General features: G+C 41.4%; 41 protein-coding genes (2 of these 41 cut by a window edge). 7 read left to right on the top strand and 34 right to left on the bottom strand.

The genetic code is table 11. The features are described from left to right. On the bottom strand, positions 1–777 hold the 5' portion of the coding sequence (locus tag QWZ08_RS19100; RefSeq protein WP_290339132.1) for a hypothetical protein. The gene continues 24 nt to the left of window position 1, outside the view; only the first 777 of its 801 coding nucleotides appear in the window; its start codon is at positions 775–777; its stop codon lies off the left edge, out of view. A gap of 195 nt (positions 778–972) precedes the next feature. Here QWZ08_RS19100 and QWZ08_RS19095 point away from each other — a divergent pair, with 195 nt between their 5' ends. Then, a complete protein-coding gene (locus tag QWZ08_RS19095; protein WP_290339131.1) occupies positions 973–2,712 on the top strand; it encodes an LTA synthase family protein in 1,740 nt (579 codons plus the stop codon). Positions 2,713–2,997: 285 nt separating this feature from the next. Here QWZ08_RS19095 and metG read toward each other — a convergent pair whose 3' ends face one another. From metG to QWZ08_RS19080, 3 genes are all read right to left on the bottom strand, one after another. Further along, positions 2,998–5,154: a methionine--tRNA ligase gene (gene metG / locus QWZ08_RS19090; RefSeq protein ID WP_290339130.1), complete on the bottom strand. Its 2,157-nt coding sequence runs from the start codon at positions 5,152–5,154 to the stop codon at positions 2,998–3,000. Between the two features lie 261 nt (positions 5,155–5,415). Next, positions 5,416–7,761 carry a glycoside hydrolase family 3 C-terminal domain-containing protein gene (locus QWZ08_RS19085; protein ID WP_290339129.1) on the bottom strand — a complete coding sequence of 782 codons (2,346 nt, stop codon included), beginning with the start codon at positions 7,759–7,761 and terminating at the stop codon, positions 5,416–5,418. 33 nt (positions 7,762–7,794) lie between these two features. After that, the gene (locus QWZ08_RS19080) at positions 7,795–8,643 is read right to left on the bottom strand and encodes a DUF4405 domain-containing protein (protein ID WP_290339128.1); all 849 of its coding nucleotides are present in this window, start codon (positions 8,641–8,643) and stop codon (positions 7,795–7,797) included. 205 nt (positions 8,644–8,848) lie between these two features. Here QWZ08_RS19080 and QWZ08_RS19075 point away from each other — a divergent pair, with 205 nt between their 5' ends. From QWZ08_RS19075 to QWZ08_RS19065, 3 genes are read left to right on the top strand one after another with little or no spacing between them, the layout of a single operon-like run. After that, the gene (locus tag QWZ08_RS19075; protein WP_290339127.1) at positions 8,849–9,619 is read left to right on the top strand and encodes an NUDIX hydrolase; all 771 of its coding nucleotides are present in this window, start codon (positions 8,849–8,851) and stop codon (positions 9,617–9,619) included. Positions 9,620–9,651: 32 nt separating this feature from the next. Continuing rightward, positions 9,652–10,674 (top strand): S66 peptidase family protein, encoded by a 1,023-nt coding sequence (locus QWZ08_RS19070; RefSeq protein WP_290339126.1) that lies wholly within the window; start codon positions 9,652–9,654, stop codon positions 10,672–10,674. Beyond that, positions 10,671–11,582, top strand: coding sequence for a S66 peptidase family protein (locus tag QWZ08_RS19065; protein ID WP_290339125.1), 912 nt, complete (start codon positions 10,671–10,673; stop codon positions 11,580–11,582). The genes QWZ08_RS19070 and QWZ08_RS19065 overlap by 4 nt, the downstream gene beginning before the upstream one ends. A gap of 1 nt (position 11,583) precedes the next feature. Here QWZ08_RS19065 and QWZ08_RS19060 read toward each other — a convergent pair whose 3' ends face one another. The 4 genes from QWZ08_RS19060 to QWZ08_RS19045 form a co-directional block, all read right to left on the bottom strand. Next, a complete protein-coding gene (locus QWZ08_RS19060; protein ID WP_290339124.1) occupies positions 11,584–12,402 on the bottom strand; it encodes an alpha/beta hydrolase in 819 nt (272 codons plus the stop codon). 42 nt (positions 12,403–12,444) lie between these two features. After that, positions 12,445–13,233, bottom strand: coding sequence for an alpha/beta hydrolase (locus tag QWZ08_RS19055; protein ID WP_290339123.1), 789 nt, complete (start codon positions 13,231–13,233; stop codon positions 12,445–12,447). Between the two features lie 204 nt (positions 13,234–13,437). Further along, positions 13,438–13,752 (bottom strand): rhodanese-like domain-containing protein, encoded by a 315-nt coding sequence (locus QWZ08_RS19050; protein WP_290339122.1) that lies wholly within the window; start codon positions 13,750–13,752, stop codon positions 13,438–13,440. Between the two features lie 22 nt (positions 13,753–13,774). Further along, a complete protein-coding gene (locus QWZ08_RS19045) occupies positions 13,775–15,763 on the bottom strand; it encodes a KUP/HAK/KT family potassium transporter (RefSeq protein ID WP_290339121.1) in 1,989 nt (662 codons plus the stop codon). A 253-nt stretch (positions 15,764–16,016) separates the two neighbouring features. Between QWZ08_RS19045 and QWZ08_RS19040 the strand changes: the two genes are divergently transcribed. After that, positions 16,017–17,369 carry a right-handed parallel beta-helix repeat-containing protein gene (locus QWZ08_RS19040; protein ID WP_290339120.1) on the top strand — a complete coding sequence of 451 codons (1,353 nt, stop codon included), beginning with the start codon at positions 16,017–16,019 and terminating at the stop codon, positions 17,367–17,369. Between the two features lie 30 nt (positions 17,370–17,399). Here the strand turns inward: QWZ08_RS19040 and QWZ08_RS19035 are convergent, their stop codons facing one another. The 15 genes from QWZ08_RS19035 to QWZ08_RS18965 form a co-directional block, all read right to left on the bottom strand. Further along, the gene (locus QWZ08_RS19035; RefSeq protein ID WP_290339119.1) at positions 17,400–18,647 is read right to left on the bottom strand and encodes an ATP-binding cassette domain-containing protein; all 1,248 of its coding nucleotides are present in this window, start codon (positions 18,645–18,647) and stop codon (positions 17,400–17,402) included. 291 nt (positions 18,648–18,938) lie between these two features. After that, on the bottom strand, positions 18,939–20,834 hold the full coding sequence (ftsZ, locus tag QWZ08_RS19030) for a cell division protein FtsZ (RefSeq protein ID WP_290339118.1): 1,896 nt from the start codon (positions 20,832–20,834) through the stop codon (positions 18,939–18,941). A 236-nt stretch (positions 20,835–21,070) separates the two neighbouring features. Then, positions 21,071–22,495 (bottom strand): cell division protein FtsA, encoded by a 1,425-nt coding sequence (ftsA, locus tag QWZ08_RS19025; RefSeq protein WP_290339117.1) that lies wholly within the window; start codon positions 22,493–22,495, stop codon positions 21,071–21,073. A gap of 107 nt (positions 22,496–22,602) precedes the next feature. Beyond that, positions 22,603–23,814 carry a hypothetical protein gene (locus QWZ08_RS19020; RefSeq protein ID WP_290339116.1) on the bottom strand — a complete coding sequence of 404 codons (1,212 nt, stop codon included), beginning with the start codon at positions 23,812–23,814 and terminating at the stop codon, positions 22,603–22,605. Between the two features lie 51 nt (positions 23,815–23,865). Further along, complete coding sequence (murC, locus tag QWZ08_RS19015; protein ID WP_290339115.1) at positions 23,866–25,314, bottom strand: UDP-N-acetylmuramate--L-alanine ligase; 1,449 nt, start codon at positions 25,312–25,314, stop codon at positions 23,866–23,868. A gap of 74 nt (positions 25,315–25,388) precedes the next feature. After that, entirely contained in the window at positions 25,389–26,555 is a 1,167-nt protein-coding gene (gene murG / locus QWZ08_RS19010; RefSeq protein ID WP_290339114.1) for an undecaprenyldiphospho-muramoylpentapeptide beta-N-acetylglucosaminyltransferase, read from the bottom strand. 165 nt (positions 26,556–26,720) lie between these two features. Next, positions 26,721–28,013 carry an FtsW/RodA/SpoVE family cell cycle protein gene (locus QWZ08_RS19005; RefSeq protein WP_290339113.1) on the bottom strand — a complete coding sequence of 431 codons (1,293 nt, stop codon included), beginning with the start codon at positions 28,011–28,013 and terminating at the stop codon, positions 26,721–26,723. Between the two features lie 128 nt (positions 28,014–28,141). After that, positions 28,142–29,530, bottom strand: coding sequence for a UDP-N-acetylmuramoyl-L-alanine--D-glutamate ligase (murD, locus tag QWZ08_RS19000; protein WP_290339112.1), 1,389 nt, complete (start codon positions 29,528–29,530; stop codon positions 28,142–28,144). 307 nt (positions 29,531–29,837) lie between these two features. After that, positions 29,838–31,154 (bottom strand): phospho-N-acetylmuramoyl-pentapeptide-transferase, encoded by a 1,317-nt coding sequence (gene mraY, locus QWZ08_RS18995; RefSeq protein WP_290339111.1) that lies wholly within the window; start codon positions 31,152–31,154, stop codon positions 29,838–29,840. 46 nt (positions 31,155–31,200) lie between these two features. Further along, positions 31,201–32,661 carry a UDP-N-acetylmuramoyl-L-alanyl-D-glutamate--2,6-diaminopimelate ligase gene (locus tag QWZ08_RS18990; RefSeq protein WP_290339110.1) on the bottom strand — a complete coding sequence of 487 codons (1,461 nt, stop codon included), beginning with the start codon at positions 32,659–32,661 and terminating at the stop codon, positions 31,201–31,203. After that, the gene (locus QWZ08_RS18985) at positions 32,661–34,787 is read right to left on the bottom strand and encodes a penicillin-binding protein (protein WP_290339109.1); all 2,127 of its coding nucleotides are present in this window, start codon (positions 34,785–34,787) and stop codon (positions 32,661–32,663) included. Before QWZ08_RS18985 ends, QWZ08_RS18990 begins: the two co-directional genes overlap by 1 nt. Positions 34,788–34,929: 142 nt before the next feature. Next, positions 34,930–35,277 carry an FtsL-like putative cell division protein gene (locus tag QWZ08_RS18980; RefSeq protein WP_290339108.1) on the bottom strand — a complete coding sequence of 116 codons (348 nt, stop codon included), beginning with the start codon at positions 35,275–35,277 and terminating at the stop codon, positions 34,930–34,932. Between the two features lie 59 nt (positions 35,278–35,336). Beyond that, a complete protein-coding gene (rsmH, locus tag QWZ08_RS18975; RefSeq protein WP_290339107.1) occupies positions 35,337–36,293 on the bottom strand; it encodes a 16S rRNA (cytosine(1402)-N(4))-methyltransferase RsmH in 957 nt (318 codons plus the stop codon). A 22-nt stretch (positions 36,294–36,315) separates the two neighbouring features. After that, complete coding sequence (mraZ, locus tag QWZ08_RS18970; protein ID WP_290339105.1) at positions 36,316–36,774, bottom strand: division/cell wall cluster transcriptional repressor MraZ; 459 nt, start codon at positions 36,772–36,774, stop codon at positions 36,316–36,318. A 565-nt stretch (positions 36,775–37,339) separates the two neighbouring features. Next, positions 37,340–38,665, bottom strand: a complete 1,326-nt coding sequence (locus QWZ08_RS18965; protein ID WP_290339104.1) for a sensor histidine kinase — start codon at positions 38,663–38,665, stop codon at positions 37,340–37,342. 147 nt (positions 38,666–38,812) lie between these two features. Here QWZ08_RS18965 and QWZ08_RS18960 point away from each other — a divergent pair, with 147 nt between their 5' ends. Together QWZ08_RS18960 and QWZ08_RS18955 are read left to right on the top strand one after the other, a co-directional pair. Then, positions 38,813–39,364, top strand: coding sequence for a YqgE/AlgH family protein (locus QWZ08_RS18960; RefSeq protein WP_290339103.1), 552 nt, complete (start codon positions 38,813–38,815; stop codon positions 39,362–39,364). A 122-nt stretch (positions 39,365–39,486) separates the two neighbouring features. Further along, entirely contained in the window at positions 39,487–40,452 is a 966-nt protein-coding gene (locus QWZ08_RS18955) for a 1-acyl-sn-glycerol-3-phosphate acyltransferase (RefSeq protein WP_290339102.1), read from the top strand. A gap of 89 nt (positions 40,453–40,541) precedes the next feature. Here QWZ08_RS18955 and bglX read toward each other — a convergent pair whose 3' ends face one another. The 11 genes from bglX to QWZ08_RS18900 form a co-directional block, all read right to left on the bottom strand. After that, on the bottom strand, positions 40,542–42,830 hold the full coding sequence (bglX, locus tag QWZ08_RS18950) for a beta-glucosidase BglX (protein ID WP_290339101.1): 2,289 nt from the start codon (positions 42,828–42,830) through the stop codon (positions 40,542–40,544). A gap of 13 nt (positions 42,831–42,843) precedes the next feature. After that, positions 42,844–43,509 carry a GDSL-type esterase/lipase family protein gene (locus QWZ08_RS18945; protein WP_290339100.1) on the bottom strand — a complete coding sequence of 222 codons (666 nt, stop codon included), beginning with the start codon at positions 43,507–43,509 and terminating at the stop codon, positions 42,844–42,846. Positions 43,510–43,511: 2 nt separating this feature from the next. Continuing rightward, positions 43,512–45,305 (bottom strand): family 43 glycosylhydrolase, encoded by a 1,794-nt coding sequence (locus tag QWZ08_RS18940; RefSeq protein WP_290339099.1) that lies wholly within the window; start codon positions 45,303–45,305, stop codon positions 43,512–43,514. Positions 45,306–45,307: 2 nt separating this feature from the next. Next, on the bottom strand, positions 45,308–45,742 hold the full coding sequence (locus tag QWZ08_RS18935) for a DoxX family protein (RefSeq protein ID WP_290339098.1): 435 nt from the start codon (positions 45,740–45,742) through the stop codon (positions 45,308–45,310). A gap of 159 nt (positions 45,743–45,901) precedes the next feature. Continuing rightward, the gene (locus QWZ08_RS18930) at positions 45,902–48,400 is read right to left on the bottom strand and encodes a glycoside hydrolase family 31 protein (protein ID WP_290339097.1); all 2,499 of its coding nucleotides are present in this window, start codon (positions 48,398–48,400) and stop codon (positions 45,902–45,904) included. 68 nt (positions 48,401–48,468) lie between these two features. Further along, a complete protein-coding gene (locus QWZ08_RS18925; protein ID WP_290339096.1) occupies positions 48,469–49,899 on the bottom strand; it encodes a glucoamylase family protein in 1,431 nt (476 codons plus the stop codon). 145 nt (positions 49,900–50,044) lie between these two features. Next, positions 50,045–51,409, bottom strand: coding sequence for a glucoamylase family protein (locus QWZ08_RS18920; protein WP_290339095.1), 1,365 nt, complete (start codon positions 51,407–51,409; stop codon positions 50,045–50,047). Between the two features lie 23 nt (positions 51,410–51,432). After that, entirely contained in the window at positions 51,433–52,896 is a 1,464-nt protein-coding gene (locus tag QWZ08_RS18915; RefSeq protein WP_290339094.1) for a glycoside hydrolase family 30 protein, read from the bottom strand. A 17-nt stretch (positions 52,897–52,913) separates the two neighbouring features. Next, positions 52,914–54,368: a glycoside hydrolase family 30 protein gene (locus tag QWZ08_RS18910; RefSeq protein ID WP_290339093.1), complete on the bottom strand. Its 1,455-nt coding sequence runs from the start codon at positions 54,366–54,368 to the stop codon at positions 52,914–52,916. A 39-nt stretch (positions 54,369–54,407) separates the two neighbouring features. After that, a complete protein-coding gene (locus tag QWZ08_RS18905) occupies positions 54,408–56,072 on the bottom strand; it encodes a glucoamylase family protein (RefSeq protein WP_290339091.1) in 1,665 nt (554 codons plus the stop codon). 7 nt (positions 56,073–56,079) lie between these two features. Beyond that, positions 56,080–57,671: the final stretch of a VCBS repeat-containing protein gene (locus tag QWZ08_RS18900; RefSeq protein WP_290339090.1), read on the bottom strand. It continues 1,717 nt past the right edge of the window; 1,592 of the gene's 3,309 nt are visible here — the last part of the coding sequence; the start codon falls outside the window, past its right edge; its stop codon occupies positions 56,080–56,082.

The raw sequence follows: 57,671 nt of genomic DNA, 5'->3' as shown, positions 1-57,671 counted from the left end.
TTGAGTATCGCTGCCCAGGGAATAGTTGAAAATATTACTTACAAAGCTGTACCTGTCTTTTTCTGCCCAGATAAGAACCGGGTAGTTCGGAAAGAATTTTTTAAGCATAGGGTATTGAAAATAGTAACCCGATAAGGCGCTCGCAGGATATTTTGTAAGGTTGCCGGCAATGGTGTCAATAACAGAGGTAATTTGCTTTTCAGTAAGCAGGTAGGGATTAAAAAATGGTGTATAATAACTCGTAAAAAAACCACTATCACAAAAAGCCGGTAAACATTCTGGTACAGAAGATTCTACGATGACCTTGTTTTGGAGCTGGTATTGCTGCCGCAAAAACGAAATATATCGCAGCGACTTTTCTTTGTTGACAGGTGTCAGGTTTTTAAAATCCAACCAGATAGAAGCCGTTAGTTGCCTGACTTTATATACGTTTAAAATCTCTTCTATAAAAGGATGATTGCTTTCAGATGAATCATGATATACCAGCAATTTATTTTTACTGGTGTCAAAATACACATCCATTTCCAGTCCGGCCGTACCTGCAGGAAGCTGCTCCATTTTTTGAACCGTATTCACCGCCTTGCTCCATTTTTTGTTGGCCACTACCAAAGGCTGCTCACGTAATTTTAAATATTGGGGGCTACGGTTTATGGTGAACGATTTTGGTATCAGCACACGACTCATGCCTTTATGCAAAATAATATCTGCCGCCAGGCATATCAGCAATATGAGCACTGAGAGTGTATATTTGTTCAGTAAAAAATAACTTTTCTTCATTTAAATAAAGCCCCCGGCTTGGTTACTTTAAAAAACACATTTATCAAAGAAAAAACATCCCTACTGTTTTTTTCAAAGCTACTTATTTTACTAGGCGCTTTAAAATGTGTTTTCTTTTTTTATAATTATCGTGTAGCTAACGGCTGGTCAGTAGTTGATGCAAAAAATGCATTTCAGATAATTAAATGGTCTGTTTTGTATGATATTTTTTGCATTGCCCTCATTCACCTGCCATTGTTTATTTTGATTTCAGCGGCTACTCAACTGGTTCAAAAAAAACTAATTGCCTTGCCGCTTTTATTAATTTTTACATTGGCTGACACCCTTTTGATTGTGCTGAACCTGGCAGATATTTTTTACTTCCGTTTTCACCTGCAACGGGCCGATGCCGACCTGCTGTATGTTTTACGAAATCCTTTTGCCAATAGCACATTTACTGTTTTGTTGCTCGTACTGTTGATTGTATCGGCCAGTATCACAATAGCCTGGATTGTATACAGCAACTTATCCAAACTATTGCACCCAGCCGCAACTGGTAAACCCTTTATACTGACACTTATTTTACTACTGCTTTTTACCTTGCTCTTTTTTTGGAATGGCACAAAAAAAACACTGCCCTCTTATCCGCTAACCCAGCTGGAGCCTGTTCAATTGCCGCTGGCACAAAATTCTTTTCATACTTTTATCTATTCCCTTTACCGGCAAAATGAAACTTTTTTACCGGCCGCAAATTATATATCACCACAACAGGCTGCCCTGTTGTTTCCTGCATGGAAAAAAAATAAAACAGCTGGAGTGACTGATAAAAAAAATATCGTGCTGTTTATTATGGAAAGTATCCCATATGATTTTTTCGACAACAGCAGCCCCTACAAAGTAGCAATGCCGTTTATAGACAGCCTTGTAAATAAAAGTACTTTTTTCAGTAACGCATTTAGTTTTTCTTACAGCTCAAACAAAGGAATTACCGCTATACTTGCCGGATTGCCAACATTGACTGATATTCCTTTGTATCATTCCAATTTTTTATCCATGGAGCGAAGTGAGGTTGGAAAATTGCTGGCAAAAAATAATTACAGTTCTTCTTTTTTTATTGGCGATAATTATGATGATATGGGATTTGCGCAATGCTGCAAATGGTTGGGCATACAGCATTATTATTGCATGAAAGATATCCCGGGGTACCGGCAAATGGAAAAGCACAGCCTGGGTTTACACGATGAATATGTACTCTCTTTTATGCAACAAAAGATAGCCGCAATGCAACAGCCTTTCTTTGCGGCGCAGTACAATATCAGCACACATTACCCCAACGATTTGCCTAAATCGTTTAATGACAGATATCCCCGGCAAAATACCACACCTTCTATGAAAACGATGGCGTATTACAATGATTGCCTGCAGCAGTTTTTTAACGAAGCTGCTACAAAAAATTGGTATAAGAACACGGTATTTATTTTTTGCGCAGATCACTGGGCTACTCCCGATGCAGACAATGTAAAGCTGGACGAAACCAGTGGATTTAGAATACCGGTGTTTATTTATGAACCCGGCAAAGAAACCAAACGCACGATTGCTTCCCCGGTAAGTCAGCTGGATGTGGTGAACACTATTTTGCAGACAGGCAGTAAACAAGACAGTGTGTTGAGTTATGGCACAAGCCTGATGGATACTATATTACAGCCCAACCGGACTGTTTTTACCAAGATGAATAACGCAGTGTATGAGGCCATCAATAACGAATATGTACTGGGCTTTAATGCCATTGAAGGAAAGTCATTGTATTATTTTGATTACCTGACAGATACCCGGAAACAACATAATCTGCTGTCCCAACCCCGCTATACAACCGGCATTGACAGCATGGCCTTACGCATGAAGGCTTTTCTGCAAACAGCTTCTGCACATTACCGTAACAAGCATATTAGTAATTGACACCGGAAATTGCAGCGCTCGTTTTTTAAGATTGGTAGCAGGATTAAAATGTTAGTGCGTCAAATCTATAATTGAAGCTCTTTATCCCTGCGATTTAACTATGAGTATTAACAGCAAATCACCATCTGAAATTGCGGTCGGCACCGACGGTGAGACCGCAATTTCAGGCTCATCAAAATAAAAATATTCGCTGAATCGAAGTTGCTGCACAAAGCTGGAAAAGTATAAGAGAGTGACACAACAATGCTGAATTGAAATACCTCTGCCGGCAGAAAATATTTACTACTAACTTACCCCACTACCGTTTTTCACCGCTTCATCCGGGTTTACAAATTTTAATTTACCATCTGCATCTTCGGCCATTAATATCATCCCGTTACTTTCTATGCCCCTCATTTTTCTTGGTGCAAGATTGGTGACTACGGTAACCTGTTTTCCAACAATTGCAGAAGGATCAAAGTGCATAGCGATGCCGCTCACAATAGTTCTTACTTCAACGCCCAAATCTACTTCAAGCTTTAATAATTTATCTGCCTTGGCTACCTTTTCAGCAGCTATGATGGTACCTACTTTTAAATCTATTTTTGCAAAATCTTCAAAATTAATTTCAGGCTTCTTTGTTTCAGTCACTTCACCAGCAGCGGCTGTTTCAGCTGCACTTACTTTTTCTGCTGCTTCCTTGTTTTCTTTTTCCATTTTAATTTTTTCGCTTTTAATCTTTAATTTTTCTACCTGCTCTGTAACTTCCGAATCTTCAATTTTTCTGAATAACAATTGTGGTTCCCGCAACGAATAGCCTACACTCAATAAGTTGGGTTTACCTGCATTTGACCAGTCCAGCATCTTATCTACCACCTTCATCATGTAACACATTTTTTTGGCGGCATGTGGTAAAAAAGGATTGATGTACACGGCCAGGTTGGCCGTTAACTGCAAACAAATATGCAGGCAATTATCAATTAACTGCTGCCCTGCAGGATTGGTCTCCAAACTTTTCGCCACAATCCAGGGTTGCTTTTCCTGCATGTATTTATTGCCCTTCCTGGCAAGGTCAATCACTTCATATTGTGCATCCCTGAACTTGTATGTTTCAAGCAAACCACTGATAGTAACTTTTGTCTGCGCTATTTCTTCCAATAAAGCTTTGTCCGTTTCATCCAGCAATGCTGCATGCAATGGTGGTACTTTCCCCTTACACAATTTATGCATCAGCACAAAAGCCCTGTTTACAAAATTGCCAAATACATCCACCAGCTCGCCTTTCACTGCATCCTGAAAACCCTTCCAGGTAAATTCACTGTCCTTGGTTTCCGGCGCAATAGCAGTAAGGTAATAACGCAATGCATCTACCATTTGGTCGCCACCATTTTCTTTCTTTACAAAATCGTTTATGTAATCGTCCATCTCAATACTCCAGCCGCGGCTCGTGCTCATCTTATCCCCTTCCAGGTTCATGAACTCGTTGCTCGGTACGTTATCAGGCAACACATTCCCATGCAGTTTCAGCATTACGGGAAATATGATCGCATGAAACACAATATTATCCTTGCCGATAAAATGTACCAGCTTGGTATCTTCATTGTACCAGTAAGGTTTCCAGTCTTTATCATTGTCAAGCGCCCATTGTTTGGTAGCACTGATATAGCCGATGGGGGCATCAAACCAAACGTATAATACCTTGCCCTTCCCTCCTTCCACATTTTGTGGAAGAGCAATGCCCCAATCAAGGTCACGTGTTACCGCTCTTGGCATCAAACCTGCATCCAGCCAGCTTTTACATTGGCCAAGCACATTGGCTTTCCAGTCATCTTTATGATCCGTCAATATCCATTGGCGTAAAAAATCTTCATGCCTGTTTAATGGCAGGTACCAGTGTTTGGTAGCTTTTTTTATGGGCGCATTTCCACTTAAAGTACTCCTCGGATTAATTAATTCTTCCGGGCTAAGAGAGGTCCCACATCTTTCACACTGATCTCCGTAAGCATTTTCATTGCCACACACCGGGCAGGTACCTACAATGTACCGGTCAGCCAAAAATGTATTGGCTTCCTCATCAAAATATTGCTCTGTTTCTTTTACTTCCAGGTCGCCGTTGTCATTTAAATAAGTAAAAAACTCCCGGGCCGTTTCATGGTGAATGGGCTCAGATGTACGGTGATAAATATCGAAAGAAATACCCAGGTCGGCCATATTGCTTTTCAGCATAGCGTGGTATTTATCTACAATCGCCCTCGGTGTTGTATTTTCTTTCATCGCCTGGATGGTAATGGCAGCTCCATGTTCATCACTGCCGCACACGTATACCACATCCTTTTTCTGCGCTCTTAAATAACGCACATAAATATCTGCCGGCAAATAAGCACCCGCCAAATGGCCAATATGTTTTGGACCGTTTGCATAAGGCAATGCTGAAGTAATCAAATATCTTTTTGGTTCTGTCATAATACTTTTTTTGTCCTGTCTGTTGTACTACTATTAAGCTTCATTGGCGTCGCACTCTTTTACATCAATCCAATATTAAACGCTTTCAAATCAAAACAACCTGCAAGTAATAAATGCTCTTCCCTTCTTTACATGTTAATTTGCAAACATGCAGAGTAAATTAAATATAAACGCTGCAAATTTACCTAAAGCAAGTGCAATCCCCAAACAAAGAAAAACCTCCGCAGCGGGCGGAGGTTTCAATGGCTTTCAACGGAAAAATTATTTTTTCAATTCGTTTATTTCAACCTGTGGTACCAGTACTTTATTACACTTCTCTGTTACAATATCTTTTGCCAATTCGAATGTAGCTTGTTGCTTTACGTCTTCAGAAGACGCAGCAGCTTTAACAATGTATTTTCCAGCCTCGGCCACCCATGATGTGCTGTTAGTATCGAAAGATGCCAGGTCGGCGGCAGTAATCACAAATTCAATCGTCTGGCTTTTACCCGGCTGCAGCAATGCTGTTTTTGCAAATGCTTTCAGTTCTTCAGCGGGCTTGGCCAATTTAACCGCAGGTGCGCTGATATACAATTGCACTACTTCTTTACCGGCCACCTTACCTGTGTTGGTAACGGTGATTTTAGCTTTAATGCTACCATTCAATACAGACGAACTTAAGGTAAGATTGCTGTAAGCAAAATTGGTATACGATAAACCGAAACCAAATTCATATGCTGGTTTTACTTTAAATGTATTGTAATACCGGTAGCCAACATAAATGCCATCTTCGTAAGTCACTTCCGCCGGAACCTGCCGCATGCCCATCATACCGGTAACGGCACGCTCCGGAAATTCTTTGCCGGGGAAACTTTTTGCAGAAGGTACATCAGCGTAAGCGGCTGGGAATGTGGTTGCCAGCTTACCGGAAGGATTTACTTTGCCACTTAATACATCAGCAATGGCATTTCCACCTTCCAAACCAGGTTGCCATGCCATTAAAATGCCATCCACCGCATCTCTCCATCTGGTAACATCCACCACGCCGCCTGTATTCAATACCACTACCACTTTTTTATGCTGCGCATGAAAAGCATTGGCGACTGTTTTAATCATCACCATTTCTGTATCGTTCAAATAATAATCTCCCGGTAATTTTCTGTCACTTCCTTCACCCGCATTTCTTCCAATAGAAATAATGGCAATTGCTGCAGACGATGCTTTTTGCGCAACCATTTTTTCCTCCGCAACAAATTCAGCGATGGGTGGAGTGGGGTGCATGAACTCCTCAAAGAATCCCTTTTTTGGATGTTTTATTTTTTCTTCCTTTAAATAATTGGTGTAAGTGTTCTGCAATGCTGCATCCAATTTAAAACCTGCCGAGGTAAGCCCCTGCGCCAACGAAACAGTATAAGCCTTATTTACATCACCGCTTCCTGTACCGCCCGCAATCAGGTCGTAACCATTATTACCAAACAGGGCGACAACTGTACCCTTTGAACCCAAAGGCAGGGCATTGCTCTTATTTTGCAGCAGTATCATTCCTTCTGCAGCAGCCGTACGCGAAAGTGCTGCATCCTTTGCCAAATCTGGCTTGTCGCTGAATTTGTATCCTTTGAAAGCAGGTGATTCCAAAATTACATTGAGCATTCTTTCCACATTTTCATCCAGTACTTTTACATCCAGCGAGTCATGCTGAACAGCAGAAATAATCGCCTGCGATTGTTGTGTCGTACCCGGCATCAATAAATCATTACCCGCTTTCATTTGTGCTACCGGATCTTTTCCTCCAAACCAGTCTGTCATTACAAAACCTTTAAAGCCCCATTCTTTTCTAAGTATGGTGGTAAGCAAATCATATTCCTGGGAGGTATAGGTTCCGTTGATTAAATTATAGGAACTCATCACCGTCCATGGTTGCGATTTTTTAACGGCTATCTGAAAACCTTTTAAATAGATTTCCCTGAGTGCCCTTTCGCTAAGGATGGTGTTCACCGTATTGCGGTTGGTTTCCTGGTTGTTGGCAGCGAAATGTTTGATGGAAGTACCAACACCGTTGAATTCGATTCCGTTAACCATCGCAGCAGTGATATTGCCGGCAACAACCGGATCTTCGCTATAATATTCAAAGTTTCTTCCGCCCAGGGGATTGCGGTGAATGTTTAATGCCGGCGCCAGCAAAATGTCCACGCCATATTCATGTACTTCGCTGCCAAAGGCAACACCTACATTTCTAACCAGTGCGGTGTCCCATGAAGAAGCCAGCAACGTACCAATAGGCCAGGCAGTTGCATAAAATGTTTTGGAACTATCGCCGTTTCTAACGGGATCAATGCGTACCCCCGCTGGTCCATCAGCAACTACTATTGACGGAATGCCCAATCGCGGAATGGCAAATGTTGTACCTGCTGCACCGGGCACTTTGTCCTGCGTAGTTCCAACTACCGGCCCGCCGGGAGGCTTCATTCCAGGCATCTTAAATCCGTTACCAGTGAGCAGTTTGGCTTTTTCTTCCAGCGTCATGGCGGCGACTATTTCTTTTACCGGGCTTTTGCCCAACTTTGGTAATTGTGCCGGAGCGGCACCCAATAAATGAACCGATATAAACAAACAATAAATTCTTTTCATACAGAAGCTTTGTGTTATAGTGATGTAATTTTTTTATTCCAGTTCAGCAACAGCTCTCACCAGTAATGCCCCATTCGCGGCTTTTAAAGCAACTGCATTACTTTTTGTTCTATCCACGAGTGCTTTGTACAATTCGGTTTTGCCATTGTCTTTTATTTCCAGCATCAACTGAAATGTATCACCCGCTTTTGTTTTAGTGGTAAGAAAAAAATTATCGGTAGGTGTAGCCTCAGCATAATTGGTTGCCGTATCCTTTGTAGCAGCCTGCCAGCCCGGTGACATTGCAGGTGTAAAACTGTTAGTTTCAGTCTCGCCTTCATACAACGCATGGCGTTTATCGGCCTCACCGGAAGTGACCTCAATTGTTTTGGCCGGCACAAAAAGATTATCGATAAAATTACCGGCTGTATCGTTTGTCCAGATAGTGATAACAGGCGTAATTACTTCGTTACTTTTTTCAATAATCAATTGAATGGTTTTGCCCTGTTTATCCTTATTGGTAATAATCTTATCAAAAGATGCTTTTTCCATACGGCCGCCTTTGCCACCGCCACCACGGGTTAAGTCTTCTCCAAAATGCTGTATCTCTCCGAAAGGCGGGAGGCTAAACCCGGCACCTAATAAAAAAATGCCAACAACTGCAGCGGCAACAAGAAACTCTTTTTTTATGCCACCTTCTTTACGATCCTTGGTATATACTTTCAGAGAGGGCCAGTTATTTTTAATATGGAAAAAGGCAAAGCCAATAAATACCAGGCCAAGCAACACGTGGATAGATGTTACAAACTCTGGTTTTAAACCGAAATAAAGCAGTAAACCGGTAACGGACAGGAATAAAAAAGCCAGTGCAATGCTAAGGCTGATGATGTTTTTCTTTTTCATAATTTTTAATTGTCTGCAAACTTAATTAACAATTACCGCCCACTTTTTGAAATGAGACAAAGCGTTAAAAAATTGCGACAACGGCCTGATCGTTCTTATTTCACAAAGATAAAAGTTCATTGCGTTAATATGACACAATGGTAAATTATTTTTTTTCTCCAATAATTTTATTTTTAATGTGCCTGCAGCCCTTTATTTTTATAGTATGAGTTTCGATAAAGAATTAAGCGAGCACTTTTTGCTTGGTCATGAAAAATATCTGCGTAATATTTCTGTTGACTGCATCATTTTTGGATTTGATAAAAATGAATTAAAAGTATTGTTATTATATGCCAAGTATGCCAAACTATGGGCGCTGCCGGGTGGCTTCGTGTTAAAAGATGAACACATGGACGAATCGGCCAAACGAATTCTAAAGGAACGTACAGGACTGGAAGAAATTTACATGCAGCAGTTTCATGTATTCAGTGATCCATCAAGATCGACAAAAAAAATCAATCAGCAGTTTTTAAAAAATGCAGGCGTAAAAATTAATGAAAGCTGGATGTTTGAAAGATTTGTAACCGTTGGTTATTCAGCGCTGGTGAATTTTCCTGAGGTAAAGCCGGTACCCGATGTTTTATCCAGTTCCTGCGAATGGTTTAATATTCATGACATACCTGAGATGTTGCTGGACCATCGTGAAATTTTAAAAAAAGCGCTGGAGAATTTGCAATCCCAATTAAATTACCATCCGGTTGGGTATAATCTTTTACCCGAAAAATTTACGATGCCGGAACTACAAAAATTGTACGAAACAATTTTGGACCGGAAACTCGACCGGAGAAATTTTCAGCGAAAAATTTTAAGTACGGGCATTTTAAAAAGATTAAATGAAACAAAAAAAGGCGTAGCACATAAGGCTCCGTGGTTGTACAAATTTGATTTACGTAAATATCAAAAAGCTTTAAAAGGTGGAATGGGCTTTGAATTATAACGGGACGGTAAGCAATACTCAATTGACACACGATGAACCGAAAAAAATTTATATCCTCTGTAGTACCGCTGGCAGCCTCGTTTCCAGGAATTGCAACAATTGCATCTTCTGAAGAACCTGAAGGTAAAACTGTTATACCTTCTTACTTAAAAAAAGACGACACTATCGGAATTACCTGCCCTGCCGGCTTCATTACCAATGAAGACATGTTACCGGCAGTGAACAAATTAACTGAATGGGGCTTTAAAATAAGTTTTGGTACTACAGTTGGAAAAAAGGATTTTACTTTTGGCGGTACCGACGAAGAAAGGAGAAATGACTTTCAGCAAATGCTGGATGACAAAAAAATAAAGGCTATCCTTTGTGCACGGGGAGGTTATGGTGCTGTAAGAATCATTGACAGTCTGAATTTTAAACAGTTTGAACTGCACCCGAAATGGATCATAGGCTTCAGCGACATTACCGTGCTGCACAGTCACCTGAACCGTAACTATGGAGTTGCATCCGTTCATTCAAAAATGTGTAACAGTTTTCCGGCAGACTGGAACCTTGCAGAACCTGTGCAGAGAGAAAGTATAGAAAGTATTTTCAAATGCCTCATTGGGGAGAAAATGACTTATTCTTTTTTGCCAAATATTAAAAACAAATTGGGCGTTGCAACCGGCACTTTGGTTGGTGGCAATTTAAAAACGCTTGAGTCTTTGGCAGGCAGTAAAAGCGATATCATCACAAAAAATAAAATACTTTTTGTAGAAGATACCGGTGAGTATTTGTACAGCATTGACCGTATGTTCTGGAACTTAAAAAGAAGTGGTAAGCTTTCTTCCCTTGCCGGTTTGATTGTAGGTGGCTTCAAAATAAAACCTGATGATCCCGGTGAAGAATTTGGAAAAGCACTGGAAGATATCGTGCTGGAGAAAGTAAAGGAATATGATTTTCCGGTGGCATTTGATTTTCCGGTGGGACATCAGAAATATAATGTTGCTTTAAAATGTGGTGTAAAGCATACCTTAAAAGTTGAATTAAATAGCAGCATGCTAACTGAAAAATTATGATAAAAACTCCTCCCTATTTAAAAAAAGGCGACACGATTGGCATTACCTGCCCGGCCGGTTATATGGCCAAAGAAAAAGCACAGACATGTATTGATACATTACAACAATGGGGCTACCAGGTAATGGTGGGCAAAACACTGGGCAGTAACTCAGCAAACTATTTTTCAGGTACCGATGAAGAACGGCTGAACGAGTTACAGACAATGCTGGATGATGACAGCATCCACGCTATCTTATGTGGCCGCGGCGGCTACGGTACCAGCAGAATTATTGACCGGCTCGATTTTAAAAAATTTAAGCGAAAACCCAAATGGATCATTGGTTTTAGTGACATCACTGTTTTGCAAAATCATATTTTTACAACCTGCAAAACAGCCAGCATACATGCGCCAATGGCATCCGCTTTTAATGATGGTGGTGCGGAAAATGAGTATGTGCTCTCTTTGAAACAAATGCTGGCTGGTAAAAAAAATAAATACACCTCAGGTACTCATGCGTACAACCAGCAGGGAAACGCAAGCGGTGAACTGGTGGGTGGCAACCTTTCGCTGCTGGCACATTTAACAGGTACACCATCTGACGTCAACACAAAAAATAAATTACTTTTTATCGAAGACATCGGAGAATATCTTTATGGCATCGACCGTATGTTGTACCAGTTAAAACGCAGTGGCAAACTGGATAACCTTGCCGGTTTAATTATCGGCGGTTTTACGGATATGAAAGATACAGACAGGCCATTTGGGAAAAATATTGATGAAGTGATTTATGATATAGTAAAAGATTATGCTTACCCCATATGCTTTCACTTCCCGGTTAGCCATGGTACGGAAAACTATGCATTAAAAATAGGTGGTACTTACCAGTTGACTGTTGGTAAAACTAAAGTGCAGTTATCGGAACAATAAATTATTGCAGCAGCAAAGAATCCAGCTTTTGATGAAAAAGCGCATACTCGTTGAGGTTATGATGCGTGCCATTTTGGATTGTAATAAACTGATCAGTTGGTTTTAAAACCTTTTTTAGTCTGGAAGCACAACTGTAAGGAATTACCCCATCTGATGTTCCATGAAAAATGGTGACGGGCACTTTGATTTTAGCCAGGTATTTGTTGGATGGAATAGTATAGTTAGCCATGGCGCTTACAGGATAAATGGGTGCATAGCAGCCAAACAAATCGGCAATGCTGTAATAAGGTGTTTCTAAAATCAGTTGGCTGCATTGTTGTGTGGATGCAAGGTAAGCCGCAATGCCGGTGCCAAATGACTTGCCGTAAACAACAATATTGTTAGCAGGAAAGGCTGCAGCTGCCAAAGCATAGATTTGTTCTGCCTGCCGGTACAATATTTTTTCATTTCGTGTACCTGTACTTTTTCCGAAACCCGGGTAATCTGCCATCCATACTTCATAGCCATGTTTGGTAAAATTGGATGTAAATTTTGCATAGCGGTTGATATTGCCCCGGTTACCGTGAAAGTAAATGACAACTCCTTTTCGCAGTGAATCTGCCGGAAAAAATTTCACCATATTGATGGTATCTTTTGTGTTAAAAGGAATGTCATATTCTTTAAATGGAACATTAAAATGATACTGGTAATTCCTGGCAAGATGTACCGGGTGAAACAAAAACAAGTTCTGCAAAAAATACAAAGCAATCCCGATGCATACATATACAATAACCAACCATTTTAGCCACTTCCTCACTTTAATTTTTATCCTGTTATTCATCTGAAGTATTTATTCTAAAGTTGCCCAACACATTTACTGATATCAGGGCGCTAAAATATCCCTGATGAAATTATGATATTCCGGAAAGGAAGGCAGGTTATTGTGGCCACCGCCCTGTATGCGTATCAGGGTTATTTTCCGTGGATTTAAGGCCTGCAATTTTTCGCTGTTGCTGATAGGTATCAGCCAGTCTTTGGTACCATGTAAAATGTAGGTATGGCAGTTAACTTTTGGTATCCATTTATCAGTACGCATGTGAAACCGCAACACAAAACGCATCGGCAAGATGGGTAAAAAACGTTCAACCACTTTTTTAAAGCTAAAATAAGGTGCATCTAAAATTAAATACCGGGGCTTGTTCTCGCTGGCCAAATTAGCTGCAAAACCGCTTCCCAGGCTTCTTCCATAAATAATCAGGTGATTTTCATGATGCTTAGTGGCGAGTGTATCGTATACAAACTGCATGTCTTTGTGCATGTCTTTTTCACTTCTTTTGCCCGTGCTTTTTCCAAAACCGCGGTAATCTACCAGCACCACATCATAGCCATAGCGGTAAAAATCTTTGGCATATTTTGCCCAGCCCTTTATACTTCTTGAATTACCATGAAAATACAGGATCAGGCCGAAAGGTTTTTCAACATAAAAGTGAAGTCCATTGATGCTTACGCCTTCTGCCACATCAAAAAATAATTCCCTGAATGGCACATCGTACTGGTATTTAAAATCGGGCTTTAATTTTTCGGGTTTAAAAATAAACCGTTCCTGCGCCAGGTAAGCTACGGCGAGCAAAACCAGGTAGCCAATGATTATATAGATGATGGTAGATGACAAGTTAGTTGGGCAGTTTAATTTATGCTTACTGCCATTGCTGAATGTACAAATAATAAAGCAAAATGAAATGACTGAACGCTGCATTTGCGTGAGAGATAGTAACGGAAAGCCCGGTGAGGATTGGTGCGCAGGGGCTGTGCCGGACTTGGAGTGGATAGCCCGGCCGCCTGGCGGACACGCCCGGATCTTTTTTAATGATTACTTTTACCGGATTTCGAAAGTACGCTTCCAGGCTTCGGTGCCGCCAGTAAGATTGTATAAGTTTTGAAAAGGAAATTTTTGCAGCAGGCGCTGAATGGCAATCTGGCTGCGTACCCCAGCCCGGCAATATAATATCACCGGCTTCTCTTTTTCTATTTCAGCAATGTGTTTGGTGATTTCTGCCAGCGGAAATAATGTACCACCGATATTAAAACTGGCATGTTCGTATGCCTCCCTCGTATCAATCAACTGGAAATCTGATTGATTATCCATCAGTTCCTTTAACTGGATAACGGTAATGCTTTTTGTTTGCTGCATGTTGTAAGCAGGTTTAAATAGGCTACACTTCTTCTTCCTCGTCAGTATAAATTCTTCTTAATTTAAACTTGCTGGTGGGCGCCACTACCAATGGATATTTTTCTACCGATACATTGCTTTGCTCCAGGCCAAAACCACGTTCTTCACTCAAAGAAATTTCCTTTATCCAGAAATACAAATGCATGATGATCCGCTCCATGAATGGCAGTTCATTGTCCTGTGACAAGAATTTTTCCATCACCACAAACTGAAAATCGCCCACAACGTTATTGCGTTGCTGACTTTCGTAGCGGCTGGTAACATTTACCTCTTTATTGGCCACCAGATCTTCCACCACTTTCTTAAACATCAGGTTTACCCTTGGCGCAATCCTGAAGCCCAGCCTGAATTCCACGCGGATAATATCGTTGGGAATGATGTGGTCAACGATGTATTCACAGGTGTAAGGATCATCCAGTGTATCCAGGTGTACAAACCAAAAAATATCGGCTCGTTTGGGTTTGCCGCTTAAGATGCTGTAAATAATTTTATGTTCAATTTCTTTTGGATTGTTGGCACTTGTCATGTACACCAGGTGTGTGGCATATTTCGGCACTGTTGTATCATTACTTAGTTCTTCCAGCTTGGGAATGTATTCTTCCATGCGCACAAACTCAACGTAGCGGTTTTTAATTTTACGGCTGCGGTACCACACATACATCACTACAAATAAACCTCCGCCTACCAGCAGGGCTATAAAACCACCGTGCGGAAATTTATCAAGATTGGCTGATAGAAAACTTATTTCGATAGAAAGATATACCGCTAAAAAAAGGTAGATCCAGACACTGGAAGTTCTGCGGGAGATTAAGTAATTGGCAAACAAAATAGTAGTGGCCAGCATACACAAAGTGATAGCCAAACCATACGCCGCTTCCATGGCGCTGGACGATTTAAAATACAATACAATGGTACAGCAACCTATAAAAAGTAACAGGTTAATTCCGGGAATATACAACTGGCCTTTGGCTTCAGACGGATAATTAATTTTCATCTTAGGCCAAAGATTCAGGCGGATAGCTTCCGAAATCAAAGTAAAGGAACCGCTGATCAATGCCTGGCTGGCAATGATGGCTGCCAGGGTTGCAATTACCAAACCGATCAACCGGAACTGCTCCGGCATTACACCGAAAAAAGGATTGAAACCACTTTTTATCATTTCATCTGTAATAGTCTGGCCGCCATGATGCGATAATAACCAGGCGCCCTGACCCAGGTAGTTTAATATAAGGCAGCTTTTTACAAATATCCAGGAGAAACGGATATTGGCCCGTCCGCAATGGCCAAGGTCGCTGTACAATGCCTCTGCACCTGTTGTACACAAGAAAACCGCTCCCAATATCCAAAATCCCTTGGGATAATTTGTCAGTAGTTTAATCGCGTAATAGGGATTGAAGGCCCTGAAAATATCCCAGTCATCTGTAAGGTGAATGATACCAAATACGGCCAGCATGGTAAACCAAATCATCATAATAGGGCCAAACAATTTGCCTATAGAAGCGGTACCAAATTGTTGTAAAAAAAACAGGAATAACAATATACCCAGCACGATATAAATTATGGTGATTTGCTCAATGTGTTTGAATGCATCAATCTGTTTTAAACCTTCAATTGCTGAAGAAACAGAGATGGGCGGTGTGATCATACCATCGGCCAGTAGGGCAGCTCCGCCAATCATCGCTGGAATCACCAGCCATCGTTTTTGTCGCCTTACAAGTGTATACAATGAAAATATGCCTCCTTCTCCTTTGTTATCCGCCCTTAAAGTAAGCACCACATATTTAAGTGTTGTTTGGAGGGTAAGCGTCCAGATAATACAGGATAAGCCACCTACTATGAGGATTTCACTTATTGGTTTGCTATTAATAATGGCATTGAAAACGTACAACGGAGAAGTTCCTATATCTCCGTAAATAATTCCTAAAGCAACAATTAAACCTGCAGCTGTTACTTTGTTAACCTGTTTTTGCACTAGCTATATTTTTGGTAAGAGGGCTTTGGCAGCAGCGCTGTACGCTATTTCATACTGCAAATACCGCCACAAATGTATATGGAAAAGCGTTATTTTACCCAGAATAATTTTAACAACCGCTGACTGCTAAAGGTTCTGTTAAACAAATTTTATGTCGTAGGTTTATTTTTGAAACAGATGTGGTAATGATTTAAGTCCCGGGATGCTCAAAAAGCACTGTCCAGAAAATATGAATATATTCAAATGAGATAATATGACTAACTATTTTGCACTTCTATTTTTTACCTGCATTTTTAATTTCAGCCCGATCAACGCACAAAAACCTGTTACCAAAAATATACATGGTTTTGGTGCCAAAGGAGATGGTAAAACAAACGATACAGAGGCTTTTGTTAAGGCGGCAGCTTTTTTTAACGGGCGTGGTGGCAATGGCACATTGGTAATTCCGAAAGGAGTTTATATTGTAGGGAAACAAAGTTTTAGCAACGGGGATGTAAGCAGGGGCGCCTATATGGGTGTTCATATTCTTGACTTTAAAAATATCAGTTCCCTGGTGCTGCAGGGTGAAAAAGGCACTGTTATAAAATATGAGGATAAACTTAAACTCGGAAGTTTTGACCCGGTAACAGGTGAAACTTTTAACGGCAACAACCCCGCAGCGCCAGTGGTAAAATATGCAGGAGATATTGGGAACTGCATTAGTCTTACCAATTGTAATAAGATCACGCTTAACAACCTGGTATTAAATGGCAATAATAAATTGATCCATTTTGGGGGCCGGTATGATGATCAGGGTATTCAATTGCAACATGTAGGCATTTTTATCCGTGACTCACGCTCGATTTTTATCGACCGTTTAACTGCAAGTTATTTTGGACTGGACGGCATTGAAATAATGAATGCGCCATCCGTTTCAAAAGATGATATACATATTTCAAATTCAGCATTTGAATACAATTGCCGGCAGGGATTATCCTGGGTGGGAGGCAATTTTTTGATTGCAAAGAATTGTAAATTCAATCACAGTGGAAAAGGCGCTTACTTTTCGCCTCCAGGTGCCGGAGTAGATATTGAAGCTGAAGTGGGACCTGTAACCAATGGCCAATTTGATAATTGTGAATTTATCGACAATACCGGCTGTGGCATGGTAACCGGCGGAGGTAAAGCCAGTGATTGCCGATTTAATAATTGTCTTTTCTGGGGAACTTCCAATTGGTCAGTTTGGGTTACCATGCCCAGGTTTACTTTTACAGGGTGTAATATTTACGGTAGTATTGTGCATGGTTATAATGCAGATAACGATGTGGATGCAACCCGCTACATCAATTGTATTTTTGAAGATAAACCTTATAAAGGGCAGGAACCTTATGGGAAATTTTTGATAGAATGTGATGGACCAAGAAGGATATTATTTGATAGCTGCACTTTTATACCGCATCTTAAACACCTGGCCTGGCTGAATACGGGTAATGCCAGGACTGATCAGGAAAAAGCGACGATCCGCAACAGCCGTTTCATCATTCAAAAGAAAGCAGATGTTAATACGCCTGTAAATTTTACGCAGATAAACTTCATCAATAACAGTACAGAATTTAAAAATCCGTAGTATTTATTAACAAGCTGTGCTAATTACCCGTTATATTATTTTGCCAGTTGACCCAGCGTTACCAGGCGTTAATTCAAAACGATAGTTTGGTTTAAGTCCTTCTTCTGCCCTGTGCGAAACGTATAATATAGTGGTTTTACTTTCTATTGCCATTTTATTGATCAATGCAATAATGATTGAAACATTTTGATCGTCAACCCCAGCCGTTGGTTCATCCAGGATAAGTAAAGGCGGGTGTTTTACCATGGCCCTTACAATCAATACCATCCGCTGTTGCCCTGGCGAAAGCCGGTAGAAATGTTTCTTTCTCAGCGGTAATAAGCCGATCAGCGCCAGCCATTCATCCGCCAGTTTTATTTGCCTGCCGGATGGTTTTATATACAGGCCGACAGAATCAAAAAAACCAGACAATACCATTTCTTCTACTGTACTAAGCCTGCTAAACAAATCGGTCATGGCGCTGGTAAAATAACCTATCTTTTGCTTAATAGACCACACACTTTCACCACTGCCTTTTCTTTTGCCAAACAAAATCAAATCCTGCCCATATCCTTTTGGGTTATCGCCGGTAATCATTGACAGTAGTGTTGTTTTACCTGCGCCATTCGGCCCGGTCAGTTGCCAAAACTCCCCGGCATTGATTTGCCAGTTGATGTTGTTGACAATCATCCTCCCTTCGTACTGAACACTTACATTATTAAATTGAACAAGCGGATTTTCAACTGCATCATAAAAATGATCAGATACCGGTATGCGGCCGTTCAATTTGATCCGGCTAACTTGCTCTTGTTGCTGTACATATTCCCTTAAACTAGTAACCGGAACAATACAATTATCATCTCCAATACAAACAGACTTTTCAATAAATGGCAGGCAATCCTTTGCCCGGTTAATTAGTTGAATAATGTACGTATGCTGACTTATTTCCTGCAGCATTTCCAGCAATGCTTTTTGTGAACTGGTATCCAGGTTATCGAAAGGATTGTCCGCAATGATAAAATCAGGTTGCTGCAACAACAGGTATTGCAACAAGGCCTTTTTTTGTTCGCCACCTGATAGCGACCGCAGGTGACGGTTAAGATTGGTTGCCACTTCCACCTGGTCGTGCCGCTCCTCTTCTTCAATGATTTCCTTAATTAAAAAAGGAGAAAACAATACTCCTTTCAATTGATTGAAAGCGTCAAAAGGTAAAGGCTTTTTATTGCTTAGTAACTGCCCTGTCAGTAATTGTTTATCTGCTTTGTCCGACAAAAAAACTGCCCAATGATTTTCTTTCATTGCTATATATATGTTTAAAATCTGCTTTTTACAAGTCCTGCCTGCAAGATAGTTTACAAAAGGCGGTTCTTTTCACGGGAGGCTTTTTTGTGTTTACGGCGGCATGCAATTAAAAAACCGCCGGATTGGAGATTGTACAAAAGAGCTGTAAAAGTAAAAGAGGGCGATGCAACTATGATCCACATTGCATCTTAGCCGGGACAAACATTATTTAATTTCAACAATAGCCCTGCAAACACAAGCCCCTTACTTTGCAGCAAGGGGCCTTTATACAAACTATAAGAACAACATTTAATCTGGTTTTTTACCGTCTAAAAATGTATTGATGGTGCCTATTTCGGCCTGGTTATTTTCGTCTGATTTTACAGTGTAGTTGCTGTAAAAACTTTCTACGTCCGCAATGGAATTATGTAAATCCATATTGCGGCGGAGGTAGGCAGGTACCGTTTCAAACTCATTATTCGGATCGGCTGCATTAATATTGAATGACAAATTACGCAGTTTTGCAATTCGATCCATAGCCCGGCGCCGTAATTCCTCCGTTTCGTCAGGCATCGCCCGCTCCTCAACATTGGACATCATGATTGGCTGAGTTTGTTGTACAATTGGCTGTTGCTCCTCCGCCGCCTTTTGGGATTCTTTAACCACCATTTGCATTTCAAATAAAGGCTCGTCTTCCTTCACTGTACTCCGCAAAGAGGTCAGTTCTTCCTTAGTGTTGGACTCTGGTTTCGGCTGCTCTTCCACATAAATCCTGGAAGGCTTAGCCAAAAATCCACCTGCAGACGATACAGGAGGGGTGCTAGCTTCTTTTTTACTATCTAATGAAAATATTGTTTTGGTGGCAGTTGCTGGCTTGTCAACGGGTACAGGTGGCTCAGGTATATCAAACTCTATTACAGGACTTTGATCTGATGCCGAAGATATCTCAAAAAACACAGATTCCTCCTGCGATTTTTCCCCAGTATTTTTACCTGGTAAAACTACGTTTGTCAACGCTGACGGCGCTTCCACGGGCGGTGTAAACAGTTCGTGTACCACTTTTTCCGCCGCAACAGGTGCTACCCTGGCTACCGGTTTTACTTCTTCCAAATCTTCAAATTGCAGCGTTGGTTGTTGCTGCATTTTAACCACATCCTTTTCAGGCGTTGCCAGGGTCATTACAATTTTATCGTTTTTCTTTTCCTCTTTTGGCTGGTTGATGGTTTTTGCAAAAGGATCTTTATGCTCAAAACCTGTTGCGATGAGTGTAATGCTTATTTCCGACCCCAGTGAATTGTCATAACCTAATCCCAAAATTACATCACTATCCGGTCCGGCCTGTGCCATCAAATAGTTTTGAATAATTTCCACCTCATCCATAGTGAATTCATTTTCGCCTTCACAACTATTAATGTTGATGAGTATCCATTTGGCGCCGCGGATATCGTTGTCGTTCAGCAACGGAGAATTCAATGCATCCTCAATTGCCTGTTGCGCCCTGTTTTCACCCTGTGCAGATGCACTGCCTAAAATCGCTACACCACCTTTACTCATTACAGTACAAACGTCGGCAAAATCCACATTGATCTGGCCGGTGCTGTTGATTACGTCGGTAATACATTTGGCTGCCGTGGCCAATACATTATCCGCTTTGGCAAAAGCTTCCTTCATTTTTAAGTTGCCAAACTGGTGGCGCAGTTTATCATTGCTTATCACCAATAAAGTATCCACATGATCTTTCAGTAAACTGATACCTGCTTCCGCCTGTGCCAGCCTTTTTTTGCCTTCATAGGCAAACGGAGTAGTTACTATACCTACCGTAAGTATACCAAGATCCTTACAAATTTTTGCAAGAATTGGTGCACCCCCCGTGCCGGTACCTCCGCCCATACCTGCAGTAATGAAAGCCATTTTGGTATTCACTTCCAGTATCCGTTTTATTTCTTCCAGGCTTTCTTCCGTTGCCTGTTTACCAATATCGGGATTGGCGCCCGCACCAAGTCCCTGTGTCAGGTGAGGCCCAAGCTGAATTTTATTTGGTACTTTGCTTTGGGCGATTGCCTGCGCATCTGTATTGCAGATGATGAAGTTTACCCCTTCAATGTTTTGCGAAAACATGTGGTTTACTGCATTGCTTCCACCGCCACCAACGCCTATTACTTTAATGATAGACGACTGTTCTTTTGGCAAATCAAAATGTATCATAATTTGTTTCTCCTAAATACAATTCCATTTGATGATTTAAAAATGAAACCGTATTTTTTTGATTTTCGCACTTTATTTTTTCAGTTAGTAAGGCAGAAAAAAACGTGCTGTTACTGTAATTGGGTTAATAAACTGCCATTTTTATTGCGTATTTATAAATACCTCTTGTGATTATATTTAAAAAAGTGAGTTCCTTTTGTGCATCAGCTGTAAAGAACTGCAACTGTCAAAGCTGTTTAGAATTTGGAATCTTCCTCTTCCTTAAACAGGTCTATCAAACCTATTTTAAAAGAGTCCATAAATCCTTTCAGCGATTTGCGTTCCTTTACCTTGCTCACTTTTACTTCCATTGGTTCCGGCTCTTCCGCAGCAACATCCAGCACTTCATCCACTGGTGGTTTTTGCAAGGTTTGCGGCACTTCCACCTTGCGGAAATTTTCTTCAAACTGCTTGGCCTTATTTTCATAATCATTGTATCCCTTTAATATTAAACCGATACAAGTGCTGTACATTGGCTTGGCTAGTTCATCTATATGACCACCCGCCAGGTGCTCATTCGGATAACCAATTCTTGCATTCAGACCGGTAACATATTCCGTCAGCTGAATTAAATGCTTTAGCTGTGAACCGCCACCAGTAAGAATTACACCACCATTCAGTAACCTTGTATCCAAACCAACCTGCTTTAAATGATAACTGACAAAATCCATAATTTCGCTCATGCGGGCCTGTATAATACCTGCCAGGTTTTTTACGCTGATTTCTTTTGGTTGCATTCCACGCAAACCCGGTATGGTTATAAATGCATTTGCTTTTGCTTCATCCGCCAACGCACTGCCAAACTGAACTTTCATTTGTTCGGCCTGTGTTTTTAAAACGCCTAACCCATTCTTAATATCGTTGGTTATATTTTCACCCCCGAATGGAATTACTGCGGTATGCTTTAAAATACCTTCATAAAAAACAGCCAGGTCAGTTGTGCCGCCACCAATGTCAACAATAGCAACACCTGCTTCCAGGTCCTGGTCGCACATCACAGCTGCTGCAGATGCCAAAGGCTGCAACACCAAATCCTGTGTTTTTAAACCCGCTTTTTCCACGCTGCGGTTAATATTGCGGATGGCATTTTTATCGCCGGTGATGATGTGAAAATTGGCACCAACTTTCACGCCACTATAGCCAATCGGGTTAGGAATATTCTGAAAATTATCCACCGTAAATTCCTGCGGAATAACATCAATGATCTGGTCGCCGGCTGGAATATAAGTGCGGTACTGATCAGCAATGAGGCGGTCAATTTCCTCCTGCCTGATTTCTTCTTCCGTTGCCTGGCGAACAATATCACCACGGGTTTGCAGGCTTTTAATGTGATGCCCCGCAATACCTACATATACCTCGTTCAATACCAGGTTAGGGTTGGATGCATAGCAGTTTTCCAGTGCAGTCTGAATGGCTTTAATCGTCTGATCAATGTTCAACACCATTCCGTGTTGTACGCCATTGCTGTTGGCACGGCCAAAGCCCAATATTTCCAGCTTACCAAATTCATTTTTACGACCCGCAATGGCGGCAATCTTTGTTGTACCGATATCCAGACCAACAATTACGGGATTGGTATTTGCCACCCCGCTATCGTTTGTCATGTTTTGTTCGTTGCTCATAGTTGTGTGTTTGTATGTGTGTTTGTTTGTGTGTTTGGTTTTATTATGATGCTACTATTTTACTTTTTAATTTTTACTTCTTTGCTTCGACGATCTTCATCATATTGTCAATACTCATTGCCTGGGTTTTTTACCTGTGGCTTAGCTACCGGTTTTGGTAACACTGCCTTTGGCTTTACAATTGGTCTGATAGCTGGCTTTACAACCGCTGGCTTCGGTCTTGCTACTGTGCCCGCAGGTTTTGCAACCACCGGCTTTTTTACACCCACCGAAGCCAGCTTGGGCATTAAAGCTACCAGTGGCTTTGTAACAGCTGCAGGTTTAGTAACGGAAACAATTGACGGAGCTGGCTTATCAGTCGCTCTGCCTCCGGGCTCATCATCCCGCTGTATAGACTGCTGCACCAGGTCGGCATTGGTTGTGTTGTTTTCATTGTCAGCCGTAATCATATGTAACGAATCGTTTGACAGCCGTTCAGTATTTTCAGCGATGGCCTGCATTAGCTGCAGCGTGCGCAAACTGTCTATTGATTTATCTTCTGCTCCTTTTCTTTTTGCCACTACCTGTCCGTTGTATTGTACATTTATTTCACTGTATTTATTCCAACCAGTTTTTACCATTACCTCTTTATAAAACAACTGGAGTTTATAAAATTTGGCAGCCACATCGGTTGCATCGCCAAACACAATAATGGTGTTACCTATTTTGGGCACCATTTCAAAAATGCGTTGCGACGTAATGTCTACCTGGTCTATCATGGCCATATTAAAACTGTCTTTTTGTATGGCCATACTCACGGTCAAAATATCTTTCAGCAAGGCACTGTCCTGCGGCGACAATACTGCTTTATCTGAAGGAAAGCCAGTAAACACGGGCAACCTGGCAGAGAACTTTTCACTGAGCGGCAGCATAGCCAATGAACTGTCAATGTAAAAAGTAGTACCTGCTGTAGTAAATACCCTGGCCACCGGTTCCCGCTCTATCACCTTAACCACCAGCTTATTATTATTGTCAAAAAACAGCTGGGATGTTTTAACCCAGACATCTTTTTGCAGTGCGATTTCGAGTTTTTTTAAATCAAACGCACTCATTGCTTTGCCGGTAACACTGCCGCCTACCACAAATGCTATGGCGTTTGCAATGTCCTTCTTATCAACAAAAAAATTATTATTCACTCCTTCAATCGTTATACTCATGCCACTGCAATGCTGGGCATCTTTTCGCTTTATGGCAGCAACGAGCAACACAATAGCACCAATACCAATGGCAATCCATATGGAGGTCGCTATTTTTTTTACTATTGCTTTTTTTATTACCATGTTAAGCTTCCAATATCTGCCGTAAGGAAAATCTGCGGAGAACGTATTTAATTATTTTTTTTCAATTATTGCTTTTATTGGTTCTATCAATGTGTCAATGTCGCCTGCGCCGGCTGTGATAATTAATGTCCCTTCAAACCCTTCTTCCACGTGCGCTTCCTTTTCCTGTGCCAAATGCTTCAGTAAGTTTTCTTTGCTCAACACCATTTTACTTTCACTGTGCATTCTTTCAATAATCATGTCACTGCTAACTCCCTCCATTGGCAATTCCCTCGCCGGATAAATTGGCAATAAAATTATTTCGTCTGCCAGGTCAAGCACTTCAGCAAAACCATCCGCCAAATCTTTGGTACGACTAAAAAGATGCGGTTGGAAAACAACCACGCATTTTTTATTGGCAAATAATTTTTTTGCGCCGGTTATCAAAGCCCGCAACTCTTCCGGATGGTGCGCATAATCATCTATGTACACCAGTTTTTCCGCTTTTACAATGTATTCAAACCGTCTTTTCACTCCCCTGAAAGCCGCCACCGCATCAGTGATTTTGTTATCGTCAATTTGCAAGTGATGTGCAACACCAATTGCCGCCAGTACATTTTCAATATTGTGCAGGCCACCCATATTCAATACCACGTTTTTTAAAATCGAATTTCCGGCAGAGCCTTCTTTAGCTTTGACTACATCAAAGTGATAGCTACCGTTACTCATTGTAATATTGGTTGCATACACATCAGCATTGCTGTTATCAAGATGATAGGTTAAACGTTGATCGCCTCTCAATTCTTTCCCTCTTTCAAGGCCGAATTTACTGAGCAACAAACCGCCTGGTTTTATACGTGCTGAAAAATCAATAAATGCCTGTTCCATATTTTCAGCCGTGCCATAAATATCCAGGTGATCGGGATCCATGCTGCTGATGATTGCTACGTCCGGACTCAGTTTTAAAAAGCTTCTGTCATATTCATCCGCTTCCACTACACACACATTTTTTTCGCTACCCCAAAAGTTGGTGTCATAATTTACCGCGATGCCACCAAGGAAAGCATTGCAACCAAACCCGCTATGGGTTAGGATATGGGCTACCATTGTACTGGTAGTAGTTTTGCCATGCGTACCTGCAATACAGACGTTATAAGAATTTTCGGTGATTGCCTGCAATACATCGCTGCGTTTTATTACTGTATAATTGTGTTGCTGATAAAAATTTAGTTCTGTGTGATTGACAGGTACTGCTGGTGTGTACACCACTAACTGTACCGCTTTATCAATCAACTCAACGCTATCTTCAAAATGAATGTTAATTCCTTCTGCTGTTAACTGGCGTGTTAATGCCGTAGGCGTTTTATCATAACCACTTACCCGTACACCGATGCTATTAAAATACCTTGCCAGTGCACTCATACCAATACCACCGATGCCTAAAAAATAAATTGCCGCGGTTTCATTTTCTGCTACCGGCTTTATCTTTAGCGAGGTCAATATATTATTGTAGTTGTTCATTTATTTTTTTTGAAACCCGGTGTTGCTGATTTTCCAAATTAATTTAAAGTGTTTCTTTTGTTTCTTCAAGCTGATCAGGCTGCGGCCTGATCCTGCCGGATGGATTGGATTATGTTTTTTGCAACCACTTCATCTGCATTTGTGATCGCCAGTTTACCAATATTATTTTTAAACGTTTCCAATTTTTGTTCATCTTTCACCAATGCAATAATTGACGGCACCAAACTGTTCATGGCATCACTGTCTTTGATCATCATCGCGGCATTTTTATCCACCAGGTTTTTTGCGTTGGCAGTCTGGTGATCTTCCGCAGCAAACGGATAGGGCACAAATAACACTGCCTTTTTTTGTACGCATAATTCTGATACCGACATGGCGCCGCTTCTGCTGATGACTGCGTCTGCCGCAGCATAGGCGTATTCCATCTGCATGATAAAATCGTTTACCCAAATAGTTGCTTTATCATCGGCTGCTTGTTCGGCTGTTAAAAAAAACGGCTTGCCTGTTTGCCAGATCAACTGCAAATCATTTTTTTCAAATTGATCCAGGTGCGCCGCCAGTGCTTCATTTATATTTTTAGCACCCAAACTTCCGCCAATAGACAAGATTGTTTTTTTATAGGGATCCAGGTTAAAGAAACGAAGGGCATCTTCCCTGCTAACGCTACTACTGGCAATACTTTCCCTTATAGGGTTGCCGGTAATCATTATTTTATGAGCTGGAAAAAATTTCTCCATCCCATCCGTTGCTGTATAAATCCGTGTGGCTTTTTTACCCAGCAGCATATTGCTTTTTCCGGCAAAAGAATTGGCTTCGTGTATAAAAGTTTTGATGCCTTTTGATTGCGCAAACCTCAATACAGGGAAACTTGAATAACCTCCTACGCCAATTACGGCAACGGGTTTAAACGTTTTGAAAATTTGCCTTACCTGTAAAAAACTTTGTACCAGTTTATAAGGAAGAGCAATATTTTTTATCAAAGAACTTCTGTTAAAGCCGGCAATATTCAACCCTTCAATTGTATATCCCGCCAGCGGTACTTTTTCCATTTCCATTTTACCTTTGGCTCCTACAAATAAAATTTCTGCTTCAGGTTGTATTTTTTTTAAGGCATTGGCAATTGCTATGGCGGGAAAAATATGTCCGCCGGTTCCTCCGCCTGCGATGATGATGCGTAAAGCAGCCCATCCACCCCCCGAGGGAGAATTCTGAAGAGAAATTATGTTTTGATCATCATTCATTTTTTGGCTACTGCACTTTTTTATTTTTTAATTTTTACTTTTTATTTTCAATTTTTTAGTGGTTTTCTAATTGCTATACTCTTCACGCCCCTTACTGTTTTTTTTGTACAAGTGAGTGACACAACGATGATGCACACAGGACAAAAAGCTGGTCACACAATTTTACTACTCCTCTTCTTCCTGTTGAGAAGATGTGGGCGCTTTTACCTCTGCCAAAACACTTTTTCCTTCCTGCTGCTCCACATTTCTTGCTACACTTAAAATAATGCCTATTGACATACAGGTGAATAAAAAACTACTTCCGCCCATACTGATTAGCGGAAGTGTTACACCTGTATTTGGAAATACATTTACGTTGACACCCATGTTGGCGATGGCTTGAATCACCAGCGTAAAACTAAGGGCCAGCGCCAGGAATGCACCAAATGCAAAAGGGCATTTCCGGTACAGCCTGATACACCGGTACAAAAACAGCAGGTATATAAACACAATAAATGTCCCGCCCAGCAAGCCATACTCTTCCAGTATAATGGCGAAAATAAAATCGCTGTAGGAGTGCGGCAAAAAGTTGCGGGCACTGCTGTTGCCCGGACCAACACCAAACCAGCCACCATTGGCAATAGCAATTTTTGCCTGGTTGATCTGGTATGATTTTTCATTGTCGTCCTCCTTATGGCTGTACATGAAAGTTTGTATACGTCCGATCCAGGTGGGAATCCTTCCGGCAGAAAAAATTGCCGGTAACTCTGCTGTTTTATGCTCTTGCTTGTCGTAATACTTTACAGCGATCGTTAATAAAATAATCACTGGTATCGCAGCAATCCCTATAGTTAGCAAAATGTGTTTGGTACTGATGCGACCAATAAACATCAGCAACAAGCTGGTTGCTGCTACCAGTATAGCAGTAGATAAATTGGCCGGCGCTATCAATACACAGATAATACCCACCGGAATAATGATGGGCAAAAATCCTTTTTTAAAATCTTTTATTACCAGCTGCTTGCGGCTTAATTGCCGGCTCATGTACATGAATAAAGCCAGCTTTGCCAGGTCGGATGTTTGAAAGGTCATGTTGATAACCGGTAGCTTGATCCACCTGCTGCCTTCATTTAATTTGGTTCCAAAAAAGAGGGTGTAAATGAGCAACGGTACAGCTATCAAAAAAAGTATCAGTGCTATCCGGGAATAAATGGTATAGTTTACCCTGTGCGCAAAATAAATAATGATGACGCCTAAAATAATGAACGCAAATTGTTTGAATAAAAAACTCTCCGTGCTTTTGCTGTGCCTGTATGCCAGTGAACCGGTGCTGCTGTACACCACCAGTAAACTTGCCAGCGTGAGGATTACAACGATGGCCCATATCACCCTGTCGCCCCTGGTTTTGCTAACCAGGTTATCGCCCATATTACTGATGTTGGGTGTAAAAAAATCCTTTATGTTGATGTTATCTGCCATTCCTTTTTTTAGGACATTTTATTGTTGATTTTATTAAACAATTTATTTCAATTCACCGTTCGTCTCTTTAGCCACCGTTAGTGGTTTTTAATCAACATAGATTAAACTACTAACGAAGTATAGGTTACTTACAAATTCTTTACTGCCTGTTTAAACTGGTTGCCCCTGTCTTCATAATTTTTGAATAAATCAAAACTTGCACATGCGGGGCTTAACAAAACAACATCGCCCTTGGTTGCAAAATGAAATGCTGCCTGTACAGCTTCTTCAGCCGAAGATGTATTTACCATTGCTGAAACAAGGGTTTCAAATGCCTCGTGAATTTTAATGTTGTCGGCACCCATGCACACAATGGCTTTCACTTTTTCAGCAACCATTTCCTTCATGGTTGAATAATCGTTTCCTTTATCAACACCACCCAAAATCAATACAACCGGCTTCTCCATACTCTCCAGTGCAAACCAGGTGCTGTTTACATTGGTTGCTTTACTGTCGTTAATAAATTCAACGCCTTTTATTGTAGCAACGGGTTCCATGCGATGCTCCAGGGTTTCAAATGTTTGCAGTGCTTCCCTTATTTTTTCCTTTCTTATATCAACTGCTGTTGCGGCTAAACTTGCTGCCATACTGTTATATTGATTGTGTTTACCCTTTAACTTAAAGTCGTCAATGCTCATCTGCATTTCTTCACTTTTCCATTTCAGGTGCATCTTTACATTGGCCAGGTATGCTCCCTGCGGCAATTCTTTACTCATGGTAATTGGGTATAAGGTTGATTTAATGTTGTACTTGTTAATATTTTTTACTGTTGTTTCATCATCCAGACAATAGATAAATACATCTCCGGGTTGTTGATTTTCTACTATCCGAAACTTACTGTCAATGTAATTTTGAATGTTATAATTATACCTGTCCAAATGATCTTCGGTAATATTGGTTAACACCGCCACATCCGGACGAAACGTTTTTATATCATCCAGCTGAAAAGAACTTATTTCTGCAACATACAGTGGCTTCGGGTCGTCAGCTACCTGCTTTGCAAACGAATACCCGATGTTTCCTACCATGGCACAGTCCTTACCACCAAGTTTGCACATATGATAAATCAATGCAGTAGTAGTGGTTTTTCCATTACTGCCGGTGATGGCGATAATTTTGCTATCCCCTTTGTAGCGATAGGCAAATTCTATTTCGCTGATAACCGGTATTCCCTTAGCTCTTATCTTTTTTACCAATTCATTTTTTTCCGAAATGCCCGGACTTTTGATTACCTCATCTGCAGATAAAATTTTGATTTCTGTATGCTGCGCTTCTTCAAAAGCAATTTGGGCCTGCTGCAATTCGGCTCTGTATATTTCTTTGATAGGTCCGCCATCACTTACAAAAACATCATAGCCTTGTTGCTTTGCCAGTAATGCGGCGCCAACGCCACTTTCGCCGGCACCCAATATCGCCAGCTTTTTAGCGTTATTGTTAACTACCGGTTTTTGACCTGCTATGTTTGTTGCTGCATGCATTTATACAAATAAATAATTGCCCGTTAAGGCTTTAAAAAGTGGTTTTTCAACAGCATCAAATTTGACAGAGCATTTGTTCTGTTGATTCAGTTGTTGTAATAGTAAAATAGGTTTTTCAACAGCAAAGAATTTAACAAGGTTCTTTTCAGTTGTTTTCTTATTACCATGGTAATAAAAAATGGTTCTTCAACAGCATAGAACTTAGCGGGTTAGGCTTCAGTTAATTTTCATAATTCGGGATGTACTGGATGAAAAACTTGAATTGGATTTAACTCCTTTTCGTTTCCGGGTTTTTCTAGAAAAAAATTTATCTCAGTTTCAATGTTCCAATGGCCACCACCACACTAAGTATTGTTACAATCCAAAAACGAACTGCTATTTTACTTTCATGATATCCCAGCTTTTGATAATGGTGATGCAGCGGGCTCATTAAAAAAACACGCCGGCCTTCACCATATTTTTTCCGGGTATATTTAAACCAGCTCACTTGTATTACCACGCTTAAATTTTCTACCAAAAAAATAAAACAGAAAAATGGTATCAGTAATTCCTTACGCACAATGATGGCCAATGCTGCTATAATGCCACCCAGGGCAAGGCTTCCGGTATCGCCCATAAAAACCTGTGCCGGGTAACTATTGTACCATAAAAATCCAATACAGGCACCCACAAAAGCGGCAATAAAAATGGACAATTCACCCAGGTTGGGGATGTACATTATATTCAGGTATTCCGCCAGCTTTATGTTACCGCTTACATAGGCAAATATGCCCAAGCCAATACCAATCACCGCACTTACTCCGGTTGCCAGCCCATCCAGTCCGTCTGTTATATTGGCGCCATTGCTTACTGCAGTTACCATAAATATTACGATGATGATATACAGTATGTAAGTATATTCTCTCCAGCTTTGAGGCAACAATTTTGCGTAATTAAATTCGTGGGTCTTTACAAATGGTATGGTCGCAATGGGTGATTTTACTTTTACAAAAAGGTGCTCTTTACCATCAATGGTCACGATATTAAAAGAATCACTCATCAATTTTTGCCCTGAACCAGACAGCGAGTCTTTTACGAAATTAATATCCGGGTTATACACTTCCCTTTGCACCACAACGCTCTGGTTAAAATATAAAGTCGCTCCCACGATGATACCTAACATTACCTGTCCGAAAATTTTGAACCTGCCCGCCAGCCCATCAGCATCACTTTTTTTGTAGGTATCCCCCAGCGCCTGTGCCCTTCGTTTACTCCTGATTTTTAACAAGTCGTCTATAAAGCCGATGGTACCCAGCCAGAGTGTACACAGCAACATCAACCGTATGTATACCTTATCCAGGTTTGCAAGAAGTAAGGTTGGTATTACGATAGCCAGGATGATAATGATACCGCCCATTGTGGGGGTACCTTTTTTCTGCTGTTCACCGGCCAGGCCCAAATCACGCACGCTTTCACCCAGCTGCCTGGTTTGTAAAAACCTGATCAGCCGTTTACCAAATACCGTTGTTATCACCAGGCTGAGAATAACCGCCAACAGTACCCTGAAGGTGATAAACTCAAACACGCCACTGCCAGGGAATTTGATTCCATTTTGTGTTAGCCAGCGAAATAAGTGATACAGCATGTTTTGTTATCTTTATTAATTTGCTACTTTTTAATTTGCTAACTCGTTACTTGTCCAGCAACTCAAACATTTCATTTAATATTTTTTTGTCATCAAAATCATACTTCACTCCTTTTATCTCCTGGTATTTTTCATGGCCTTTGCCGGCTACCAAAATAATGTCCTCTTTAACAGCCAGGCTCACTGCAGTTTTGATGGCTTCTCTTCTGTCGGCGATGGTGATATACTTTTTTCTTGCTACCACATTTACACCTTCTTCCATCTCCTTTAATATTTCCAGCGGATCTTCACTTCTGGGATTATCAGCTGTAAAAATTACACGGTCGCTGTGTTCACATGCAGCTGCTGCCATGATAGGCCGCTTTGTTTTATCCCTGTCGCCACCGCAGCCTACTACAGTAATAATGTGCTCGTTGCCCTGCCTTAATTTTTTGATGGTGGCCAATACATTCAGCAACGCATCTGGCGTATGCGCATAATCAACAATGCCGATAATCCGGTCGTTTGCACTTACCATATAGTCAAATCTTCCCTCTGCTCCATCCAGGCTACTCAACACCTGCAATACATTACCCTTTTCTTCACCCATACAAATAGCTGCACCATATACAGCCAGCAAATTATAGGCATTGAACTCGCCGATTAACCTGAAATAAACTTCGCTGTCGTTCACCAGCATATGCAAACCAACGAGGCTGTTCTCTAAAATCTTCCCTTTAAAATCAGCCATTGTTTTAAGGCTGTAGAAATATTTTTTTGCCGCAGTATTCTGCAACATCACCGCACCCCTTTTATCATCTGCATTGCTGATGGCAAAGGCCGTAGCCGGCAAAGCATCGAACCAGGATTTTTTTACACGGATGTATTCATCAAATGTTTTATGATAATCCAGGTGATCGTGGGTAATATTGCTAAACAACGCCCCACTGAATTGTAATCCTGTAATTCTGTGCTGGTGGATAGCATGACTACTGCATTCCATAAATACCATTGTGCAGCCAGCATCCACCATCTTTTTCAATAACGCGTTTACACTGATGACATCGGGTGTGGTATGGGTAGATGAAATCACTTCATCCCCAACCTGGTTTTGTATAGTACTTATCAAACCACATTTATAGCCCAATGCTGTGAAGAGCTTCCAGAGTAAAGTAGCGATGGTTGTTTTGCCATTGGTGCCTGTAACCCCCACCAACTTCAATTTCGAGGAAGGTTCATCATAAAAATTATGACTCATAAAACCGGCGGCTACTGCACTGTTCTCTACTTCCACATAGGTAACACCATCTTTCAAACTGGCAGGCAATGCTTCACAAACAATTGCAGCCGCGCCATTTTCAACCGCTGTATTTATAAACTGATGCCCATCTGAAAGAGTACCCCGAATGGCTATAAAGCAAGAGCCCTGGCTCACTTTGCGTGAGTCAATCTGCAGATCTTTTATTGCTGTATTGGTATTACCCTTTACAGTCCGCAGACTTACTTTATATAAAATATCTTTCAGCATCAATTTAAAAATAGTGTTATAGTTGTTCCCTTTTTAAAAGCAGCTCCGGGTGGTAATGATTGATTTAAAACCCTTCCCCGTCCGGTAGCCATTACCTTCAATCCTTTATTTTCCATCAGGTACACAGCATCTTTTAATCCCATTCCAATCACTGCCGGAATGATGGCAGTACCCGTTGTTGTATAGGCTGTTGTTTTTAAAACAGCTGCGTTATTTTGCATGGTGGTCGACCGCCAGTAGCCCCCGCCAGCGGAATCTTTATAAGGCAGCTTAAGGGTATTAAAGATGGATCCCCACTCATTCTTCATTCCGTAATAATTGTACTTTGTTGTATCAACGGATGTAGTGATGAATTTTTTGCTGCCTAAGAAACGGCCATAAATACGATCACTTATTTCTTTAAACACAGTACCCGACACATCTGCACCGTACACTAATTTTGATTCGTTGCTGTTTTGAATCACCACAGCAACAGTATACTTTGGCTGATTGGCAGGGAAATAACCAATAAAGGAAGCCTGGTAAATTTTATTTCCTTTGTTATATCCTTTATTATTAAGTGCTGTAACTGCAGTACCTGTTTTGCCTGCAATAGCGTATGCACTGTCAAATAAAATTTTATGTCCTGTTCCGTGTACGCTGTCAACCACTGCCTGCAAACATTCTTTTAGCTGGGCAAGTGTTTCATCGCTGCAAATTTTTTCCACTACTACCTGCGGATGTATCGTCTTAATATCTGCGCCATATTCCCGGAATGAATTTACCAGGTAAGGCTTCATCATTTTGCCGTTGTTGGCTACCGCATTGTAAAGCATCAGCATATGCAGCGGTGTTACCAGTTCTTCATAACCATGTGCCATGAAAGGTATAGTGGTATTCGCCCAGCTGCGGTTAGCCGGCTTTTTAATCAACGGCCTCCCGGATGCCGCGGTGATATCAATACCTGTAATGGTATCCAACCGCAGGTGATGCAAATGCTCTATAAATTTGGATGGTTGTGCGTGGTAATACTGGTCAGCCATTTTTGCAAAAGCAACGTTGCTGCTTGCTGCAAAAGCATCCTTCACCGTCAGTACATGGTTGGGATGCGTGTCGTGAATCTTTAAACCGTAAAACTGCTTTACTCCTCCCTCACAATCTATCAGCGAATTTTTGGTTACGTATTTATCTTCCAGCAAACTTAACAGGGTGGCGAGTTTAAAGATGGAACCCGGCTCAGTAGCTTTACCAATTCCATAATTTAAATCCTCGGCATAAATGCTGTTGCCTGCCTGGTCTTTTTGCACCGTACCATCTGCATTTTTCAACTGGCCCAAATTGGCAATGGCTTTTATTTTACCGGTAGCTGTTTCCATCACAATCGCAGTTCCGTGCAATGAATTATTGCCAACCAGCATTTTCATCAATGCATTTTCTGCTACATCCTGCATGTAAGTATCCAGGGTAGTGATAACATCTTTACCATTTTCCGGTTCCAGTTCTGCACCTTCCACCGGCATGTAGGCGCCGGCAATGTATCGCATCAAACGCTGCCCGCTGGTGCCTCTCAGCACACTGTCATAGCTCTGTTCTATACCCACATTTCTGGTAGCATTGTCTCTTGATAAACCAATTGTTCTGTTAGCCAGCAACACATACGGATTGATGCGCTTATCCCTCGGATCAATAATGAACCCGCTTTTATTCCTCCCCTGTTTTACCAATGGAAACTCACGTAACTGAGCGTATTCTACAAATGATATCTTTTTTTTCAAGGTATAATAGCGGTCCTCATTTTTATAGGCCAGCTGCATTTCTTTTTTATAAGCGGCACTTGTTTTATCCTTAAACAGCCGTGCCAGGTAAATACTCAGCGAGTCCACATTTTCTTTAAACCGTTTGCCCCCTTTTTCTCTTAAACCATCTGCTCCAAAATCAACATACACGTCAAAAATCGGGATGGATGTACTCAGCATATTCCCATCTTCACTGTAAATCGTACCTCTTTCTGCTTCCAGCGGCATATATTTTAAATGCAGACTGTCACCCATCCTGCTCCAGAATTTACCTTCAACGGTTTGAATATAAAATGCCCTGCCTATCACAATTGCACCCAGTACTATCATCACAATAAAACTGAGGTACACCCTCCATAATATGTCTTTTTTTATATCCAAAATACTGATCGTCCTGGCCGCTTATTTCTTCGTTTTAAAGAAAGACCCCAACGGCTTTATATGCTGATTAAATATTTTTCATTCTTATTATGCCCCTGAGATTTACCGGAAGCTACCGTTTTGCCGCAGCGATACTATCCAGCAAAACCGGCGCGGTGGTAAGTTCTCTCAATCCCAGTGGCTCTACCGCCTTGGCCAGTTCACTTGCCTTACTTCTAAAAATCACTTCGCTTTTGATGGTCTTGTATTCGTATTCCAGTTCCTTAATGTGCTTTTCCGTTGCGCCAATCTTTCTTGTTATTTTATCTTCATAATGACCGTTGTAGATATACAATACGGCCAGCACCGCTAAAAATAAAAAGAAGGGAATATTTTCAACTACCCATTGATGGTTTAAAAACCGCCTCCAGTCTGCTTTACGTCCTGGTGCTTTGCCTGATGTTTTTATATTTTCTTCCACTTTTAATTAATTGTTTTGTCAAATCTTTGCCTTAGTTCAGCAGTTAATTGCACCTGGCATCATACGTCTGATTTTCTTTCTGCCACTCTAAGTTTGGCGCTTCTTGATCTTTTATTTTGTTTTGTTTCTGCAGTGCCCGGCAGAATCGGTTTTTTGGTAATTACCAGCAACGGGCTTTCCGGTCTGCCGCCATAAATATCATCCGCCTCCGTGTCTGTAAAACTGCCAGCTTTAAAAAAATTCTTTACTAACCGGTCTTCCAAAGAGTGAAAAGTAATGATAGCCGCCCGGCCACCGGGCTTTAATAATGCGGGAATTTGCTGCAGCAATTCTTTTAAAGCTCCCAACTCATCGTTCACTTCAATACGCAGCGCCTGAAATACCTGGGCAAAATATTTTTGAGGATTCCCTTTCACAACAGATTGTACGGCCTGTTTAAATTCATTGATTGTTTTAATGGATGTTAAGGCCCTTTGCTGAACGATTGTTTTGGCAAGTGTTTTTGCATTGGTTACTTCCCCGTATTGTTCAAGCATTTTATGCAATTGCGATTCTGTAAAAGTTTTTAAAATGGCAGCAGCTGTAATGGTTTGCCGCTGGTCCATCCTCATATCGAGGTCGGCATCAAACCGTGTGGAAAAACCTCTCCCGGCTTCATCAAACTGGTGGCTCGATACACCAAGGTCAGCCAGAATGCCCTCCACCTTTGTTATTTTATGCAGGCGTAAAAAACGTTGCAGGTGACGAAAATTTTGAGGTATAAAAATCACCCGTTCATCATCAGGCAAATTTTTCCTGGCATCATCATCCTGGTCAAACGCTACCAGCTTTCCCTTTTGGCCCAGGCGTTGTAAAATGGCACGACTATGACCGCCACCGCCAAAGGTGCAATCCACATACACACCATCAGGCTGTATTGACAAGGCATCTATTGACTCGTTCAGCAAAACCGGCACGTGGTAACCAGCTTCTGCGTCTTTTTGATTGTTTGGCAGCTGTTGATTTTCCTCTTCCATACCTTTCAATTGATCTGCGTTTTTAGCTTTCGGATTTTGACCCCATTACTTCATCCGCCATTTTTTTGAACTCATCCTGTGAAAAAGATTCAAAGAACTCTTTGTATTTAATTTTATCCCAGATTTCAATTTTATCACCAATAAATATCAGCACGGCATCTTTCACCAAACTTGCATATTCCATCAAATTTTTTGGCAGTAACAACCTTCCTGCCGTATCAAGTTCTACCTTTGAAGCACCGTTTAAAAAACGTCTTTTAAAAGCACTCGCCTTTATGTCGAAATCATTCAGCTTACTTACTTTGGCGTACAAAATATCCCAGCTCTCCATGGGATATAAACTCAGGCAGCTGTCTAATCCCCTGTTGATAACAAACTGGTGTGCCCCTTCTTCTACCAACTGCTTTTTTAAAGCAGCAGGTACAAGAAACCGTCCCTTGGGGTCGATTGTAACCTCGTATTCGCCAAGAAAACCTGTCATTTACAGCTGAATTACACTTAATGAATAAATATTCACACAAAATAACACTTTTTCCCACCTTCTTACCAAATAAGGGAAAAAGATTTTTATCCACAGCTGAAGAATTAACACCAGTACAAGTATCAGCCGAAAAAGCACGTTATTTATGTTAATAACCTTGTGGATTACTGTGCGTTTTATGTGGATTACTCAGGGCGAATGTGATTTCAGCAAGTTTTACTGGAAGTGGCACACTAAAATATCCGGCGGATGCATCATCCTAAACAACAAAACCGACAATGTAAACAAGGAAGCAAGGCTTTTAATTTTTCAGACTATTTTAATTGGCCGATCATATTTAGAAGTAAGTAAGCTTCATTTTTTGTTGTCGGAATTGAGAAAGTCAATCCAACATCCTATGATAAAAAACAAACAAACTATGCGAGTAAAACACGCTGGTGAATCAGTTTGCCGGCAGTAAAATCAGGTGAAGCAAATTGTATTTTATCCGGGAAGGGGTTCACCGGCCAATTCGTGGATGAATAGTAAAGAGCAGGTGTGTGAATATTAAATTAACTGGTATTGTCTAAGCCCTTATTAACGGAAAGCTCAGCAAAAAACTGGTTCCCTTACCCACCACACTTTCTGCCTTGATAGTACCCTTGTGAGCTTCTACCATCGTTTTTACATAACTTAATCCCAGGCCAAACCCTTTTACGTTGTGCAGGTTTCCGGTATGCGCACGGTAAAATTTTTCGAAGATCCTGCTGAGGGTTTCTTTGTTCATGCCAATACCGTTGTCCTCAATTTTTATTTTAAACGTGTTGCCGGAATTTTGCGTACTGATTTTTATCAGCAGGTTATCACCGGAGTATTTTACGGCATTATCAAGCAGGTTGCTTACCAGGTTGGTGAAGTGTACATCGTCTGCCATCAGCAAATCATTGGCGGCTCCAAAATGTACATTAAGACGCCCGTGTTTTTCTTCTACCTGTAAATTGATATTGTTTAAGGCGCTGTTTATTAATTCGTGTGCATGCAATTTTTTCAGGTTTAACTGAACCTCCTGCTTATCCAGCAAAGCTGCCTGCAGTATGGTTTCTACCTGTTTATTCATGCGCTTATTTTCTTCTTTTATGATGCCGGTAAAATAGTTCATTTTTTCCCTGTCATTGATCACCTTCTCATTTTTCAACGCATCTACAGCAAGTGAAATAGTAGCAAGCGGCGTCTTAAACTCATGCGTCATATTGTTGATGAAATCAGATTTGATTTCACTCAGTTTTTTCTGTTTGATGAGCGCCCTTACTGTGATAAAAAAGGCACAGATAATAATGATGGTGAAAACAATTGCGCCAACGATAAACCAAGTCATGGATTGCCAGACAAAACTTTTTACATGTGGCACAATCAGAATCAATACTTCATCAGCCGACAGCCCTTCTGACAAGCTGCCCGGAGATGGTTCCAACGGCACCACTACAGGTTTATTGTTTGCAGAATCGTTGTACACTTTCACAAAGTTGTCTGATTGCATTTCTTCCACAACAAGCGTAGTTGAACCAATAGCAAATTCAAAAGGAATATTTTCCAGGTTTTGTTTTTCAAAAGCCTTCCGGATAATCTGCCTTATTTCATCTTTAGAATACCGTTGTGAAATAGTCGGTCTGAAGATATCTCTTTGCAATCCTTCACTTGGAAAAATGAAGCCTCCCTTTTTGGTGAGTGGTATTAAATTCCCTTTTTCCGACATCAGGTCTACCGATGCCTGATAAGTGGCCATTGCAACGTGATCCCTGAACTTTTGTTCGCCTGAAAGCAGCGAGCCTTTTATCCAAAGTATCTGAAAGAAAATAATTCCCAACAGTGATAGAAATATTAAAACAGTAATAACGGGAAAAATTTTCTTCATGCTTGCAAAAGTAAATTACTCAGGGGCTTTTAGCCGGTTATGGTATTGTAAAAGGTAAATTTAACGAAGGTTTTAGAACTAAATCACATTTCAAAAATAAGCCACTGATTATTTCGGTAACATAAATAATTGAATTATTTTACAAACATGATTTCTCCCGCTGCAGGTATATTATTAATAGCCGATCCTTTTTTGAAGGACCCGAATTTTATGCGCACGGTAATCTTTATTTGCGAACACCAGCAACAGGGTAGTTTTGGCTTTGTACTAAACAAACAATTTGAACAAACCCTGGATGAACTGATGACCGGCTTTGACGGGTTTCCGATACCAGTTTATTACGGCGGCCCGGTGCAAATGGATACCATACATTTTTTGCATCAGTACCCCGAAGAGGTGCCTGGCGGTCTGGAAGTAATGAAAGGCGTTTACTGGGGAGGCGATTTTGAAAAACTTTCTGAAATGGTTAAAACCCAGCAGCTGGATTTTAATAAGGTGCGTTTTTTTATTGGTTACAGCGGCTGGAGTGAAGGCCAGTTAAACAATGAGCTGAAAGAAAAAAGCTGGCTAACGGTAACGGCTACACGAAACCTGGTATTTCACCCGTCGCCGGATGATATTTGGAAAGATAGCCTTAAACATTTGGGCGGCGATTATGAAATGATGATCAATTTCCCAATTGATCCGCTGCTCAATTAAACATAGTCCAATATATTTTTTTCGGTGCCAAAGCTTCATTATTTAGATGGCAAATATTTGGATACTTACAAAAAACTGTTACTTTTTATTCACTCAATTTCTAATTCCCTTATCATTAAAGGATGTTTTACCAAATCGTAAAAAAAGTAGCAAGAGTTGCTATTAAATTTTACTGCCGGGATATCAAAATTAACCAGAAAGCTTTGCTGAAAAATAAGGGCCCGCTATTGCTTGCGGTAAACCATCCCAACTCATTTTTAGACGCTATTATTCTCTGCACTTTATTTGACGAGCCGGTTTATTCGCTGGCCCGGGGTGATGCTTTTAAAGGAAAATTGATCAGCGTCTTTTTGCGTTCTTTGAAAATGTTGCCTGTATACAGGGTGAGTGAAGGCGTAGAAAACCTGGAGGAAAATTACTCTACTTTTTCGGCTTGCATTGAGCTGTTTAAGAATAATGGTATTGTTTTGATTTTTACAGAAGGCAGGTCGGAAAATGAATGGCATTTGCGTCCGTTGAAAAAAGGAACTGCCAGGCTTGCACTTACAGCCTGGCAGCAAAATATTCCTTTAAAAATACTGCCAATTGGCCTTAATTATAATAGCTTCTTCTTGTTCGGAAAAAATGTGCATGTTAATATCGGCGACTGCATCGGATCAGACATAATGAAAAATACGGACGGTGAAAATGGCCGGCAACTCAACAATATCACGGGCGCCATACAGCAGCAGTTGCAACAAAGGGTGTATGAAATTGATTCCACTGATCGTCAAAAAAAACAGACCACCTTCCGGATAAAGTTCAGCAAAATCAAAACGGCTTTGTTGCTTTTGCCCGGATTTGCCGGTTTAGTTTTACACTGGCCATTTTATTTTATCCTGAAAAAATTGATTGAAAAAAAGGCTGCCCTGTCAGGCCATTTTGATTCAATCATCGTAGGCGCATTGCTGATCTTTTATCCCTTTTTAATTTTATTCTGGGCGCTGGTTGCTCAATTTTTTTTAGGTGACTACCGGGCAATTGTTATTGCAGCTGCATTGCCAGTTTGTGGCTGGTGTTGTATGCAGCTGAACAGACAGATAGATTAAACTCATAAAAGAACAGTATCATGCCTTGTCGCATAACACAGGCCAGCTAATCAGCCGGCCTGTGTTATAAAATAATATTAAATGCGTATTTACAACTGATATTTAAAATCAGCTTCTTTTACATCCCTGCTGTTGCCACCAATAAATAATTTAAAATCGCCTGGCTCGGCAACATATTTCAAATCGCTGTTGTAAAATTTAAGATCAGCGTTGCTAATGGTAAAAGTCACTTTTTTTGATTCACCCGCAGCCAATGTAATTTTTTGAAAACCTTTTAATTCTTTTACCGGCCGGGTGATAGACCCCACCAAATCGCGGGTGTACAATTGCACTACTTCCTTGCCGGCCCTGTTACCGGCATTGGTCACCGTTACGGTTGCCGTAATGGATTGGTTTCCCTTTATTGTTTTGCTGCTTAAAGTAATATCGCTGTAGGAAAAACTGGTATAACTTAAACCGTAGCCGAATGGATACAATGGATCGTTGGATACATCCAGGTAATTAGAGCGGAATTTTTGAAACCACTGCCCTTCAGGCAAGGGGCGACCGGTATTTTTATGGTTATAATACAAAGGCACCTGGCCAATATTCTGGGGAAAAGTTGTACTCAATTTTCCGGATGGATTTACGTCTCCGAACAAGACATCGGCAATTGCATCTCCTGCTTCTGTTCCACTGAACCACACATCTAAAATAGCAGGCACATGCTCGTTCTCCCATGTTAAGGTTAAGGGTCTTCCGGCAAACAATACAAGCACAACAGGCTTGCCGGTTTTCAATAAAGCTTCCAGTAATTCCTGTTGTAATTTTGGAATACCAATGTCCGACCGGCTGGCAGACTCGCCACTCATTTCTGATGACTCACCTACAGCAGCAACAACAACATCTGCCTGGCTGGCAATATCAAGTGCTTCCTTCAGGATAACTTCCTTTGGCCGCCTGTCTCTGTGCAACGATTTACCAAACATGGTACCCCGCTCTTCAATCATGCTATCTGCATCGAGATTAGATCCTTTAGCATATAAAACTTTCCCCTGGTTACCTACTGCACTTTTCAATCCTTGTAACACAGATATTGGTGTAGAGAAATCAGTAGCCACGCTCCAGGTGCCGGGCATGTTTTCCTTCGCATCTGCCAATGGGCCAATCAATGCAATGGTTGCACTTTTTTTAAGGGGTAATAATCCTCCATTATTTTTCAGCAACACAAAGCTTTCGCCCGCAATTTCCCTTGCCACTTTTCTGTTGGCTGGTGTAAATATTTCTGTGGCGGCACGCTGCTCGTTGCAATATTTGTATGGGTCTTCAAACAAGCCTAATTTATATTTTGCTTCCAGTACCAACCGGCATGCTACATCTATCTGCTGTTGTGTCACCTTCTTTTCTTCCAGTGATTTTTTTAAAGTAGTCAAAAAACCTTCGCCGACCATATCCATATCAACACCTGCTTTTAAAGCCAGTGCCGAAACCTGTTGAAGATCACCTATGCCATGCGCTTCCATCTCATTGATGCCGGTATAATCTGTTACCACAAATCCTTTAAACCCCCACTGGTTGCGCAATACATCGGTCATTAAAAATTTATTGGCGGTAGCTGGTATACCATCTACTTCATTAAAAGAGGCCATCACACTTCCAACGCCGGCATCTACAGCTGCCTTGTATGGTGGCAGGTATTCGTTGTACATTCTCACCCTGCTCATGTCTGTTGTATTGTAATCGCGGCCGGCCTCAGCAGCACCATACATAGCATAGTGTTTAACGCACGACATAATGGTATTGTTCTTAGAAAGATCATTTCCCTGGTAACCTTTAACCATTGCCGCAGCAATTCTCGATCCGAGGTAAGCGTCTTCCCCGTTACCTTCTGAAATCCTTCCCCAGCGTGGATCACGGCTGATATCCACCATCGGGCTAAAGGTCCAGCAAATACCATCGGCACTGGCTTCTGTGGCTGCAACGCGGGCTGCTTTTTCCACCAGGTTCATATCCCAGATACACGACATGCCTAACGGAATGGGAAAGGTTGTCTGGTAACCGTGAATGACATCCATACCAAAAATCATCGGAATTTTTAAGCGGCTTTCTTCGACCGCTACTTTTTGTACCGCCTTAATTTTAGCGACCGATTTAATGTTGAAAAGACCTCCCACTTTTCCTTCCCGTATTTTTTTACCAATATCAGAATTGGATGCCTGGCCGGTAACAATATCACCCGCACCGGGTAAGTTTAATTGGCCCAGTTTTTCGTCCAGGGTCATTTTTTTCATGAGTACATCAATGAAGGTTTTCATTTTAACAGCATCACTATTTTGTGCTGCTGCCTGCAGCGAAATAGAAAACAGTACTACTGCCAGGACTTTTGTAAGCAATTTCATGTTGTTGGTTTTATTATTTCAGTAAAAAAGGCGCAATCGCTTTTTGCCAAATGGCATAGCCTTTTGCGTTCATGTGTAAATTATCTTCCAAAAAAATATCGTTCATAACAGTGCCATCGGCATTAAACATTTTATGGTATACGTCAATAAAGGCCGTTTTCTTTTGTTTGGCCAGGAATTTTTTAATCAACGTATTGCCAGCTGTCATTTTTGGCCACAAGTGTTTTCGGCTAGGGCTTGGCTTCATTGAAACATAGGCTATGGATACCGTTGGCAGCTGCTGCCTTATCAGGGTAAATAGTTGCTTAAATCTGTTAAAAACTACTTTTCCGTTTACGGTGGTATCCGAACCAGCCAGGTCATTTTCGCCGCAATAAATTACTATCTGTTTAGGCAGATAAGGGATAATGATATCATTGGCAAAATGTATTACATCCGGTAACGAAGACCCGCCAAAGCCCCGGTTAACAATGGGATAATCAGGAAAATAACTTTGCACATCTTTCCATTTCGTAAAGGAAGAACTGCCAACAAAAAGTATGGCATGCTTCGGTGGAAATGCTGTACTGTCCTGTTCTTTGAAGGACTGAATATCATTGTAGAATGGCTCTGTTTGGGCCTTTACAGGCATCACGGCCGTCAGCAAAATATATGCAAGGAATATTAATTGATTTTTCATAATTACTCTGATTTAATCGGCGTGCTTTTTTGAGAAACGCCGTTTTCATTAATGGCTTCTATGCTGAAATAATAGGGTTTCTGGTTGTCCATTGTTTTTAACCAATATTCATTGTTATCGTGCACCATAATACATGTGTACAATTTATCCGGGTTAGTGCCATAATAAATATTATAAGCAAACGCATTGTCAACAGGTCTCCATTTTATATAGGCACTACGCTTGTCTTTTTCTGTGCGCAGCACAATAAAATTTTGCACGGCAGATGGCTTTGCTCCGTGTCCATTGCCAAAAACACGCAAGCCGCTGATCGCAAATTTGCCTGTGGGCATGTGGATGTTTTCCAGCTTAATAAACCTTGCTTCTACCGGTTGTTCTAGCTCGATATAGTCATGCGGCACATCTGTTTTATTATTGCTTTTATCTTTTAGTATGTTCCACTTTTTACCATCCAGTGAATAGTATAATTTGTATTGATGAAATACGCCGAGTGACTTTCCCAGGAAGGAACTGTCCACATCCTGGTCAGCATAATTAATTTGTATTGCTTTAACGGTTGACAAATTGCCGAGGTCACTTTGAATAAACTCACCTTTATTGCTGGTAGCAGCGCTCCAGTAGGTTCTTATGCTTTCATCCACTGCATTGTTTGCATAATAGCTGGCTAAAGTAGAGGAAACCACAACAGGCTTTTTATAATTCAGCAACATCCATTCTGGCCTTCCGCCTGGCGATGTTGCACCTGGCAAATAGTGCGGATAATCTCCAAATGCCGCATTGCACCACATCACATCATCTTTATCGAAGCGCGCAGGCCAGATGCCAATCCTTCTTTCAAAAGTATTTTTTACGCAAATGATAGACGTTGACACATGCCAGTAATTGTTGTTGACATCTTTAAAGGTAGCGCCATGGCCAGCTCCCCTGGAAAAGCCACCAGGCTTGTAACTCAGCGGATCTGATTGGGGTGTAAACGGCCCCAGCGGGTTATCGCCTACCACTACACCGTCGGCGTAACCGCTGAACTCTGTACCGGGTGCGCCGTATTGCAGGTAATATTTTCCATTGTGCTTGTTCATGGTAGCACCTTCAATAAAAGGATCCAGAAAAGTATTGTCGGTGTTTTCGCCAAAGCGTTGCCAGCCATAACGATCCTGTTCCAGGAAATACATTTCCTTGCGATAAGCAATAGGAGCCAACGTGTGCCGGTTAAGCTCAATGCCATACAAGGGATACCGGTTACTGCTTCCGTTGTACATGTACAATTTTCCATCATCATCGGTAAAAAAGCTGGGATCCCAACCACCCATTTCAAAAGAATCTACGAGTGGCTTCCAGTCATTTGCTTTGGGATTGGTACTCATCCAGATGGTGAATTTGCTGGTATAGGTTGAACCAAAAACAATCATGGTATCGCCGATGATGCCAACAGCGGGAGCGCACAATTCATCATACACGCCTCCGTTCCAGGGGCGTAGAAATTTTTTGGAAATGAATTTCCAGTTTAGCATATCGCTGCTCCACCAGTAACCCCATTGATTGGTACTGAACAAATAATAATCGCCTTTGTAAGTAACAATCACCGGATCAGCCGTAGCCCGATGCCGGCCCCATTCACTGAAATTGGGAATGGGCGTATAGCCGTAATCTATATTGATGGGGTTACAATAGGTTTGTTGCTTGTACTGGGCCTGTAAATTATAAGCGCCAAACAGGAGGCCAATGCTTAATAGTAGTACAACTTTTGAACGGAGCGCCGCAACGATGTTGAATTGAAAAACTGAAGCTGGTAACATAATTATTTGTATGTGGTATATTTTGCTTTTGGTTTAAAAAGAACATGATCGAGACTCCATTTGCCGGGGCCTGTAAAGAAGAATAGAAGTCCGAATAATACAAACATAAATGGGTGCTGATCTTCGTACCAGAATTTTCCGTGGCCAATTTTAAAAGTAATATAGGCCATGCTGATGATGAGCATTAAAGCGCTTATCCGCGTGAATAAACCAAGCAGCAATAACAATCCGCACAAAAATTCTGCTGATTTGCCGATGTAAGGCATCAGTGCCGGCGATCCTGAATTTTTAAACATATCCCACTGGGCGTATTCCTTCATTTGCACCGGGTTAAAAACTTCTGCGCCATGGTATATCATCATAGCACCAATGATAATGCGAAGCACGGCGATGATAGATTTGGTGTTGGATGGGATTGGAGAAAACAGGCTTTTCATGATAATCGTTATTTTATGGCCATGTTATTTATTGTATTGCAACGACAAATTGTTTACTGAAAAATGTCTTTCGCAACCGATGTAAAGTTACTGTGCTTGTTTGATATGATGCACTATTATATAGCTACTTCTCAGACTATTATAAACAAATTACCTTCATTACCATTGCAGCAAAATTGCTTCCTTTTTGTAATCCAAAATAACATTCTGTTGAGCAGCTATTTTTTCTGCGCTTCTCAGCTGTTTAAAAAAAGCAGGGTCATAAATGTCTGCCATGTTCTCGAGCCCGTCCAAAACTTTGGTATGGGTTTCCCACAATGTATATTGTTGCGCATATACACTTAATTTATTGGCTGCATTACCAAATCCATGCAATACAATTTGTATTTCTTTAAAGACAGAATTAAAATTGCCCTCCTGTTTTGCAATTTGCAGTTGCTTCTTTTCCGGATCAAATGAAATGAGGCGCCTGGCATACTCTTGCTGTTGATAGCCAAACCCATCTCCCGCATCTTCGTACAACATAAAACTGTTTTTTGCTGTGCCATTGTAGATGTGCAGGTACAGTGTGTCAGATGCCTTGTCTTTGGTGGATTGAACCGTGCTTTGCAATGGAATAATGGAAGATACTTTTACAAATATGGGCAGCTCGTATACCGGCACTTCTTGCGACCATTCTTTTTCCCCTGTCAACTTTTCATCCGTGTAAAAGTTAAACCAGTCGCCTTTGGGCAGATACATTTTTTTCATTTTATCCTGGCTGGTAAGTGGTACCACCATCAGTGCATCGCCAAATAAAAACTGGTACTGGTAATTGTTGCCGTACACTTTATCATCGTGCGGATAATTGATGCAAAGACTTCTTGCAATGGGCAAACCTGTTTGGCTTGCTTCGTAAAAAGTTGAATACATGTAGGGCATCATGCGATAGCGAAAGCCAATGAACGTTTTTGAAATGGCTTCTGCTTCTTCCCCATAAGCCCACGGCTCGCCTGCAGCGCCAAAAAACTCACGGTGGTTTCTGCAGAAAGGTGAAAACACTCCTGCCTCTATCCATCGCTTATACAAATCTTTTGAAGCATCACCAATGTAGCCGCCTACATCATAGCCGCAAAAAGAAATGCCCGATAAACCCAACTGACTATTGAGCAAAACGCCGCTTAGCAATCCTTCATCCTTTGATGTATTATCGCCACTCCATACAGCAGAGTAGCGCTGTACACCAGCGAATCCTGAACGGGTCAATACAAATGGCCGGCGATCTTTTTCATTTTGCAGGCCCGCTTCATAACTGCTTCGGGCCATTTGAAAACCGTAGAGATTTTTTGCTTCCGGTGCATTGGCTTTTCTGCCATCAAAATCAAATAATAAATTATCAGGCAGATAACTGCCTGCAATTGCAGGTTCATTCATGTCATTCCAGTAACCATGTACGCCATTAGCCACCATCCATTTCATTTTACTGCTCCACCAGTTTCTTGTTTTTGGGTTGGTGTAGTCGGGCAGGTAGCAGCGAAGCGGTGCGATTTCTGTTTCAAACAAACTGCCATCCGCATATTTTATAAATACATCTTTTTTTAATCCATCGGTATACGACTCGTAGCTGCTATCGATTTTTACCCCTGGATAAACCGATGCCGTCAATTCGATACGTTGTTTGGCAAGACTGGCAGCCAACCCCGGCAAATCAGGAAATCGTTCGGTATTGGTGCGGAATGGTTGATAGCCTTGCTGATAGTCAGCATCCAGTACTATACAATCCAACGGTATTTTTTTGTTGCGGAAAGTCGATGCAATCCATTCTACTTTATCCTGCGGATAATAGGTGCAACGACTTTGATGATAACCCAGACTCCATATTGGCGGCAACTGCATGCGGCCCGTCAGCGATGTATAATGCTCAATGATTTTAGCGGGCGATTCATCGTACATAAAAAAATAATCCATGTCACCACCTTCGAAACTTACCGAACTGAAGTTGGGTGTAGATGATGCGAAATTGAAAAAACTTTTATAGCTGTTGTTGTAAAACAAGCCGTATACGTCCTGATGATGTATGCCTATATAAAACGGAACGCTTATGTACATGGGCAAGCGGGTGTCGCCATATTTGTAATTGTCAGTGTTGTTCAGCGTAATGCCCATGCCTCTTTTATCCAGATTGCCCAGCGCTTCACCCAGGCCTACAAAACGCTCCCCCTCCTGCAATTTTTTATAGACTGTTACTTTATCTCCTGAAAAGGTGGTGCCAAAGCAACTGCCTTTTACATCTTCGTTGATGACTCGGCCGGCTTTGTTTTTAAATGTTATGGAAAAGGATGGTGCTTTTTCAATTTCTACATTGATAGCATTGGTTGAAAGTAAAATAGTATTGCCTTCTTCTTTGATTGAGTAATTTTCAATTCGTGGAATTTGATTATCGACCAATGAGTAAGAAAAACTATTAAGCGTTTTATTTTTTGAAATCCTGACGCGGATAATGTGATCTGAATACACGTGGATATCAAAAACAGTGTTGGCAGTTTTTCCTTCGATGCCACCAATAACTTTTTTATAGGAGATGATTTTTCCGGTAGTTTTTTGCTGGGCATTGCACCTGGCGGCCATTGCAATTACGCTGCAACACAATACCACCATTTTAATTTTTGCTGCCTGCATGTTGGAATGCTTAATTTTATTTACCCGGACTAACCGGGTGAGCCACCCTTTTGGGGTGACCCACCCGGTTAGTCTTTTATCCACTTACTTTTAAAGCCCAATTTTTTTAGCCCAATTTGTACGTCCGGAATTTTCATAAATAAATTCCATATCAATCCGCTTCTGTAATTTTCTATCATCACTACGATTGGGCCCTGGTCGATGGCTAAGTGGCTTTTTGCGTACCAGTTGTGATGAATGCTAAAGCCATCTGCAAAACCAAATGGTCCCCAGATTTTACTTCCCAGTTCATAATAAAAATATTTTAGTGCTTCCATACTTTCTTTGGGTGTATAAGGCATAGAAGAAATGGCTGCTGTTGGTTGAATTACCCCCTTGTCATTTTCAGGACTGTGTGCTACATATCCTTTATAACTATCGCCCGCGGTAAGACCCCAGCATTGAGCACTGTAGCCTTTGTAATGATTAGGATTTTCAATGCAATAGGCCCGGTTAATGAGTGTATGATTTTTTGTTTGTTCTGCATAGTCGGTTCCGTGATCGTCTTTCAATTCATTTGGATCGATGCCCATGTAAGTGTACTGTTCAAAGAAAAGCGGACCGCCCCGATCTTTATCATAATTGCCAAGGGGCAGTTTGTAACCGTAATACGTCTTTCCGTTTTGCCAGCCAAAACTGCCGCTCCAGGTTGAGTCATACACGTTTCTTGAAATGCCATGATTAGGTGATGCTGCTGATAAGATGTACGTGATTAAACATTCATTATAGCCCCATACCGGAAAGTTCATATCGAAATCATTGCGTGGACTCCAGTGCCAGTAAAGTCTTTTGTTTTCGCCTTTGGTATGCCAGTTCCAGTTAGCGGCTCCCCACATCTGATCAATTCGCTTGCGCAAATATTTCTCAGTAATGGCATCACCGGTAAAATATTCTTTGGCACATAAAAAGCCCATCAGCAGGTAAGAAGTTTCCACTATATCGGCACCATCATCCAGCCGGTCGAACGGTACGGTTTTGCCCGTAGTGCCATTCATAAAATGCGGGTAAATGCCATGGTAACAGTCGGCCCTGTATAAAAAGTCTGCAATTTTTATCAGTCTTTTTACAGCCGTGTCTCTACCAATCCAGCCACGTTGTACTGCAACGATGGTTGATAAAATACCCATTCCGGTGCCGCCAATGGCGCAGTCTTCACCACCAAAAATTGTTTTGCTTAGATTGGGTTCATCCCAGGCTTCATTAATATAATCCCAGTAGGATACTGCATGCACGGCCACATCTCTTTCCCGGGCCAGTCCGCTTACGGGATGCGCATAATGCCAGAAGTAACGAAAAGTCTGCCGCTGTACTATTTCAAGCAATGTGCTGTCAGAAATATTTTTTACAATACCGATGGGATTGACGTTGTTGGGATACCCATCTTTAAAATTTATTTTTTGTGCTGACAGGTGAAGAAAACTGATAATAAATAGCAGCACCAGCAATGATTTTTTTGGCATGGCAATAATTAAAACCGTTTTAAATTTTAAGCAGATTATTCTGGTTCTTTATTTAGAATGTAAGAAATCTACTTATGCAATCGTACAGTATTCAGTTTTTCAAATCTACATAAAATGCTTTGTTGAACTGCGATTTAAACGCCGCTTATTTAACCAATGCATTTTTTGTTTGTCCGGCATAACTGAAGCCGAGTTTATTTAACCCATTGCCTATTTCAGGACAACTCATAAATAATTTCCACAACAAGCCGCTGCGGTAATTTTCTATCATCGCTACAATCGGACCTTCGTCTATGGCCAGGTAATTTTTTGAGTACCAGTTTTTAGTCTCATTGAATGCATCCGTAAAACCATACTCACCCCAGATTTTATCGCCCAAATCATAATAGAAATGCTTTAGTGCTTTCATTGAATATTCCGGCGTATAAGGGAAAGCGGACAAAGCTGCCGTTGGTGTAATAGTGCCTTCATCGTTGGTGGGTGAAAAAGCATTATAGCCATTGTAAGTATCCGATGCGGTGAGTCCCCAGCAGTTTTCGCCGTAACCTTTAAACGCTTTGGGATTATCCAGACAATACGCATGATTAATAAGCGTATGGTTTTTATTTTGCACCCAGTAATCTGCATATTCGTCTTTTAATCCGTTTGGATTCAACCCTAAAAAAGAATACTGTGAAAAGAAAAGCGGGCCACCATAGTCAAAGCCTAACGGTAACGTATAGCCGTAAAATGTTTTTCCGTTTTTAAAGAAATTACTTTGTGCCCAGCCACGGTGATATACCGCCGCAGTTACGGGATACTCTTCAGCACTTGCAGCCAAAACATACATGATTAAACATTCATTAAAACCACGCACGGGAAAATTCATCGCCCAGCCGTTGTTGGGGCTCCAGTGCCAAAACAGAACATCCTGTTCGTGGGTATACCAGCTCCATTCAATACCAGTCCACATCCAGCCTACCTTTGCTCTGAATTCATTTTCCACAGGATTATCCCGGTTAAAATATTGCCGGGCACAAAGCAGGCCCTGGAAGAGGTACGAAGTTTCTACCAAATCGCCGCCATCATCCTTCCTGCTAAACGGAATTGTTTTGCCGGTAGCGCCGTCCATCCAATGTGGAAATGCACCATGATAGGAATTGGCCTTCAATAAAAAGTTCACCATCTTGCGCATAAATTTTGCTGCGGTATCTCTTGTAATCCACCCACGTTCTGTTGCCACAATTACCGCCATAATGCCAAAGCCGGTGCCGCCCGTGGTAACTGTTTCATGACCGTAGCCAGCATCTTCATTGCTTCTTTCCCTGGCCATACCGCTTACCGGGTGAGCAAAATCCCAAAAATATTTGAAGGTTTGTTTTTGTACTACATCGAGCAATGCACTGTCTGATAAATTGGTTTGCCTTGCAGGTGCATTTGCAGCGTGCTGCTTTACTTTCTGTGCACCGCAGGAAATATTCAACAGCAGCAGTGCAATCGTAACCAGCAGTTTTATTTTTTTATTGATCATTGGCTGTCGTTATTGAAATAATTTTATAACACCAGTGTTTGTATGGCATGAGGCAATATAGTTACCTCCGCCGCTGACGTGCCGATGCAAAGATTATAGGTTGTTTTCGCATTGCCCTGGTTCATTACAACTACTACCACTTTTCCGTCTTCATTTTTAAAAGAGGTAGTTAGCAACTGGCTTCGGCTTGCCGCGCTGCTAATTCTTTTTGCACCGGGGCGGATGAATTTAGAAAAATGCCCGATGTAATAATAAGCGTTGGTGTAAATCAGGTCGCCAGTTTTTGTATCAGCATGTATTGGAGCGAAACAAAAATTCTGTACATGGTTAGGGCCCCCGGTTTCATCGAGTAACACATTCCAATCTGTCCAGCCAACAGTACCATTGTTAAAATCATTGATCATAGAGCGGCCATACCGTTCGCCCAGCGCCCAGTTATAATAACCACCTGCCTTAAAACTTTCTGCACAGCCTTCTGTAAATAGTAGGTTTTTATCAGGCCAGGCTTCATGCACCCTTGCCACATTTTCATACATTTCTGTTCCGCCACTCCAGCTTTCATACCAGTGAAAACCCATACCCCATGCATATTTGGAGGCTTCCGGATCACTGAATATCGTGTTAGCCCGTTGCACCATCAGGTCACGGTTATGATCCCATACAATTATTTTCTTATCGCCCAGACCTTCTTTATGCATAGTTGGACCAAGATTGTTCTTCAGAAAATCCCGTTCTTCTTCCGCTGCAAAAACACAGCTCTCCCAGCGTTGTGTGGCCATGGGTTCATTTTGTACGGATATGCCCCAGATTGGAATGCCTTCGCTTTGATAGGTTTGTATAAACTTTACATAATAGTTTGCCCAGGCCTGGTAAAATTCCGGTTTTAATTTTCCACCGTGTGCCAGGTCGTTATTGCTTTTCATAAATGCAGGCGGGCTCCAGGGGCTTGCAAACAATGTGAGTTTGCCACCTGCAGCAGCAATGGCTTGTTTTACAAATGGAATGCGGTACTGCTTATCATGGTTTACATTAAACGACTTTAGCTCTTTATCACCTTCTGTTATGTATGTATAACTGGCGCTGGAAAAATCGCTGCTGTGAATGGTGGTTCTTGCCAGTGTATAGCCTATACCAGTTGTATCGTTATAATACGCCCGTAAAAATTCCCGCTGTTTTGGCTGAGATAATTTGGCAAATGTTTCCGCAGAGGCATCTGTTAACGCACCACCAATTCCGAGGAAAGTTTGAAAAGTTTTTGACGGATCTACAAAAACGCACACCTGCGTTTCAAGTGGCTGGGCCAGTGTTTTGAAAGACAGCGTATCCGTAACTGACAAACGCAGGTTGCTGCTGTCGGCAGTGGAATAAACAATTACTTTTTTGCCTTCGGCAGAAAAAGGTTTGTCATTTGAAACGGCGTTATTGCCGGATGGCTGACTGCATGCGCTCAGCAACAATGCGAGGAAGAGGACAATGTTTTGTTTCATATTTTATAGTTTTAAAATCACCAAATGTATGTTGCGACAGCGCCAGCGGCCAGTTGAGTGGCCACCCATTTCCCATTGTATTTGATGTTAAATGAGATGGTACCAACACCGTCGTTTTCTGCTATTAAAATCTTTTTATTATCGGGAGCCTGAAAAGCTACTGTTTGTAAATTACCTGATACAGTGCTTGCAATACGTATTGATCCGAAAGGTACAAATTTGGATGCATGGGCAATGATGTAATAAGCCACGTTTCGGGAAACGGATGATCCGGTTATTGTTAAAGCACCTTTGCAAGTCGTGCAGCCTCCATCAGTATGCGGGCCGTAATTGCCATCATTGGCCAGGTTCCATTCCAGCGCAGTACGGCTCCAGTTACGCATGGAGCCGATCAATACATTCTTCACATGCCATTTTAAATCGCCGCCAAAATCACCGGTGGATGCGGTGTACTGTTCTGTAAAGTAAAGTGACTTATCAGGATAGGCATTGTGCACAGTTGACAAGGCGCTTATGTCGCCGGCATATAAATGAAAAGCAGATCCACTTACAAATGGGTTGGCCTGTGCATCCTGTAATACGGTTAGCGGATAATTGGGTACATCACAATTATGATCGTAAGTAATTATTTTGGTGGTAATACCAGCAGTCTGAAATGCCGGTCCCAGGCTGCTTTTTATGAAATCGGCCTGTTGCAAAGCCGTCATTACAAGGCTGGGATTATTGTTGGGATTGAGCGGCTCGTTTTGTGGCGTAATGGCGTCAATGGTAATGCCTTCCGACTTCATCTGCTGAATGTATTTTACAAAATACTGCGCATACACGTTGTAGTTAGCAGGCACTAAACTACCGCCTTTAAAGCTGTTGTTATCCTTCATCCAAACCGGCGCCGACCATGGTGTTGCCAGTATTTTAATATTGGGATTGATGGCCAGTATCTCTTTTAGCAATGGTATCAGATCTGTTTTATCCGGGTTAAGACTAAAGATTGCAAGGTTTACATCCGTTTGCCCTGAGGGCACATCATCATAAGTAAATGTGGTAGCATTTAAATCTGATGCGCCGATGCTGATGCGTAAGTAATTAACGCCAATACTGCCGGATGAAGTCCCAAACAATTCCTGCAGCAAGCTGGCCTTGGCAGCAGCTTCCATGCGGTTAATTACATAAGCACTGCCGCCTGTGAGGGTGTACCCAAAGCCTTCAACAGCCTGGTAACGTTGGGCAGAATCTACTTCAATATTTACATTACTGTTTGTAGTTGTTACAAATGAAAGTACGGCTGTTTGCTTTTGAAGCAATATCGTTTGATCTGATTTTGTCAGCCAGCAATCCATGTCATTAGTAGGTGTAACAGGTGGTACAACCGGAGGTACAACGGGTGGCGTAGTTGTGCCACCAGACTTTGAGCAACCGACCTGCGACAGCAGCATGACAGCCAGTAACAGGAGGTAATTTTTTTTACTATTCATAAGTTATTTTATACTATTCGTATTTTATTTTAATGCCGCTTACAGGTAGGGAGCTTTAAATCCAAGCTTTAACATACCTGCTTTTACTTCCGGGCAACTGGTAAACAGTTTCCACAATAATCCTGTTCTGTAATTTTCAATCATCACAATGATTGGTCCCTGGTCTATTGCCAGTGTTGAGTTGGCAAACCATACATTTTTCAAACTAAAGGCATCATAAAATCCATACTCACCCCATAACTTATCGCCCAGTGTATAATAAAAAAAGTGCAGTGCTTTCATCGATTCCGCTGGTGTATAAGGCAAAGAAGAAATAGCCGCCGTTGGTGCGATAACACTTACATCGTTGGTCGGAGAACTTGCATTGTAACCATTCTGAATATCGCTTGCGGTAAGTCCCCAGCAGCTGCTGCTGTATCCGTAATTACCCTGTGGATTGGCAACGCAATAACTGTAATTAATCAGCGTATGGTTTTTGGTTTGCGTAGTATAGTTGGCATAGCTATCAGTTAACCCATTGGGATTGATCCCTAAAAAAGAATAATGAGAAAAGAACAACGGACCTCCTTTTTCAGGTCCTAACGGCAACGTATAATTGTAGTAACTGTTGCCGTTGGTAAATCCTGGTGCGCCGGCCCATCCAATTTTATACACGGTGTCTGGTATAGTATGTGTTGCTGAAGATGCGGCAAGCACATACGTTATAAGGCATTCATTCCAGCCCTGTATTTTTACATTCATATCCCATGTATAAATATTGCTGTAGTGCCAGTACAATACATCCTGGTTGTTTTGACGGAACCAGTTCCATTCTACACCATTCCATAAAATATTTATGTCGTTTCGCAAATTGGCTTCTCCCGCGTCTCCACCATTAAAATACTGTCTCGCTGTAAGCAAGCCTTGCATTAGATACGCTGTTTCAACAAGGTCAGCACCATCATCTTTGGTACTAAATGGCTGGATGGCCCCGGTAGCGCCATTCATCCAATGTGGAAAAGCGCCATGCACTTTTTGTGCTGTGTTTTTTAAAAAACCCACGATGGTTTGCATACGGGCAAGTCCTTCGGTCCTGGTAATAAAATTTCTGCTGATTGCTGTTACTATCGCCATTACGCCAAATCCCGAACCACCTGTGGTAACAATATCGCCGGAAGTATTTCTTTCCCTCGCCAGCCCACTTACAGGGTGGCCAAAATCCCAGAAATATTTAAAGGTTTGCTGTTGAATTTTATCCAGTAATAAAATGTCGCTGATAACAGGAAATTTATTGGTAGAATCGATTTGGGTATTAAAATTTCTATCCACCGCCGTAGCAAGTCCACCGCTGCTGGCCGATTGAAGTGTTGTTGTTATTTTTAAAAAATATTTGGAAAGATATTTTAATGGCGAAGCCGGTTGGATCAATAACACTGAATCATGATTCGATAAACTGGTAGTTATTGCTGCAGCAGCGCCACCTGCATCTGTAAGCAAAACGGCAGTTGCAACAGTGCTTGGTTTTACCGGCTGGGTAAACTGTACTTTTAATGTGGGCTGAACAGTTGAGCCATATACTGTATTATCCAGGGCAATTGCATTAAGATAAATGGTGCTTACTTTTATCGCAACAGCCGGTGGGGTTACAACTACAGCATCTTGGCTTTTGCTGCACCCCAACATAAGCAGGCAACTAATTAAAACACGTATCCTGTTATTTTTCATACTATTTTTATTGACCGGCGGGTTGTAAAAAAACGAGCCCGCTGTTATTTTTTGCCATCACTAAAATTTTTTGTCCGCCTGCACCCCTAATCCATTTTGCATCTCTTACTTCGCCATCTATTTCAGGCAACAACCCCTCTTTACTAAAGTTATTTTGATTTTTATTGAAAGAAAAAATGGTGGGTTGCAGTGCATCATACCTCCCTTCGTAGGGAACTACTCCATAAAAATTGCCCGCGGCTAAAAACTGATTATTTGCCAGGGCTGCAAATGAAAACACCGGTGCAAATTGTGCGGATTCGGGTAGCGGTACATTCTTAAAACCGCCTTTACCATCATTGATAAAACAAGTGGTGGTAAGCGTTTCGGCCTTTAATTCCCGGTAATCTTTAAATAAATCGAAGAACATGTACTGTACCGTTTTGCCCGCTACCTCGTTGTAGGTGAGGTAGGCTTTTTTCAACACCGGCAGCGCCCGTTCTAATTCATCCTTTGCCAAAAATGTATATTCTTTGCCTTTTATTGTATAGGTCATTACCTGTTCCGGCGACCCATTTTTATCAAAGTCTTTTACATACAATTTTAAAGGACCATCCTTACCTGCATACAGCTTGGAATTATGCCCCCAATTGCCAGCCAGTATATCCATGAGGCCATCGCCATTTACATCTGCTGCATATAAAGATTGCCAAAGACCTGTGGACGCCGGCAAATCAGTTTCTTTATATATTCCCTTGTTATTAATAAACATTTTTACCGGCATCCATTCCCCCGCTACTACCAAATCCATCCAGCCATCCATATCGATGTCCGTAAAAACTGCTGCTGTTACCATTCCCGTTTCTTTTAAAGAAATAATATTTTCAGCTGCAGGTTTAAAATTTCCTTTGCCATCATTCAACAATAAAAAAGATGATTGCGGTTGCCCAAATTCTTTTGCGTTTGCGAGGCCGCCAATAAATAAATCATCGTCTCCATCGTGGTCAACATCCGCAACTACCACACAGCTTTTATTAGTTAGCAAAACCGGTAATTGCGTTGTTGACAAAGTGAAATGTCCTTCGCCATCATTGATGTATAATTTATCGGCCAAAGCTGCATTGCCATCAGCATATTCGTCCCCTCCGCTTACAACATACAAGTCCGGAAAGCCATCTTTATTCGCATCAAAAAAAACAGCATCTACTTCATCACAGTATGTACTTTTATTAAACAGGCTGGTGTCAGATTGTACGAATGTTCCCTCTTTAGTCTGCACCATCAGACTGCCCGGCTGGCCATTGGCACCGCAAGCAAAGAAGTCATCAAGTCCGTCTTTATTAATATCACCCACCGCAATTTTTGGCCCGCGTGTCGATTGCATATGTGGGATCAAATACTGGCTATTAAAATCAATAAAATTATTTTCCCTGTGTTTCCAGTTGCACTTAACCTGGCTTGTAATATCCTGTAATATCGGTTTGGGTAATGGGAAGAATGTGACGTAATCAAAATGTTTATTGGCATCTTTTTGTTGCACCAATAAAGAGTTTACAGCAGTTACATTTTTTAATAGCTGGTATTGCTGATTGGGCCACACGATCAAGAGGCTGTCAATAA

Origin of the sequence: Ferruginibacter paludis (assembly GCF_030409685.1) — a bacterium.
Classification (GTDB): Bacteria; Bacteroidota; Bacteroidia; order Chitinophagales; family Chitinophagaceae; genus Ferruginibacter; species Ferruginibacter paludis.
This window is presented reverse-complemented; position numbering and strand designations above follow the sequence as displayed.

Coding starts and splice junctions, on each gene's coding strand:
- QWZ08_RS18935 (WP_290339098.1), bottom strand. CDS start 45,742: ATGAAAAGCCTGTTTTCTCCAATCCCATCCAACACCAAATCTATCATC.
- QWZ08_RS19040 (WP_290339120.1), top strand. CDS start 16,017: ATGACTAACTATTTTGCACTTCTATTTTTTACCTGCATTTTTAATTTC.
- QWZ08_RS18925 (WP_290339096.1), bottom strand. CDS start 49,899: ATGCCAAAAAAATCATTGCTGGTGCTGCTATTTATTATCAGTTTTCTT.
- murG (WP_290339114.1), bottom strand. CDS start 26,555: ATGAATGATGATCAAAACATAATTTCTCTTCAGAATTCTCCCTCGGGG.
- QWZ08_RS19020 (WP_290339116.1), bottom strand. CDS start 23,814: ATGGTAATAAAAAAAGCAATAGTAAAAAAAATAGCGACCTCCATATGG.
- QWZ08_RS18965 (WP_290339104.1), bottom strand. CDS start 38,665: ATGAAGAAAATTTTTCCCGTTATTACTGTTTTAATATTTCTATCACTG.
- QWZ08_RS18920 (WP_290339095.1), bottom strand. CDS start 51,409: ATGATCAATAAAAAAATAAAACTGCTGGTTACGATTGCACTGCTGCTG.
- metG (WP_290339130.1), bottom strand. CDS start 5,154: ATGACAGAACCAAAAAGATATTTGATTACTTCAGCATTGCCTTATGCA.
- QWZ08_RS19035 (WP_290339119.1), bottom strand. CDS start 18,647: ATGAAAGAAAATCATTGGGCAGTTTTTTTGTCGGACAAAGCAGATAAA.
- QWZ08_RS18990 (WP_290339110.1), bottom strand. CDS start 32,661: ATGCTGAAAGATATTTTATATAAAGTAAGTCTGCGGACTGTAAAGGGT.
- bglX (WP_290339101.1), bottom strand. CDS start 42,830: ATGAAATTGCTTACAAAAGTCCTGGCAGTAGTACTGTTTTCTATTTCG.
- QWZ08_RS18915 (WP_290339094.1), bottom strand. CDS start 52,896: ATGAAACAAAACATTGTCCTCTTCCTCGCATTGTTGCTGAGCGCATGC.
- ftsZ (WP_290339118.1), bottom strand. CDS start 20,834: ATGATACATTTTGATTTGCCAAAAGAACAGTCGTCTATCATTAAAGTA.
- QWZ08_RS18945 (WP_290339100.1), bottom strand. CDS start 43,509: ATGAAAAATCAATTAATATTCCTTGCATATATTTTGCTGACGGCCGTG.
- QWZ08_RS19085 (WP_290339129.1), bottom strand. CDS start 7,761: ATGAAAAGAATTTATTGTTTGTTTATATCGGTTCATTTATTGGGTGCC.
- QWZ08_RS18940 (WP_290339099.1), bottom strand. CDS start 45,305: ATGTTACCAGCTTCAGTTTTTCAATTCAACATCGTTGCGGCGCTCCGT.
- QWZ08_RS18955 (WP_290339102.1), top strand. CDS start 39,487: ATGTTTTACCAAATCGTAAAAAAAGTAGCAAGAGTTGCTATTAAATTT.
- QWZ08_RS18930 (WP_290339097.1), bottom strand. CDS start 48,400: ATGCAGGCAGCAAAAATTAAAATGGTGGTATTGTGTTGCAGCGTAATT.
- murC (WP_290339115.1), bottom strand. CDS start 25,314: ATGAACAACTACAATAATATATTGACCTCGCTAAAGATAAAGCCGGTA.
- QWZ08_RS19005 (WP_290339113.1), bottom strand. CDS start 28,013: ATGGCAGATAACATCAACATAAAGGATTTTTTTACACCCAACATCAGT.
- QWZ08_RS19065 (WP_290339125.1), top strand. CDS start 10,671: ATGATAAAAACTCCTCCCTATTTAAAAAAAGGCGACACGATTGGCATT.
- QWZ08_RS19050 (WP_290339122.1), bottom strand. CDS start 13,752: ATGCAGCAAACAAAAAGCATTACCGTTATCCAGTTAAAGGAACTGATG.
- QWZ08_RS19060 (WP_290339124.1), bottom strand. CDS start 12,402: ATGAATAACAGGATAAAAATTAAAGTGAGGAAGTGGCTAAAATGGTTG.
- QWZ08_RS18960 (WP_290339103.1), top strand. CDS start 38,813: ATGATTTCTCCCGCTGCAGGTATATTATTAATAGCCGATCCTTTTTTG.
- QWZ08_RS19070 (WP_290339126.1), top strand. CDS start 9,652: ATGAACCGAAAAAAATTTATATCCTCTGTAGTACCGCTGGCAGCCTCG.
- murD (WP_290339112.1), bottom strand. CDS start 29,530: ATGCATGCAGCAACAAACATAGCAGGTCAAAAACCGGTAGTTAACAAT.
- rsmH (WP_290339107.1), bottom strand. CDS start 36,293: ATGGAAGAGGAAAATCAACAGCTGCCAAACAATCAAAAAGACGCAGAA.
- ftsA (WP_290339117.1), bottom strand. CDS start 22,495: ATGAGCAACGAACAAAACATGACAAACGATAGCGGGGTGGCAAATACC.
- QWZ08_RS19080 (WP_290339128.1), bottom strand. CDS start 8,643: ATGAAAAAGAAAAACATCATCAGCCTTAGCATTGCACTGGCTTTTTTA.
- QWZ08_RS18905 (WP_290339091.1), bottom strand. CDS start 56,072: ATGAAAAATAACAGGATACGTGTTTTAATTAGTTGCCTGCTTATGTTG.
- QWZ08_RS18910 (WP_290339093.1), bottom strand. CDS start 54,368: ATGAATAGTAAAAAAAATTACCTCCTGTTACTGGCTGTCATGCTGCTG.
- mraY (WP_290339111.1), bottom strand. CDS start 31,154: ATGCTGTATCACTTATTTCGCTGGCTAACACAAAATGGAATCAAATTC.
- mraZ (WP_290339105.1), bottom strand. CDS start 36,774: ATGACAGGTTTTCTTGGCGAATACGAGGTTACAATCGACCCCAAGGGA.
- QWZ08_RS19075 (WP_290339127.1), top strand. CDS start 8,849: ATGAGTTTCGATAAAGAATTAAGCGAGCACTTTTTGCTTGGTCATGAA.